This window comes from Kluyvera sp. (assembly GCF_965301105.1).
In genome coordinates, this window is record NZ_CBDKZX010000006.1 from 219 (window position 1) to 57,288 (window position 57,070).

General features: G+C 54.6%; 56 protein-coding genes and 1 other RNA gene. 26 read left to right on the forward strand and 31 right to left on the reverse strand.

The features are described 5' to 3' along the window. Positions 1-450 precede the first annotated feature (450 nt). From tomB to ACW14G_RS03880, 4 genes are all read left to right on the forward strand, one after another. A complete protein-coding gene (tomB, locus tag ACW14G_RS03865; RefSeq protein WP_064547997.1) occupies positions 451-825 on the forward strand; it encodes an Hha toxicity modulator TomB in 375 nt (124 codons plus the stop codon). 25 nt (positions 826-850) lie between these two features. Then, positions 851-1,069, forward strand: coding sequence for an HHA domain-containing protein (locus ACW14G_RS03870; protein WP_064547995.1), 219 nt, complete (start codon positions 851-853; stop codon positions 1,067-1,069). Positions 1,070-1,202: 133 nt separating this feature from the next. Continuing rightward, a complete protein-coding gene (gene maa, locus ACW14G_RS03875; RefSeq protein WP_249022207.1) occupies positions 1,203-1,757 on the forward strand; it encodes a maltose O-acetyltransferase in 555 nt (184 codons plus the stop codon). A 105-nt stretch (positions 1,758-1,862) separates the two neighbouring features. Continuing rightward, positions 1,863-2,333 carry a YlaC family protein gene (locus ACW14G_RS03880; protein WP_163445950.1) on the forward strand — a complete coding sequence of 157 codons (471 nt, stop codon included), beginning with the start codon at positions 1,863-1,865 and terminating at the stop codon, positions 2,331-2,333. On the opposite strand, the gene pdxR is transcribed toward ACW14G_RS03880, so the two are convergent. Continuing rightward, a complete protein-coding gene (gene pdxR, locus ACW14G_RS03885) occupies positions 2,302-3,753 on the reverse strand; it encodes a MocR-like pyridoxine biosynthesis transcription factor PdxR (protein ID WP_419057380.1) in 1,452 nt (483 codons plus the stop codon). The two genes, ACW14G_RS03880 and pdxR, sit on opposite strands and share 32 nt — an antisense overlap. A gap of 103 nt (positions 3,754-3,856) precedes the next feature. Here pdxR and ACW14G_RS03890 point away from each other — a divergent pair, with 103 nt between their 5' ends. Continuing rightward, positions 3,857-4,555, forward strand: coding sequence for a GNAT family N-acetyltransferase (locus tag ACW14G_RS03890; RefSeq protein ID WP_249022209.1), 699 nt, complete (start codon positions 3,857-3,859; stop codon positions 4,553-4,555). Here ACW14G_RS03890 and ykgO read toward each other — a convergent pair. The 3 genes from ykgO to ACW14G_RS03905 all read right to left on the reverse strand — a co-directional run bounded on the left by ykgO (position 4,552) and on the right by ACW14G_RS03905 (position 6,148). Further along, positions 4,552-4,692: a type B 50S ribosomal protein L36 gene (gene ykgO / locus ACW14G_RS03895; RefSeq protein ID WP_003859006.1), complete on the reverse strand. Its 141-nt coding sequence runs from the start codon at positions 4,690-4,692 to the stop codon at positions 4,552-4,554. The genes ACW14G_RS03890 and ykgO overlap by 4 nt on opposite strands. After that, entirely contained in the window at positions 4,692-4,955 is a 264-nt protein-coding gene (locus ACW14G_RS03900) for a type B 50S ribosomal protein L31 (protein ID WP_065356849.1), read from the reverse strand. Before ACW14G_RS03900 ends, ykgO begins: the two co-directional genes overlap by 1 nt. 119 nt (positions 4,956-5,074) lie before the next feature. After that, the gene (locus ACW14G_RS03905) at positions 5,075-6,148 is read right to left on the reverse strand and encodes a LacI family DNA-binding transcriptional regulator (protein WP_065356850.1); all 1,074 of its coding nucleotides are present in this window, start codon (positions 6,146-6,148) and stop codon (positions 5,075-5,077) included. A 269-nt stretch (positions 6,149-6,417) separates the two neighbouring features. Here ACW14G_RS03905 and ACW14G_RS03910 point away from each other — a divergent pair, with 269 nt between their 5' ends. Further along, complete coding sequence (locus tag ACW14G_RS03910) at positions 6,418-7,683, forward strand: maltoporin (protein WP_065356851.1); 1,266 nt, start codon at positions 6,418-6,420, stop codon at positions 7,681-7,683. A 263-nt stretch (positions 7,684-7,946) separates the two neighbouring features. Here the strand turns inward: ACW14G_RS03910 and ACW14G_RS03915 are convergent, their stop codons facing one another. From ACW14G_RS03915 to ACW14G_RS03940, 6 genes are all read right to left on the reverse strand, one after another. Beyond that, positions 7,947-8,261: a glucose PTS transporter subunit EIIB gene (locus ACW14G_RS03915; RefSeq protein ID WP_202218155.1), complete on the reverse strand. Its 315-nt coding sequence runs from the start codon at positions 8,259-8,261 to the stop codon at positions 7,947-7,949. A 72-nt stretch (positions 8,262-8,333) separates the two neighbouring features. After that, the gene (locus ACW14G_RS03920; RefSeq protein ID WP_249022210.1) at positions 8,334-10,391 is read right to left on the reverse strand and encodes a beta-galactosidase; all 2,058 of its coding nucleotides are present in this window, start codon (positions 10,389-10,391) and stop codon (positions 8,334-8,336) included. A gap of 28 nt (positions 10,392-10,419) precedes the next feature. Further along, positions 10,420-11,622, reverse strand: a complete 1,203-nt coding sequence (locus tag ACW14G_RS03925; protein WP_249022211.1) for a glycoside hydrolase family 53 protein — start codon at positions 11,620-11,622, stop codon at positions 10,420-10,422. A 4-nt stretch (positions 11,623-11,626) separates the two neighbouring features. Next, positions 11,627-12,478, reverse strand: a complete 852-nt coding sequence (locus ACW14G_RS03930) for a sugar ABC transporter permease (protein ID WP_035891868.1) — start codon at positions 12,476-12,478, stop codon at positions 11,627-11,629. 9 nt (positions 12,479-12,487) lie between these two features. After that, positions 12,488-13,795 carry a carbohydrate ABC transporter permease gene (locus tag ACW14G_RS03935; protein ID WP_163445944.1) on the reverse strand — a complete coding sequence of 436 codons (1,308 nt, stop codon included), beginning with the start codon at positions 13,793-13,795 and terminating at the stop codon, positions 12,488-12,490. Positions 13,796-13,848: 53 nt separating this feature from the next. Continuing rightward, on the reverse strand, positions 13,849-15,081 hold the full coding sequence (locus tag ACW14G_RS03940; RefSeq protein WP_167576475.1) for an extracellular solute-binding protein: 1,233 nt from the start codon (positions 15,079-15,081) through the stop codon (positions 13,849-13,851). A 346-nt stretch (positions 15,082-15,427) separates the two neighbouring features. On the opposite strand from ACW14G_RS03940, the gene ACW14G_RS03945 reads away from it, so the two are divergent. The 6 genes from ACW14G_RS03945 (at position 15,428) to ACW14G_RS03970 (ending at position 21,747) form a co-directional block, all read left to right on the forward strand. Beyond that, a complete protein-coding gene (locus tag ACW14G_RS03945) occupies positions 15,428-16,537 on the forward strand; it encodes an ABC transporter ATP-binding protein (RefSeq protein WP_064547968.1) in 1,110 nt (369 codons plus the stop codon). Between the two features lie 230 nt (positions 16,538-16,767). Continuing rightward, on the forward strand, positions 16,768-17,799 hold the full coding sequence (locus ACW14G_RS03950) for an isopenicillin N synthase family dioxygenase (RefSeq protein ID WP_163445943.1): 1,032 nt from the start codon (positions 16,768-16,770) through the stop codon (positions 17,797-17,799). A gap of 25 nt (positions 17,800-17,824) precedes the next feature. Then, positions 17,825-18,631 (forward strand): MetQ/NlpA family ABC transporter substrate-binding protein, encoded by an 807-nt coding sequence (locus tag ACW14G_RS03955; protein WP_167576476.1) that lies wholly within the window; start codon positions 17,825-17,827, stop codon positions 18,629-18,631. Further along, positions 18,628-19,419, forward strand: coding sequence for a methionine ABC transporter ATP-binding protein (locus tag ACW14G_RS03960; protein ID WP_074416812.1), 792 nt, complete (start codon positions 18,628-18,630; stop codon positions 19,417-19,419). The genes ACW14G_RS03955 and ACW14G_RS03960 overlap by 4 nt, the downstream gene beginning before the upstream one ends. Next, positions 19,416-20,075: a methionine ABC transporter permease gene (locus ACW14G_RS03965; protein ID WP_167577333.1), complete on the forward strand. Its 660-nt coding sequence runs from the start codon at positions 19,416-19,418 to the stop codon at positions 20,073-20,075. Before ACW14G_RS03960 ends, ACW14G_RS03965 begins: the two co-directional genes overlap by 4 nt. 94 nt (positions 20,076-20,169) lie before the next feature. Further along, complete coding sequence (locus ACW14G_RS03970) at positions 20,170-21,747, forward strand: EAL domain-containing protein (RefSeq protein ID WP_167576477.1); 1,578 nt, start codon at positions 20,170-20,172, stop codon at positions 21,745-21,747. Here the strand turns inward: ACW14G_RS03970 and ACW14G_RS03975 are convergent. Continuing rightward, positions 21,728-22,000 (reverse strand): metal/formaldehyde-sensitive transcriptional repressor, encoded by a 273-nt coding sequence (locus ACW14G_RS03975; protein ID WP_065356860.1) that lies wholly within the window; start codon positions 21,998-22,000, stop codon positions 21,728-21,730. The genes ACW14G_RS03970 and ACW14G_RS03975 overlap by 20 nt on opposite strands. A 135-nt stretch (positions 22,001-22,135) precedes the next feature. Between ACW14G_RS03975 and ACW14G_RS03980 the strand changes: the two genes are divergently transcribed. Beyond that, positions 22,136-22,975, forward strand: a complete 840-nt coding sequence (locus ACW14G_RS03980; protein WP_419057379.1) for a nickel/cobalt efflux protein RcnA — start codon at positions 22,136-22,138, stop codon at positions 22,973-22,975. 11 nt (positions 22,976-22,986) lie between these two features. On the opposite strand, the gene yczE is transcribed toward ACW14G_RS03980, so the two are convergent. Next, positions 22,987-23,601 (reverse strand): membrane protein YczE, encoded by a 615-nt coding sequence (yczE, locus tag ACW14G_RS03985; protein ID WP_163445940.1) that lies wholly within the window; start codon positions 23,599-23,601, stop codon positions 22,987-22,989. Between the two features lie 87 nt (positions 23,602-23,688). On the opposite strand from yczE, the gene yczR reads away from it, so the two are divergent. Beyond that, entirely contained in the window at positions 23,689-25,116 is a 1,428-nt protein-coding gene (gene yczR / locus ACW14G_RS03990; RefSeq protein WP_249023354.1) for a MocR-like transcription factor YczR, read from the forward strand. A gap of 90 nt (positions 25,117-25,206) precedes the next feature. Here yczR and ACW14G_RS03995 read toward each other — a convergent pair whose 3' ends face one another. The 3 genes from ACW14G_RS03995 to ffs all read right to left on the reverse strand — a co-directional run bounded on the left by ACW14G_RS03995 (position 25,207) and on the right by ffs (position 26,071). After that, positions 25,207-25,422: a hypothetical protein gene (locus ACW14G_RS03995; protein WP_065356864.1), complete on the reverse strand. Its 216-nt coding sequence runs from the start codon at positions 25,420-25,422 to the stop codon at positions 25,207-25,209. Continuing rightward, positions 25,419-25,667, reverse strand: a complete 249-nt coding sequence (locus tag ACW14G_RS04000; protein ID WP_249022213.1) for a hypothetical protein — start codon at positions 25,665-25,667, stop codon at positions 25,419-25,421. The genes ACW14G_RS03995 and ACW14G_RS04000 overlap by 4 nt, the downstream gene beginning before the upstream one ends. 307 nt (positions 25,668-25,974) lie before the next feature. After that, positions 25,975-26,071, reverse strand: an RNA gene (gene ffs, locus ACW14G_RS04005) — signal recognition particle sRNA small type. Positions 26,072-26,236: 165 nt separating this feature from the next. Between ffs and ACW14G_RS04010 the strand changes: the two genes are divergently transcribed. Next, positions 26,237-26,548 (forward strand): MGMT family protein, encoded by a 312-nt coding sequence (locus ACW14G_RS04010; protein ID WP_065356865.1) that lies wholly within the window; start codon positions 26,237-26,239, stop codon positions 26,546-26,548. 77 nt (positions 26,549-26,625) lie between these two features. On the opposite strand, the gene ACW14G_RS04015 is transcribed toward ACW14G_RS04010, so the two are convergent. Beyond that, positions 26,626-27,126 (reverse strand): YbaY family lipoprotein, encoded by a 501-nt coding sequence (locus tag ACW14G_RS04015; RefSeq protein WP_163445938.1) that lies wholly within the window; start codon positions 27,124-27,126, stop codon positions 26,626-26,628. A 218-nt stretch (positions 27,127-27,344) separates the two neighbouring features. Between ACW14G_RS04015 and tesB the strand changes: the two genes are divergently transcribed. Continuing rightward, complete coding sequence (gene tesB / locus ACW14G_RS04020) at positions 27,345-28,205, forward strand: acyl-CoA thioesterase II (RefSeq protein WP_065356867.1); 861 nt, start codon at positions 27,345-27,347, stop codon at positions 28,203-28,205. A gap of 139 nt (positions 28,206-28,344) precedes the next feature. Here the strand turns inward: tesB and amtB are convergent, their stop codons facing one another. From amtB to ACW14G_RS04045, 5 genes are all read right to left on the reverse strand, one after another. Continuing rightward, positions 28,345-29,631: an ammonium transporter AmtB gene (gene amtB / locus ACW14G_RS04025; protein WP_064548126.1), complete on the reverse strand. Its 1,287-nt coding sequence runs from the start codon at positions 29,629-29,631 to the stop codon at positions 28,345-28,347. 33 nt (positions 29,632-29,664) lie between these two features. Next, entirely contained in the window at positions 29,665-30,003 is a 339-nt protein-coding gene (gene glnK, locus ACW14G_RS04030) for a P-II family nitrogen regulator (RefSeq protein WP_004858743.1), read from the reverse strand. Positions 30,004-30,211: 208 nt separating this feature from the next. Beyond that, entirely contained in the window at positions 30,212-31,990 is a 1,779-nt protein-coding gene (locus ACW14G_RS04035; RefSeq protein ID WP_249022214.1) for a SmdB family multidrug efflux ABC transporter permease/ATP-binding protein, read from the reverse strand. Beyond that, entirely contained in the window at positions 31,983-33,758 is a 1,776-nt protein-coding gene (locus ACW14G_RS04040) for a SmdA family multidrug ABC transporter permease/ATP-binding protein (RefSeq protein WP_163445936.1), read from the reverse strand. Before ACW14G_RS04040 ends, ACW14G_RS04035 begins: the two co-directional genes overlap by 8 nt. 23 nt (positions 33,759-33,781) lie before the next feature. Next, entirely contained in the window at positions 33,782-34,240 is a 459-nt protein-coding gene (locus ACW14G_RS04045; protein WP_065356870.1) for an Lrp/AsnC family transcriptional regulator, read from the reverse strand. A 113-nt stretch (positions 34,241-34,353) separates the two neighbouring features. On the opposite strand from ACW14G_RS04045, the gene ACW14G_RS04050 reads away from it, so the two are divergent. Next, a complete protein-coding gene (locus ACW14G_RS04050) occupies positions 34,354-35,406 on the forward strand; it encodes a PLP-dependent cysteine synthase family protein (RefSeq protein ID WP_249023355.1) in 1,053 nt (350 codons plus the stop codon). A gap of 45 nt (positions 35,407-35,451) precedes the next feature. On the opposite strand, the gene cof is transcribed toward ACW14G_RS04050, so the two are convergent. After that, positions 35,452-36,270, reverse strand: a complete 819-nt coding sequence (gene cof / locus ACW14G_RS04055) for an HMP-PP phosphatase (RefSeq protein ID WP_167576481.1) — start codon at positions 36,268-36,270, stop codon at positions 35,452-35,454. A gap of 99 nt (positions 36,271-36,369) precedes the next feature. On the opposite strand from cof, the gene ACW14G_RS04060 reads away from it, so the two are divergent. Together ACW14G_RS04060 and queC are read left to right on the forward strand one after the other, a co-directional pair. Then, positions 36,370-38,070: an SgrR family transcriptional regulator gene (locus ACW14G_RS04060; protein ID WP_249022215.1), complete on the forward strand. Its 1,701-nt coding sequence runs from the start codon at positions 36,370-36,372 to the stop codon at positions 38,068-38,070. A 67-nt stretch (positions 38,071-38,137) separates the two neighbouring features. Further along, on the forward strand, positions 38,138-38,833 hold the full coding sequence (gene queC / locus ACW14G_RS04065; RefSeq protein ID WP_249022216.1) for a 7-cyano-7-deazaguanine synthase QueC: 696 nt from the start codon (positions 38,138-38,140) through the stop codon (positions 38,831-38,833). A gap of 133 nt (positions 38,834-38,966) precedes the next feature. Here queC and ACW14G_RS04070 read toward each other — a convergent pair whose 3' ends face one another. From ACW14G_RS04070 to bolA, 9 genes are all read right to left on the reverse strand, one after another. Beyond that, the gene (locus ACW14G_RS04070; protein WP_163445932.1) at positions 38,967-39,365 is read right to left on the reverse strand and encodes a YbgC/FadM family acyl-CoA thioesterase; all 399 of its coding nucleotides are present in this window, start codon (positions 39,363-39,365) and stop codon (positions 38,967-38,969) included. Positions 39,366-39,475: 110 nt separating this feature from the next. Further along, complete coding sequence (locus ACW14G_RS04075; RefSeq protein ID WP_163445931.1) at positions 39,476-39,853, reverse strand: helix-hairpin-helix domain-containing protein; 378 nt, start codon at positions 39,851-39,853, stop codon at positions 39,476-39,478. Between the two features lie 148 nt (positions 39,854-40,001). Continuing rightward, the gene (ppiD, locus tag ACW14G_RS04080) at positions 40,002-41,876 is read right to left on the reverse strand and encodes a peptidylprolyl isomerase (protein WP_163445930.1); all 1,875 of its coding nucleotides are present in this window, start codon (positions 41,874-41,876) and stop codon (positions 40,002-40,004) included. A gap of 213 nt (positions 41,877-42,089) precedes the next feature. Further along, the gene (gene hupB, locus ACW14G_RS04085; RefSeq protein WP_002444653.1) at positions 42,090-42,362 is read right to left on the reverse strand and encodes a nucleoid-associated protein HU-beta; all 273 of its coding nucleotides are present in this window, start codon (positions 42,360-42,362) and stop codon (positions 42,090-42,092) included. A gap of 209 nt (positions 42,363-42,571) precedes the next feature. Continuing rightward, positions 42,572-44,926, reverse strand: a complete 2,355-nt coding sequence (gene lon, locus ACW14G_RS04090) for an endopeptidase La (protein WP_163445929.1) — start codon at positions 44,924-44,926, stop codon at positions 42,572-42,574. Positions 44,927-45,109: 183 nt separating this feature from the next. Beyond that, complete coding sequence (clpX, locus tag ACW14G_RS04095) at positions 45,110-46,384, reverse strand: ATP-dependent protease ATP-binding subunit ClpX (RefSeq protein WP_064547924.1); 1,275 nt, start codon at positions 46,382-46,384, stop codon at positions 45,110-45,112. Positions 46,385-46,518: 134 nt separating this feature from the next. Continuing rightward, positions 46,519-47,142 carry an ATP-dependent Clp endopeptidase proteolytic subunit ClpP gene (gene clpP / locus ACW14G_RS04100; RefSeq protein ID WP_035894303.1) on the reverse strand — a complete coding sequence of 208 codons (624 nt, stop codon included), beginning with the start codon at positions 47,140-47,142 and terminating at the stop codon, positions 46,519-46,521. Between the two features lie 242 nt (positions 47,143-47,384). Beyond that, positions 47,385-48,683: a trigger factor gene (tig, locus tag ACW14G_RS04105; RefSeq protein ID WP_064547922.1), complete on the reverse strand. Its 1,299-nt coding sequence runs from the start codon at positions 48,681-48,683 to the stop codon at positions 47,385-47,387. 334 nt (positions 48,684-49,017) lie between these two features. Next, on the reverse strand, positions 49,018-49,335 hold the full coding sequence (gene bolA / locus ACW14G_RS04110; protein WP_064547920.1) for a transcriptional regulator BolA: 318 nt from the start codon (positions 49,333-49,335) through the stop codon (positions 49,018-49,020). A 297-nt stretch (positions 49,336-49,632) separates the two neighbouring features. Between bolA and ACW14G_RS04115 the strand changes: the two genes are divergently transcribed. The 7 genes from ACW14G_RS04115 (at position 49,633) to cyoE (ending at position 56,994) form a co-directional block, all read left to right on the forward strand. Continuing rightward, positions 49,633-50,211 (forward strand): lipoprotein, encoded by a 579-nt coding sequence (locus ACW14G_RS04115; protein ID WP_167576491.1) that lies wholly within the window; start codon positions 49,633-49,635, stop codon positions 50,209-50,211. Between the two features lie 46 nt (positions 50,212-50,257). Further along, entirely contained in the window at positions 50,258-51,742 is a 1,485-nt protein-coding gene (gene ampG / locus ACW14G_RS04120; protein ID WP_167576492.1) for a muropeptide MFS transporter AmpG, read from the forward strand. 464 nt (positions 51,743-52,206) lie between these two features. Then, the gene (gene cyoA, locus ACW14G_RS04125) at positions 52,207-53,154 is read left to right on the forward strand and encodes a cytochrome o ubiquinol oxidase subunit II (RefSeq protein WP_163445926.1); all 948 of its coding nucleotides are present in this window, start codon (positions 52,207-52,209) and stop codon (positions 53,152-53,154) included. A gap of 19 nt (positions 53,155-53,173) precedes the next feature. Beyond that, on the forward strand, positions 53,174-55,165 hold the full coding sequence (gene cyoB / locus ACW14G_RS04130; protein WP_455648487.1) for a cytochrome o ubiquinol oxidase subunit I: 1,992 nt from the start codon (positions 53,174-53,176) through the stop codon (positions 55,163-55,165). Further along, positions 55,155-55,766, forward strand: a complete 612-nt coding sequence (locus tag ACW14G_RS04135; protein WP_455648488.1) for a cytochrome o ubiquinol oxidase subunit III — start codon at positions 55,155-55,157, stop codon at positions 55,764-55,766. Before cyoB ends, ACW14G_RS04135 begins: the two co-directional genes overlap by 11 nt. Continuing rightward, complete coding sequence (locus tag ACW14G_RS04140) at positions 55,766-56,095, forward strand: cytochrome o ubiquinol oxidase subunit IV (RefSeq protein ID WP_249022217.1); 330 nt, start codon at positions 55,766-55,768, stop codon at positions 56,093-56,095. Before ACW14G_RS04135 ends, ACW14G_RS04140 begins: the two co-directional genes overlap by 1 nt. Positions 56,096-56,106: 11 nt before the next feature. Next, positions 56,107-56,994, forward strand: coding sequence for a heme o synthase (gene cyoE, locus ACW14G_RS04145; RefSeq protein ID WP_064547906.1), 888 nt, complete (start codon positions 56,107-56,109; stop codon positions 56,992-56,994). Positions 56,995-57,070 lie beyond the last annotated feature (76 nt).

Here is a 57,070-nt window from a genome sequence, read left to right on the forward strand (position 1 = left end):
CATTAATAAATGTGAATCGATGAGTCCCTGTAATTATAAATATAACGTGGACTGTTAATTTTAAGAATTTGAGATTTATCTTTAATTTATTTCGAATAATCTGGAAAATGCGTATTCTCTTTAAAAAAATTAGGAATTTTCCTAACATAAATGAACGCACCAACCCTGGCAAACCGCTGTCTAAGCTTATGAATCGACATAGCCTGTAACCTCTTCTGAAGCAAAACAAGACGTTAGCTTTTCTCTGCTCATTCATATGGGTGAGAAGAAGAAAAATTTAACCGTCTGAGATTTAATTGTAATTTTTCGTAATAGCTCGGTGAAATCTTTTGCGGAGTAGATTATAGTTACAGCAGATCAGGAACAGGTGCACGTTTCAGGTTGCCAGCAGTACCATCCCACACCGGTATTTGTTATTCGTTGTTTGCACTACGACAAGGGGGATGCGTTATGGACGAATACTCACCAAAAAGACATGATATCGCACAGCTTAAGTTTCTTTGTGAAACCCTGTATCATGATTGTCTTGCCACACTCGAAGAGAGTAACCATGGCTGGGTGAATGACCCTACCTCGGCGGTTAACCTGCAGCTTAATGAGCTGATAGAACATATTGCGACGTTCGCACTTAATTATAAAATTAAGTACGACGACGATAATAAACTGATTGCACAGATTGACGAATATCTGGATGATACTTTCATGTTATTCAGCAACTACGGCATTAATAGCGTCGACCTGCAAAAATGGCGGAAGTCAGGGAACAAACTCTTCCGTTGTTTTGTCAATGCTAGCCGTGCTAACCCTGTTAGCCTGTCTTGTTAAAATTATTACAATCAATGGGTGAATTATGTCTGATAAACCACTAACTAAAACCGATTATTTGATGCGTCTACGCCGCTGTCAGTCTATTGACACGCTGGAACGCGTTATTGAAAAAAATAAATATGAACTCTCTGATAATGAGCTGGCGGTATTTTACTCAGCAGCCGATCATCGTCTGGCAGAATTGACGATGAATAAACTGTACGACAAGATCCCTTCAACCGTGTGGAAATACATCCGTTAATTTTTCTGTTTCATGCATGACTTCTCCCTGTTATGTGACTGATTGTGTGAATGGCATCACATCGACGAATGGGGAACGTTCCCAAAGCGCTAATCACCTTTTAAGGTGATGGCTCTATAAAAGGGAGACGCCCATGAGCGATGAAAAACGTAAGATGATTGCCGGCGAGCATTATCGCCCGGCCGATGACACGCTAAGAACGGACAGGATCCGCGCAAGGCAGCTGATTCACCGATATAACCATACGGCTCCGGATGAAAAAGCCGAACGCGCAGCGCTACTCAACGAGCTGCTCGGCAAAGGTGACGATGCTTATATCGAGCCAACGTTCCGCTGCGACTATGGCTACAATATCTTTCTTGGCGCCAACTTCTACGCTAACTTCGATTGCGTCATGCTCGACGTCTGTCCGATTCATATCGGCGATAACTGCATGCTGGCACCGGGTGTACATATCTACACCGCCACTCATCCCCTCAATGCCATTGAACGCAATAGCGGTATCGAGTTCGGCAAACCGGTGACAATCGGCCACAATGTGTGGATTGGCGGACGTGCGGTGATTAACCCCGGCGTGACGATTGGCGATAACGCGGTGATTGCTTCCGGCGCTGTTGTCGTGAAAGACGTTCCAGCCAACGCCGTTGTCGGCGGCAACCCGGCCCGCGTCATCAAGATGTTAGCTTGATAACAGCAACAGACTGTTATGCTTTTTTGCAACCAATCTGTTACTTTCTGCATGGATTAACGCAACATACAATAGGCTATTCCGCCTAACGTTGCCGAGCAAAAGATGTCAGAGATCCAGCGATTACTCACGCAAACTATTGATGAACTCAACGCCCGCGAAAAGCGCGACAACCGGCCGCGCTTTAGTATCAGTTTTATTCGCAACCACCCCGGCCTGTTCATTGCCATGTACCTCGCCTTCTTCGCCACCCTGGTGGTGATGATGCGTTCCGACACGCTGGCCGATTCGGTTTGGCTACTGTGGCTGCTGTTTGCGCTACTGAACGGCTTCTTCTTCTTCGACGTCTATCCGCGCTACCGCTACGAAGATATCGATGTGCTGGATTTTCGCGTGTGTTACAACGGTGAGTGGTACAACACTCGCTTCGTACCACCGGAGTTGATTGACAATATCCTGCACTCTAACCGCGTCGACGGTCAGTACAAAACGCAGCTGCAAAAAATGGTCACCACCAAGGGCGACCTGTCGTTCTACGACGTCTTCACCCTTGCCCGCGCCGAAGCGGCGCAATAAGCCGCTGTAACGTCCGTATTGCCGGTGCAAACTGTGAGGCGGACGTATTACCATAGCCCAACACCAACCCCGTACGGGCATGCTGACGGTCGAGATAAAATGTGCTGAGCGCGCTGGGCGTCATCTTATGCGCACGCGCCTGGCGCACCAGCGACACGTCATCAATGCCGTCAATAGCGACCGTCATATGTAACCCGCCCTCACCCGCCATTAATTGGTGCGGAACGCTTAATTCCTCTTCCAGCGCCGCGCGTAGCTGCGCCTGACGCTTGCGGTACAGACGGCGCATCGCCGCCAGATGTCGGGCATAGTGCCCTTCCTCAATAAAGCTCGCCAGCGCCCGTTGCTCCGCCCGATGTCCACCGCGTAGCAGCGCACGAATAGCAGGTTGTGCCGCCTCCACCAACATCGGCGGCAGGACCATAAATCCAATGCGCAGCGATGGGAATAACGTCTTGCTGAAAGTACCGAGGTACACCACCGGCGCGTTGTCGTCCATGCCGCGCATCGCCGGAATCGGCTCACCGCTGAAGCGAAATTCACTGTCGTAGTCATCTTCGATAATCCAGCAGCCATGCTGGCGCGCATATTCCAGCAGCGCCAGCCGTCGCGCCACGCTGAGCACCCTGCCGGTCGGATACTGATGCGAAGGCGAAGTAAAGATCAGCGTCGGCGGCGGCAAATCATCGGCAATTCGCATTCCTTCGTTATCGACTGCAACGCCCTCCAGCACAAGCCCCGACGCCAGAAACGCGCTTTTCGCGCCGAAGTATCCCGGCTCCTCTACCCATGCTCTCTGCCCCGGTTCACTCAGCAGATGGGTGCAGAGAGTCACGCCTTCCAGCGCGCCTTCCGTGATCACAATTTGCCGCGCATCGCAGTCGATACCCCGCGATAGCGCCAGATGCCTGGCAATCGCCGCCCGTAGCGGCCACTCTCCCGCCGCATCGCCGTAGCCAAGCAGGCTGCTACCCTGTTCGCGCAAAACGCAATCCAGCAATCGACGCCACAGCGGCAGAGGAAAGTAGTTGATAGCCGGCGTGCCGGGGGTGAACAGGAGCGGCGGCGTATCGCGAGGCTGTACCTGCGGCAAATCCAGCAGGCGTTCCGGCAGTGAGACCGGGATACAGTCTGTGGCCCCCGCCGTCTGCGGTAGAGACGCCACCCGGGAGCCACGACGATCGCGACGTAGATAACCTTCCATCGCCAGCTGATCCAGGGCGGCGTTGACCGTATTACGTGAAATGCTCAGCCGCTCGGCCAACGTCCGAGAACCAGGAAGCCAGCTCTGCGCCTGGAGCTGTCCGCACAGGATGGCGTCTCTGAGCGCCGCGTACAGGCTGCGTTGCAGCGTCTCCGCACCGCGCGCCGCAAGCGCATCATTCAAGAGAGTAAAAAAGGGATCGTCGGGAATATTCATGGCTGCTCCTCATGGCACCATCAAAAGATACTTTGGTGGCACTTTTTATGGAACCAGCAAAGCCCTACGCTCGACGTATTGTTTATTTCCCTAAGGAGAGGTTATGAGTCAGCTCAATCAATTTGGTCAGCTAATTGGCGATGCCCTGCCGGACTGGCAGCCGCGCCCGTATCCGCAGCGCGTGGTGCTGGAAGGTCAGTATTGCCGTCTGGAACCGCTAAGTCTGCAACATGCTGATGCGCTCTTTGCCGCCCATCAGCAAGCGGCGGATACCCGTAACTGGACGTGGCTACTGCGTGAGCCAGAGGGATCGGTGGAAGAGTATCGTCAGTGGATCGCCGGCGTGGCATCCCTTCAGGATCCGCTGCACTTTGCGGTAATAGATATCCGCACCCAGCAGCCAGTGGGCTCGCTGGCACTGATGCGTATCGACCCAAATCATGGGGTGATGGAAGTGGGGCATGTTCACTTTTCGCCACTGCTTAGCCGCACGCCCGCCTCGACGGAAGCGCAGTGGCTGTTGATGCGCTACGCCTTCGAGACGCTCGGCTACCGTCGCTATGAATGGAAATGCAACAGTTTCAATGAACCCTCACGCCGTGCGGCACTACGTTTAGGTTTTCAGTTTGAAGGACGTTTTCGCCAGGCGCTGGTGATTAAAGGCCACAACCGCGATACCGACTGGTTTTCCATTATCGACGGCGAATGGCCCGCGCTGGACCGCGCCTTCCAGGCCTGGCTTGCCGCCGATAACTTTACCGCCGACGGCAAGCAGCGCCAGTCCCTGGAGGCTTTCCGTTAACGACGTTTTTTGCGCCCCTGTACGGCTTTAAAGCGGGGGTTGGATTTACAGATCACGTAAAGACGACCTTTGCGCTTCACTATCTGACAATCCGGGTGGCGCTGTTTCGCACTGCGCAGCGAGTTAAGTACCTGCATCAGGACCCCCTTTTCACATCAACAAAGCGGCCAAAACGCTGGGTAAAGCGCGCGACGCTACCTTCGGCGGAAACGCTGCGCTGCTTCCCGGTGTAGTACGGGTGCGATTTGGAGGAAACATCAATCGTGACATAAGGATATGTCACGCCTTCCAGCTCAATTTCCCGGTCCGTTTTGATGGTGGAGCCGACTTTAAAGTACTCGTTAGCGCTGGTGTCGTGAAAGACCACGGTACGGTAATGGGGGTGGATGTTCGCTTTCATCTGAGCCTCAATTAATATGTTATAACATAACAATCACGATACGCCGTCAAAAAGCGCTTTGCAACCCTACAGTTTTAAGGGAAATAGCCGAAGTGCAGACTGCACTCCGGCAAGGGAAGTTAGCGGCTAAGCTGATGCGCAATCGCGCGCAGCTGCTCGGCAATCGCCTGCATATCTTTGCCCTGCTCCACCTTCGCACCAGAAGAGTGGCGCACGACAAGGCGAGCAGGGAGAATGGATGAAGTCCGTGACGAAGCGTTGTCGTCACTTTCAAGAATGCGGCGTACCGCCTCTTTGCCCTGCAAGTCCAGGTCTAGCGATACCGTGGTCAGCGCTGGGTAGAAAAATGAGCTTTCATAGGTATCATCGTAACCAATCACCGACTTTTCGCCGGGAATGGCGACCTGATGCTGATGAAATGCGCTCAGCACCCCTAACGCCATCTGATCGTTCCCCACCAGCACCGCCGAAAAATCCGGGGTCTCGCGCAGCATTTGCAGCGCACAGGCATAGCCGCTTTGTGCATCCCAGTTGCCGTGCAGCACGGTCACCGGCTTCAGTCCGTAGCTATTGAGCGTATCCAGCCAGCTTCTCAAACGTAGGTTGGCGGAGACAGAACTCACCGGGCCGGCCAGAATCGCCATCTCACGATGACCCGACTCATACAGATATTTGACGCTGGCACGGGTGCCATCTGCCGGATTAAACGAAACGTTATACACCGAACTATAGGGATCAACATCGAGGAAAAGACAGACGATATCATCGTTGTCATCTGCAATTTTCTGTGCTGTTTCAGTCTCTAATGGTACGTTGATAATCACTTTGCTGACCAGCTGTGATTTCAGTTCGTTGATCGAATCCTGAACACTATGATTGACGTTCTCATCAATCATCGAAATCAGTACCTGATACCCCTCTACATTTGCGTAGCGTTTCACCGCTGCCGCAACCTGAGAAGGCGCGTGCAACGCCAGTGAAGTGGTCACCAGTCCAAGGGTATGAGTGGTCTTGCCAACCAGCTGCTGGGCAAGTCGGTTTGGGACATAGCGGAGTGCCTCGATGGATTTCTCCACCTTGTGGCGTGTGGCTTCGGATACATTGGCAGATTTATTGAGTACCCTGGACACAGTCTGGTAGGAGACGCCCGCATGGCGAGCAACGTCTTCCAAAGTTGCGCTTTTAGACTTCATCGTCCGGTTCCTTATGTTGTTATCGCTAGATTGTAACAGGGGTCATCCCAAAAAACGTCTACCGACCTGATTTATGACATACGATAACATAAAAAAGATACACGCCCACATTTCCATGCAACAAGAAACCCCTTACAAAATGAACAGAAAATGGTTAATTTATTTGCAGTTAGTCACATATCAACAATCAAATGTTTGCCAGATTTTACATTTAGGCATTTTATTACACTCGTTATGTGAACGTAATACAAAACAAAACGAGGATAATAATGAAAACAACCCTACGCACGCTTTCAATTGCGTTAGCTACTGCGCTGACTTCATCTTCTCTGCTGGCGGCAACGTCAGTTCCTATTGATTTCCATGGCTACCTCCGCTCCGGCGTAGGCGTTTCTGGCGATGGCGGAATGCAGGAATGGCAAAAAAACAAACTCGGCCGTTTGGGAAACGAAGCCGACACCTACGGTGAACTTGAATTGGGTTCTGAGGTGTATAAGAAAAACGATGTCAGTTTCTACCTGGACTCAATGGTCAGCATGGTTTCCGACGGTTCAAACGATAACGAAACCACCTTCGGCGACGATGCGCAGTTTGGTCTGCGTCAATTAAACCTACAGATTAAAGGGCTTATCCCGGGCGATCCGAATGCGGTTATCTGGGGTGGGAAACGCTATTACCAACGCCACGATCTGCACATCATTGATACCAAATACTGGAATATTTCCGGCTCCGGCGCCGGGATCGAAAATTATACCGTCGGCCCTGGCGCAGTTTCATTGGCCTGGATCCGCGGCGACGCCAACGATGTCGACTATCGCGTTGACGGTGATAACGACGTAAACATTAACTACATTGACCTTCGCTATGCTGGCTGGAAACCATGGAGCGGTGCCTGGACCGAATTTGGTATCGACTACGCCATGCCGAACGCAACTGACAAACAGAAGGATTACGGCGGCCTGTATGATGCTGATAACGGTGTGATGCTGACCGGTGAAATCAGCCAGGATATGTTTGGCGGCTATAACAAGCTGGTGCTGCAATATGCCAACAAAGGCCTGGCGCAGAACATGGTCTCCCAGGGTGGAGGTTGGTACGACATGTGGAACTACGTCAATGATGCCACCGGCTACCGTGTTATCAACACCGGTCTGATCCCAATTACCGACAAGTTCTCTCTTAACCACGTGCTGACCTACGGTTCGGCGGATAACACCACCGAATACACCGATAAATCACGTCTGGTCTCGTTGGTTGGCCGCGCGCAATATCAGTTCACTGAATATGTACGTTTAATTGGTGAAGTGGGTGGTTTCTATCAGAAAGACTCCTACACTGACGGTAGCCACTATAAGCAGAGCGGCGAGAAATACACCATCGCGTTAGGCCTGGCAGATGGCCCTGACTTTATGTCTCGTCCGGAGCTGCGCGTCTTTGCCTCTTACCTGAATGATTCCGAACAGGGCAATGCCTTTAACGACGGCACCGCCAGCGATACCTGGAACTTCGGCGTGCAGGTGGAAGCCTGGTGGTAATACGTTAACCTGACTGAATCATTGTTTTGCCCTAATTCTATCTTTTGTTATTTTCGCCAATTTTATATTTGCCACTCCATTATTGTTTCTATCATCTGGCCTTGGGGATAATGCTATTATTAGGTTGTCCTCTTTTTTTATCGCGCCAATAATAAAAAACCCCGATATCAAATCAGGGTTTTCATATAAAGCTATTATTTCCCAAATAAACGAAGCGCCATCCGGCAGAGCCGTGAAAAATTTCCAGATGGCAACATACTAATTTATTTATTACCCGCAAAGTGTTCATCTAACAACTGACGCAGCGCATCAGATTGCTTGCCAAAAATAGCGTGAACCTGCTGCCCAAGAATAATAACCCCCAGCGCACCTTCATTCTGCAACGCCTGAGAATCCACGACAGACAGGTCCTTAACCGTGACGCGCAATCGCGTAATACAGGCATCAACATTTTCAATATTATTCTGACCACCAAATGCGCTAATCAGACGCTGAATCTGCTGTTGCTCATTGGCGCTTAATGGCACCGACGGTTTAGGCTGGGAGAAGTAGTGCAGGAAGGATTTAAGACTGACCATCATCGACGCTCCTTGATTATCTACAGAGGTAAAAAAGCCTGCTCGGATGAGCAGGCTTGGGATTGCAGCGGATTATGCTTTACGGCGAACGATACGGCAGTCCCAGGGTTGCAGCACCAGCTGACCGCTGGCATCAGCGCCTGTCGCGGCATGTTCATAGCCATCCGGCAAAGTAACTGTCTGCGTCTGCGCGGTAAAGTTCTGCACAAAGACAAAGGCGCTTTCGCCATCGGTACGCGCGGTAGCCACCACCCCAGGTGGAAAGATGCTGGCAACCGCTCGCGGCAGCGCCAGCTCATCCATTAACGATGTGAAGAAATCTCGCTGGAACGCCAGATCGTTGCGCGAAGCAATATGCCACGCCTTGCCCTTACCGACGCTATTGACGGTCACGGCCGGGCGCCCCGCATAGAAATCATCACGATACGCCGCCAGCGTCTGCGCGGTTTCAGGGTGAATCAGTTCACACAGATGGCGCACCTGGTAAGGCCCCTGCAGTCCAACCATGTTCCCCGCCAGCCCCTGAACCTGGTTACGCTCGCCGTCGTCCAGGCAATCTATCTCTTCCGCCCAGATACCTAACAGCTTGCGCAGCGGGCCAGGGAAACCGCCCAGGTGGCAGAGATCGCTTTCATTGACGATCCCCGTCCAGTAGGTGGTGACCAGGTGGCCGCCGTTAGCGACAAAGGCTTCGGCGCGCTCGGCAAAACCATCGCGCACCATATACAGCATTGGCGCAATCACCAGCTGATAGGCGCTGAGATCGCCATCGGCGTCAATCACGTCTACGGCGACCCCTTGCTCCCAGAACGGACGATAGTGTTCGTTCACCGTCAGCTCATACTCCATACCTTTGTTACGTGGCCCTTGCGCATCGTCCATGGCCCAACGGCTCTGCTGGTCAAAGATGATGGCGACCTTCGCATCAGTGCGACAGCCGACAACGTCCGGTAGCTGTCTTAAGATATGACCAAGCTGAGTGACCTCGCGGCCAACGCGGGTATCGAGATGCCCGACATGATCGATAATCGCACCGTGGAATTTCTCCACCGAACCACGGCTCTTACGCCACTGGAAGTACTGCACGGAATCCGCGCCGTGGGCTACCGCCTGTAGCGAAGAGAGGATGTGCATACCCGGTTTCTTCAGCTTGCTGGTCGGCTGCCAGTTGGTCACACTCGGCGTGGATTCCATCAGCACGAACGGTTTGCCGCCCTTCAGTGTACGCATCATATCGTGGTACATCGCGGTATAGCAGGCGAGCGTGGTCTCGTCTTTATCGCGATGCCACATTGGATAGCTATCCCAGGAGATGAAGTCCAGCGGCTCGGCGAGCTGCGAATAATCGTAATCGTAGAAATACTCCATAAAGTTGGTGGTCACCGGCAGGTCCGGGTTCACCGCCTTTAATGGCGCAATTTCATGACGACAAAATTCAGTCACCTGCGCGGTGTTAAAACGTCGCCAGTCGAGGTTCAGGCCATGGATAGACACTTCCCCCTGCGGCGACGGTGATTCAATCTGCTCCCAGTCGGTATAGGTGTGGCTCCAGAAGGTGCTCCACCAGGCGTGGTTCAGATTATCGAGCGTCTTATAACGCGCCTTCAGCCAGTCGCGAAACTTAGCCTGACAACGCGGGCAGTGGCACTCGCCGCCGTATTCATTGGAAATATGCCAGCCCAGCACCGCCGGGTGCTGTGAATAACGTTCCGCCAGCAGCGTATTGATTTTTAGCGTCTTCTCGCGGTAAACCGGCGAGGTCATACAGTGATTATGGCGACCGCCGTGCAGCGCCGGCACGCGGTCACGCCCCACGCGCAACACTTCCGGATAGGCTTTTGACATCCACGCCGGACGCGCGCCGCTTGGGGTGGCTAAAAAAACATGTATCCCGGCGGCATACAGTTTATCAATAACATTATCCAGCCAGGCGAAATCAAATACGCCTTCTTGCGGCTCAAGTTTGGCCCAGCTAAATATCCCCACCGACATGACATTACAGTTTGCCTGCTGCATCATCGTAATATCCTGGTCGATAATACCGGGATAATTCTCCCATTGCTCCGGGTTATAATCTGCACCATGCAATAGAGCATTAACCTTCGGGCTCAAAGGCGGAAATTTTTTCATAATAAAATCCTGAAAAAGAGTGTTCAAATTAATTAAATACTTTTACCGACGGCAAGACTTTCCCTTTACAGTCAAATAGCGCCTGATTTTCGCGCGCATTACCTTCTTTCCATTCATCATGGATATATTTCATGCCCGCTTTTGTAGCCCAGGTATTTCCCGGAACGGCAATCCAGGTTGGCTCCCAATAAAAAATGCCTTTGCCTCGATTATCGGGAACATCAATAATGGCCTGCATCAAGTCATGAATATAGTTATATTGCCCCTGAACCGTGCCCGGATAACCACCGTCTTTCTCTTCTTTCGCCTGGAAGCTGTTTTCCGCGTTATCGCAGTTCTCCAGGGTATAGCCGTAGGCGGCTTCGACCACGATGACATCTTTGTTGTAGCGTTTGCTGATGTCATCCATGTTGGCCTTCAATGCGCTGATAGGGCCATTCCAGTAGGTATACATCGACAGGCCAATCACGTCATACGGCACGTTGCGTTTGCTGATTTCATCAAACCACCAGCGGAATGTGTCGTTTTTAGTGCCTTCAGCCAGGTGGAGCATAATTTTAACCTGCTCGCCGTCCTTCAGATTCTCTTTCAGCCCGGAAATCGCCGCATTCAGCAGGCCAGCTAAACGGTCAAATTCGCCGCCGCCCTGCCCCCAGCTTTTGCCTTCCGGCCAGAGAATACCGCCGTTAATTTCGTTGCCAATCTGCACCATATCCGGCAGCACGCCCTCTTTTTTGAAGCGGGCAATAGTGTCGCGGGTATAGTTGTGAATCTCGGTTTTCAGCTGCGGGTAGTCCATCTTTTCCCAGGCTTTTGGTTTGTACTGCTTGCCTGGATCGGTCCAGAAATCACTGTAGTGGAAGTCCAGCAGCAGCTTCATACCCTGCGCTTTTGCTCGCTTCGCCAGCGCCAGCGTACTGGCGAGATCGTTATCACCACCACCATACGCGTTGCCGTCGGCATCTTTCGGATCAACCCACAGGCGCAGACGAACGTAGTTCACGCCGTTGGCTTTGAGAATAGCCAGCGCGTCCTGTGGCTGGTTTTGTTCATTATAGAAACGAGCACCATGCTTCTCGGCATCCAGCAGCGTCGAAATATCCGCACCTTTAATAAAGTCCGCTGGCATCGCGTTAAACGGCTTCGTTTGCAGCGCCTCGGCCGCAAACGACGATGCGGAAAAACTACAGGAGAGACAAACAGCAAGCAAAGCGGGTGCAAATCTTTTCATGTGGTTATCCTTTGGTGCTGCCGGAGGTCAGGCCGGACACGAAGTATTTCTGTAATGCCAGATAGAGAATCGCCACCGGTACGGCAATTAATACGGCTCCTGCCGCGTAGGTGGTGTAACTGGCGCCCATTTTTTGCGCCACCAGGTTGTATAACCCGATAGGCAGCGTGTATTTATCCGGCGTACGCAGGATGGTGCTGGAGAGAATGAAATCCCCCAGCGGGCCGGTGAAGGAAAACAGCGCCACCACCGCCACAATCGGCTTCGACAGCGGCATGATTATCTCGATAAAGATGCGGAAGTTACTCGCCCCGTCCATGCGCGCGGACTCATCAAGATCTTTGGGGATCGCGTCGAGATAGCCTTTCATCAGATAGGTATTCATCGGGATCATCCCCGCCACGTAGATCAGCACCAGCGCGAAGTGGCTGTTAATCAGCCCCAGCAGCTGAGAGAGCACGAAAATGGCGATCAGCGCGGAAAACTGCGGGATCATCTGCAGCAGTAAAAACAGCATCAGCCCGTTCTGCCGCCCTTTAAAGCGAAAGCGCGAGAACGCGTAGGCGGTGAAGCTGACACTGATCAGCGTCAGTACCATGGTCAGGAAGCTGATTTTCATCGAGTTCCAGTACCAGGTCATATAGTTCACCTGGCCGTTAAACAGATCCGCGTAATGCTGGAACGACAGATTCTCCGGAATAATGGAGGTACTCAACAGGCTGTTACCGGCGTTGAGCGACGCGCCAATAGTCCAGATCAACGGGTAAATAATGATGGTGGAAACCAGCACGATAACCAGCCAGGAGAGCGAGAGACGCACCCATTTTTCACGTTTGATACTTTGTGATTTAGCCATGTGATTCCCTTACGCCATATCGTCATTTTTGAAGGATTTCGTGGCGCGGAACTGCCACAACGCCAGCCCGACGACAAAAATCGACAGCAGGATGGTAATGGTTGCCGCAATGGCGTACTGGGAAGAGGACATAGTCAGCTTATAGATCCACGACACCAGAATATCCGTACCGCCCGCGTTCGACCCAGCCACCGCCGGCCCACCGTTGTTAAACAAGTAGATGATGTTGAAGTTGTTAAAGTTGAAGGTGTATTGCGTGATGATGATGGGCGCAATCGAGTACAGCACCAGCGGCAGCGTAATCGTGCGCAGTTTGGTGGTGGTGCTGGCACCGTCCATCGTCGCCGCTTCGTAGAGATCGTCAGGAATCGCCTGCAATACCCCCGTGGTCATGGCAAACACAAACGGGAAGCCAAGCCAGGTCTGCATCATAATCAGCGCGGTCTTGGTCCAGAACGGATCGGTCATCCACGCTTTCGGGCTGATACCGAAGAACGCCAGAATTGCGTTGTTAATGACCCCGAAAGAGTCGTTAAACATCCCGGCAAACACCAGAATGGTGACAAAGCCCGGCACCGCCCACGGCAGAATAAAGATAGTCCGGATAAGCGGCTTAAAGCGCAGATCCTTCTGGTTCACCAGAATCGCCAGCAGCACGCCCACGGTACATTGCAGCGTGGTAGCCAGCAGCGTCCAGACCACCGTCCACTGCAGCACATCAAAGAAGGTCGAACGCCAGATGGACAGCGTGAAAATATTGACAAAGTTCTTAAGCCCTACCCAGTCCACCAACTTTGCCGGCGGCGTGTGGTAAAGGTTGTAGTTGGTAAAGGCGATGGCAAAACCAAACAGGATCGGGAAAATCACCACGAATACCAGCAGGATGAACCCAGGGGTGATCATGAGATAGGGAAAGCCATCGCTCAGCAGCATCTGATACTGCTTGCGCACGCTGTTCAGCTGCTGGCCTTCATCGCGCTTCTTGCCGTTGACCCACGCATCACGCAAGGAGAGGTAATAGACGGTAACGCCAAAGGCGACAATCAGGACGCTGATAATCCCTTCCGCTAACAGGAAAATAGAGTTATCGCGCGGTACCTCTTCTCCCAACGTGTATAGCCCCCACAGCCCTTCACGCAAGAAATCATAAAACACCCCCATAAAGCTGCTGAGCAGCACCAGGAAGATAAGTCCCTTTAGCCACTGGCGGTGATAGAACTGGCCAAAGCCAGGCACAATGGCCAACAACAGGCCGCACCACGCATGGCGACCAGCCCCCTGCGCTCTGTTTACATTTTCGCTTGGATTGATAATCACACACGGCTCCTTCTTAAAACGGGAGGTCCCCCTCCCGTCCGTGACGTCAGCGCTTACTGGTTACTCGCCTGCATGGCTTCGATCTGCATCTTGACCTGTTTTTCGGCGTTATCGAGCGCCGCTTTCGGCTCTTGCTTACCGGTGAGGCTCAGCTCGAGCGCCGCGTTGGCCGGCCCCCACACTTCGCCCATTTCCGGAATACCCGGCATTGCCGTCGCGCGCGCCGCCTGCACCGCAACGGCGCTGGCTTTCTCATCGTTCTTGATAATCGGATCGTCAATCATCGCCTTCTGCGGTGGGATCTCACGCGTCGCGATATAGCGCGTTTTCACATACTGCGGCTGGTTAATAAACGCGATGAACTTCTGCGCCATCTCCTTATCTTTACTCCATGTCGACACCACGTAGCCCTTCACGCCAAGGAAGGAGCTCATCGGTTTACCGTCCGGCAGATTTGGTAGCGGTGCCACACCGTAGTTGATGCCGGCGGCTTCATACGGCTGGAAAGCCCACGGTCCATTGATAACCGCCGCCGCTTTCTTCTCAGTGAACAGCGAATCAATGGCGTTCAGACCGTTGTCGCCAATAATTCCCGCAGGGAAGACGCCGTCGGCATAGAATTTTTTCAGGTAAGTTACCGCTTCCACGGCGCCAGGCTTGTTCAGACCAACATCCTGCGCGTTGTAGCCGCCTTTGCCGTTATCGCCAAAGATATAGCCGCCCATCGGGCCAATCGCGCCCCAGCTGTAGTAAATCTGGTCGAACTTGGCGAGCAGCCCGTATTTGTTCTGCGCACGCTGGGTTTTCGAATAGTCATACCATTCTGGAAGGCTGGCCAGCGGCTTATCGATTAAATCTTTGTTGTAAATCAGCACCAGCGTTTCGACCGCTTTCGGCACACCATACAGAGCGTTGTCCATACGAAAAGCGTTAATCGATGCAGGGGTAAACTCATCAATTTGCTTCTGGTCAAGCTTCAGCGGCGACAGCAGCCCCTGAACCACCGCGCCACCGAGCTGATCGTTTGGAATAACCAGAACATCAGGGCCAATCCCTGCCGGGCCATCAAGGCGCAGTTTTTCCAGCTGCTGCGCGTAGGGCATCTCCTGCACGTTGACCTTAACGTCATACTGTTTTTCGAAATCAGCGATAGCATCCTTAATTCCGGCGGATTTCTTTATGTCTTCCCAGACGTTAAGCTGCGTAGCCGCGTGAGCCTGCAGGCTAATCAACTGCCCCGCGGCCAGAGTGGTAAGGACAAGTGCGGCAATAGTGTTCTTTTTCATTATCAACCTCATGTGAAGGTGTAACAATTTATCGTTTTTGACTACAGGGTACAGAACGCTGTGATACGTATAATGCTTGTTTAGCACCGAGTTACTCGGCCGCCTTTACTTTGTTATACGCTACGCTTTGAGTAATGATAAAACCACTAACAACTGCGAGTTGTGTGATCGTGATTGCAGAAATGAAACATCGATATAGGGCACGTAATTAGCGGAAGTTATAGTCTTTCCAAGATTTTTACGCTGTTGAGCATCGCCTGACTGAATTGTAATACGTAATACACAAATGACATTCAGCGGCCCTCCTCCAACGGCAGGCAAAGGTTAACAACTTCGGGGAACGTCGATGTCTAATATCCGACTGAGGAACGTCACAAAACGCTTTGGCAGCACCGTCACGCTGCATAATGTCAATCTCGATATTGAAGACGGCGAATTTGCCGTGTTTGTCGGCCCATCCGGCTGCGGCAAGTCAACGCTGCTGCGGATGATTGCCGGGCTGGAAGAGGTCAGCGACGGCGAAGTACTGATCGGCGACGAAGTCATGAACGATGTCGCGCCGTCGCACCGCGGTGTGGCGATGGTATTCCAGTCTTACGCCCTCTACCCACACATGACCGTCGCCGAGAACATGGGTTACGGCCTGAAAGTGAACAAAGTGCCGAAAGACGATATTCGTCGTCAGGTCGAAATGGTCGCCAAAACGCTACAGCTTTCTCACCTGCTGGATCGTAAACCAAAGCAACTTTCCGGCGGCCAGCGCCAGCGTGTGGCCATTGGGCGTGCCATCGTGCGTAACCCTCGCGTTTTTATGTTCGATGAGCCGCTGTCAAACCTCGACGCCGAACTGCGCGTGGATATGCGTCTGCACATTGCGCGCCTGCACCAGGAGCTGAAAACCACCATGGTGTATGTCACCCACGATCAGGTCGAAGCAATGACGCTGGCCGATAAAATCGTGGTGATGAACTACGGTAAGGTTGAGCAGATGGGTTCACCGATGGATCTTTACTACAATCCGATCAATAAGTTCGTCGCCGGGTTCATCGGCTCACCGAAGATGAACTTCCTGCCCGCTACCGTTGCCGACTGGCAGCCAGGCTCGCTGACCGTGAAACTCGCCCAGCAGCACACGCTGACGCTGGCTATAGAGACCACCCCACTCACGCCGGGCGCCACCGTCACGCTGGGCATTCGCCCGGAGCATCTCTCAACCAACACCACAAGCGGGACGGTACTGGCCTTTAACTGTGAAGTGGTCGAGCGTCTTGGCAACAATACCTATCTGTTCGGTCAGTGCTACGGCCACGATAACGTGAAAATTTTGCTGCCGGGGGACGTTCATTTCCGCCCATGGCAGCAAATTGACCTCGCCTTCGATAACCAGCACTGCATGATCTTTGACGAAGATGGCCTGCGCATCAGCGCAGATATTGCCGCGCCGAATCAGCATTAATCCCCTTCTCGCGCGCACGGCCTTGTGCCGTGCGCTTTAGCAAAATTTCGCAAAAGCTCAGACCCTCCCGCAGTTCTAAATTAGAAAATAACGTTATTGGTCGCCTCCTCCGCCATCAGGCAGTCTGTCTCCATTAACCCAAAGGAGATATCCCATGCAGCGCTGTTGTTGTCATCCCGCATTCGCACCACCTGAATACCACGGCATTCATCTGCAAAATGGAGAGCACCATGAGTCTGACCACCCTGCCAATCCTCAGCCTGGCCCGCTATCATCAGCCATCTGAGCGCGCTGAATTTCTGCAAGAGCTTCGCCACGCAGCCCGCGACGTTGGCTTTTTTTATCTGACCGATCACGGCATCAACGACGCCCTACAGCAGTCGTTACAGTCTGAATCCCGCCGTTTTTTCGCCCTGTCCGACGAACAAAAACAGCAGGTGGCGATGATTCACTCCCCGCATTTTCGTGGCTACAACCGCAGCGCCGCCGAGCTCACCCGCGGGCAACCAGACTGGCGAGAACAGTTTGATATCGGCGCGGAACGCCAGGCGATTACCCTACGGGAACACGATCCACGCTGGCTGCAATTACAGGGGCCAAATCTGTGGCCCGAAGCGCTGCCGACGTTGCGCCCGGTTCTACTGCAATGGCAACGCGCGATGACCGAGATGGCCATGACGCTACTGCGCGCCTTCGCCGAGTCGCTCCAGCTGCCGCCGGAAGCCTTCGATACCCTGTACGGCGAAAAGCCGAACGAACATATCAAGCTGATTCGCTATCCGGGCCAGCAGGAGACGCAGAACAGCACCCAGGGTGTTGGCGCGCACAAAGATTCCGGCTTCCTGAGCTTCCTGCTGCAAGATGACCAGAAAGGTCTACAGGTGGAGGTCAGCGACGGTCAGTGGATCGATGCGGTCCCGCTGCCCGGCAGCTTTGTGGTGAACATTGGCGAACTGCTGGAGCTGGCGACCAATGGCTATCTGCGCGCTACCGTCCATCGCGTGGTGACGCCACCAGCCAATCAGCAGCGCCTGTCTATCGCCTTTTTCCTCGGCGCTCAGCTGGACGCCGTGGTGCCGGTTTACTCGCTGCCTGAAACGCTGGCGCGGGAAGCCAACGGGCCACAAAGCGATCCGCAGAATCCACTGCTACGCGATGTGGGCTGGAACTATCTGAAAGGCCGCCTGCGATCCCACCCGGACGTGGCAGAACGCTATTACCGTGATGTGCTGCGCGCCCGCAGCGAACAACTGATTGCCTGACACCAAAACAATAAGGAAACACACCATGAAACATGCCGCATTCAAACTGGCAGGGGTTGCACTGTCTCTTTCTCTGGCCTGGAGCGCATCTGCCGAGCCGCTGCGTATCGCTGCTGACCCGGTTCCACATGCAGAAATCCTTAACTTTATTAAGAAACAGGATCCGAAGCTGGATCTGAAAATCGTCGAACTGACCAGCGGCGTTAACGCCAACGAACTGTTGGCCAACGGCGACGTCGACGCCAACTACTTCCAGCACGTGCCGTATCTGAAAGATCAGGAAAAAGCGTTGGGTAAAACCTTCGCCGTCGCCGCGACGGTGCACATTGAGCCGTTGGGCATCTATTCGCACAAGCACAAAGATCTGCAGTCGCTGCCGGAAGGCGCCACCGTGGCGGTACCGAACAACACCACCAACCTGAGCCGCGCGCTGTTCCTGCTGCAAAGCAAAGGGCTGATTAAGCTCGCGGCCAAATTTACCGACCCGGCCACCACGCTGGCAACGCCAAAAGATATCGTTGAGAACCCGCATAAGCTGAAGATTCTGGAAGTGGAATCGCCGCAGATCCCGCGCTCGCTGGATGACGTCGATCTGGCGGTGATTAACGGTAACTACGCGCTGGAAGCTGGGCTGACGCCGGCGAAAGACGCGCTGGGGCTGGAGAGCGCCGAACATAACCCGTATGCCAATATTCTGGTCACCAACCCGCAACTGGCTAACGATCCGCGCATCAAAGAGCTGGCTAAAGATCTGACCTCGCCGCAGGTGGCGGAATTTATTCGCCAGCACTATAACGGCTCAGTGATCCCGGTTAGCGCGCCACAGTCATGATCGTTATTGAAGGGCTGAGCAAGCAGTATGCCGGAGGCGGCCAACCGGCACTCAACAACGTGTCGTTTAGCGTTCCGAAAGGGGCGATTTACGGGATACTCGGGCGCAGCGGCGCAGGTAAAAGTACCCTGATTCGTTGCCTGAATTTACTGGAGCGGCCCAGCGCGGGCCGCGTTCTGTTCAACGGAGAAGATATTGCGCAGTACGATAAGGCGCAGCTGCGCGCCCATCGTCTGCGCACCGGCATGATTTTTCAGCACTTCAACCTATTACACGCCCGCAGCGTCGCCGACAACGTCGCGGTGCCGCTGGAAATTGCCGGTATCGCCAAAGCGCAGCGGCAACAACGCGTCGCCGAACTGCTGGCGCTGGTGGGGCTAAGCGACAAAGCTGACGCCTTCCCCTCCCAGCTTTCCGGAGGCCAAAAACAGCGCGTAGGCATTGCCCGCGCGCTGGCGGCGGAACCCGACGTGCTGCTGTGCGATGAAGCGACCAGCGCGCTTGACGCCGAAACCACTGCCAGCGTGCTGGCGCTACTGGAAACCATTAACCGCCAGCTTGGGCTGACGATTGTTCTGATTACCCACCAGTTGGAAGTGGTGAAAAATCTCTGCGATCACGTGGCGCTACTGGAAGGCGGCGAACTCCAGGAGAGCGGTAAAATCGCCGATCTGCTGGCCTCTCCCTGGTCGCGCCTGCGCGATATTTTGCTGGGGGACGGCGACGAAGAACGCCGCTTCCTGGCGCGTCATGGCCTCGACAGGAGACAATTATGCATAGTCGCATGAGCTGGGAAGATTTATGGCCGCTGCTGGTCAACGGCACGCTGGAGACGCTGTACATGGTGGGTCTGGCAGCGCTGTTTACCGTGCTGATTGGCCTGCCGCTGGGGGTATTACTGTTCATCTCGCGCCGTCAGGGATTAGTGCCGATGCCGCGCCTTAACGCAGTGCTGGGCGCAGTCATCAATACCGGTCGCTCGCTGCCGTTTATTGTGCTGCTGATTGCGCTGATACCCTTTACCCGTCTGCTGGTGGGCACCACGCTTGGCAGCACCGCGGCGATTGTGCCCATTACCATCGGCGCATTCCCCTTTTTCGCGCGCCTGACGGAAAACGCGCTGGATGAAGTGGACTACGGGCGAATTGAAGCGGTGTTGTCGATGGGCGGGAGCGTCTGGCACGTCATCGCCAAAGCGCTACTCCCCGAAGCGCTGCCCGCGTTGCTGGCCGCCACCACCCTAACCATTGTGATGCTGATTGGCTTTTCCTCAATGGCCGGCGTTATCGGCGGCGGTGGGCTCGGTGACTTAGCCATTCGCTACGGTTATCAGCGGTTTAACGATCAAATTATGGTCGGCACCGTGTTAATTCTGGTACTGATGGTGCAGGCGGTGCAGATGGGCGGCGACAGGCTGGTACGTTCGCTGGCGCACCGCCGCTAGCCTGCTGTCATTTGAACAAACGAGCGATTTCGCGTAATAACCGTCTGGATTGTCAGGTATACTTGTCGTACTTAGCCCAGGATAAGGACTGGTAGTGACAACTCGACATCTGGTCGGTCTGATAACCGGCGTGCTTATTTTGGCCATTTTTTTGCCGATACTGCTGAGTGTCTGGCTCGCCCAACGTGAAGCGCACAATCAGTTTATCGATGAGCAGGAGACCTACGCCTCCCGGGTCTTTATTCGCACCGAACAGGTTATGGAGCAGGCAAAAGGCGCGCTGCGGGAGATGGATTCACTCCAGGTGTCCGGGTGTGACCCGGAACACCTGCAGGCCATGCGCCGTCTCTCCTACTCCTGGCGCTATATCCAGGAAGTGCTGTATCTCGATGGAAATACCGTCCAATGTTCGTCGCTGGAAAGTGACGGCAACGGCTTTACCTTCCCACCGCCGGACCGCATTATCCCCGCGGGCTATCGCGCCTGGTACACCGAGAGAAACGATCTGGGTATTCAGCGTTATATGGCGGCTTTCGCCTCCGAACACCATATGGTGATTATCGACCCTATCTCGTTTATTGACGTCATTCCGTTTACCAACTCAACCACCCAGGTCGCGCTGATCAGCACCCATAACAACCGCGTCCTCGCCAGCAGCGCGCCGCTCGACCAACAGGCATGGCAACGTATCAAGCAGGAGCATCTGTCATCGCTGACCAGCAACAACGTGGTCTACACCGTGCGTCAGTTCCCTGATATACAGGTCACGATCATGACCTGGTCGTCCACCCTCCCGCTGTCGACGCGTTTACGGCATCAGCTGATGATTTGGGTACCGGCGGGCATGGTCATCAGCCTGCTTGCCTGCTGGCTGATTCTGCGGGTGCTAAAACGTCTGCAATCACCAAAACAACGAATGCAGGATGCGTTAAACAACGCTGATATTTCCGTTTACTATCAGCCGATTGTGTCGCTAAGCGACGGTAAAGTGGTGGGCTGTGAAGCGCTCGCACGCTGGAAACAACCGGACGGCACTTATCTCTCGCCGGAGATCTTTATTCCACTTGCAGAACAATGCGGGCTCATTACCGCGCTGACCGAAAGCGTCGTCAAAACGGTCTTCCACGATCTGGGTAAATGGCTAAGTCTGCATCCTGAACTGCACGTGTCGATTAATCTCTCAGTCGCTGATTTTCAATCGGTGGTGCTGCAAACTCTGCTACACCAGCAACTGCGAATCTGGCAGGTGCAGCCGCAGCAGGTAGCGCTGGAGTTGACCGAACGCGGCTTTGCCGACCCGAAAACCACGCTGCCGGCGCTTAACGCCTACCGCGAGGCGGGACACGCAATCTATATCGATGACTTTGGTACCGGTTATTCCAGCCTGCGCTATCTCCAGGATCTGGAAGTCGATACCTTAAAGCTGGACAAATCCTTCGTTGACGCGCTGGAGTACGCACAGGTGACGCCCTACATCATCGAGATGGCGAAAACGCTACAGCTGAATATCGTGGCGGAAGGCATTGAAACCACCTGCCAGGAGGCATGGCTGCACGAGCATGGCGTCCAGTTCGGACAAGGCTGGCTCTATAGCAAAGCCTTACCGAAAGAGGCCTTTATTCTCTGGGCGGAGAACAACCTCAGGACGCACGCTACTTCAGATAAGACTTAATCACCTGCATCACCACATCGAGATCGGCCTCACGCTGCGTCTCTTCGGGCTCTTTCACCACGTGATCGGTGAGATGGCCCTGAATCACCTGCATCATCATGCCGTTTACCGCCCCACGAATCGCCGCCAGTTGCTGTAGCACTTCGGCACATTCGTGGTCTCGGTTGAGCATTTTTTCCAGCGCGGCACTCTGCCCCTGAATTTTCTTCAGGCGCGTCAATAACATCTTCTTGTGGCGAACGGTATGTGACATAGCGGGATCCTTTCTTAACTCCTGCGCAAGCATACCACGGGCGCTCTTCACTGGGCATTTTTATACTTGGGGGTAGTATATAACTACTGGGTGGGAGTATAGTGCATGCACTTTTTTGCAAGGAGCCTGCCGACAATGACCGACTTCACCACACTCTTACAACAAGGCAATGCCTGGTTCTTTATCCCCGGCGCAATTCTGCTTGGCGCGCTGCATGGACTGGAGCCGGGGCATTCAAAAACGATGATGGCGGCCTTTATCGTTGCCATTCGAGGGACGCTGAAACAGGCGGTTCTATTAGGGCTGGCGGCGACGCTGTCGCACACGGTGGTCGTGTGGATCATCGCAATGGCAGGCATGTGGTTTGGCCGCGGCTGGGACGCGCAAACCGCCGAGCCCTGGTTTCAGCTGCTTTCCGGGATAATCATTATTGCCATCGCGTTGTGGATGCTGTGGCGCACCTGGCGTGAGTCACACGGCGCGCACGATCATCACCATCATGACCATGAACATCACCATCATGACCACGCTCACCACCACCACGATCATGATCATCATGCCCCTCATCACCCTCACGCAAATCTGGTCGATGCCGACTGGCAGGATGCGCATCAGCGCGCGCATGCCGAAGAGATCAATCGTCGCTTTAAAGGACAGGACGTCACCACCGGGCAAATCGTGATGTTTGGCCTTACCGGCGGGCTAATCCCCTGCCCGGCGTCAATCACCATTCTGCTGATCTGTCTGCAACTCAAGCACGTTGCGCTGGGCGCCACGCTGGTATTGAGCTTCAGCGTCGGGCTGGCGCTGACGCTGGTGGCTTCCGGCGCGATTGCCGCCATCGGCCTCAAGCACGTCAGCAAACGCTGGAGCGGGTTTGGCGAACTGTCGCGTAAAGCGCCGTGGTTTTCCGGCGCACTGATTATTGTGGTGGGGATCTACATGATGGGGCACGGCATCAGCGCGCTGGCGTGATGCCGTTTTGTTCAGGAGAGCGGCTCGGCCTTCATCGGCGCGGGCGGCGCTGCGCGGGGTAGCTGGAACCACGGCAGGCAAATCTGGATCAACGGGCCAATCGCCAACGCGTACAGTACGGTCCCGATGCCAAACGCGCCGCCCAGCACGATGCCAATCAACAGCACCGAGATTTCGATAGTGGTACGAATCCGCCGGATCGGCCAGCCGGTCCGGGCGTGAATACCGGTCATCAGCCCATCGCGCGGACCTGCGCCAAACCCTGCGCCGATGTACATCCCGGTGGCCAGCGCATTCAGCAGGACCGCCAGCAGCAACAGCACGGCACGTAACCAGAGTGATTCCAGCGGCGGCATCAGCGACAGCGTCGCGTCTGCCGCCAGCCCGAGCACAATCACGTTACTGATGGTGCCAAGCCCCGGACGCTGACGCAGCGGGATCCACAGCAACAGTACCGCCGCACCGGTGAGAATCATCACCATGCCAATATCCATCGATGCCAGTCCGGCAACGCCGAGATGAAAAACGTTCCATGGGTCGGCTCCCAGGTTGGCGCGCACGTAAACGGCAGTCGAGACGCCGTAAAGTATTAATCCGATATAAAGCTGAATCAGTCGGCGTAACATAAATACCTCTGCCTGTCGTATTGATGCTTTCATCATCGACAAAAATGGCATTATGATTAATGACCAGTTTTTAAAAAGTGGACTGCTCTGATGCGCCGACGTTCCGCCACCCAATCATTAGTTCGCCTGCTCGGTCAGTGGCAGGAAAGCCCCTCTTCCACGCCGCTCTGGCACCAGCTGACCGATGCGCTGCGGTTGCTGATTCTTGATGGCCGACTGCCGCTGGATACCCGTCTGCCTGGCGAGCGCGAATTTGCCAGCGCACTTGGCGTTAGCCGTACGACCATTGCCAGCGCGCTGGCGCAGTTGCGTGATGAGGGTTACGTACAGAGCCGTCAGGGCAGTGGCTCGACGGTGAGACTAGCTGGTGAAAACCGCCCGTCCACGCCACGCTTAAATACCGCCCAAACGCTGAATCTCTCTACCGCCGCGCTGGCGGCAGGGGCAGAAATTCACCAGGCCTATAGCCACGCGCTATCGATGCTGCCGGAGTACCTTGCTACGACAGGCTACGATCAGCATGGCCTGCCCGTGTTACGCGAGGCGATTGCCCAACGCTACACCGCTCGCGGTCTGGCTACTCATGCCGATGAAATTATGCTGGTGAACGGGGCGGTCAGCGGGCTGGCGCTGATTCTGCGCTATCTGACCGGGCCGGGCGATCGGGTGGTGGTGGAAACACCCACCTATCCGCTGGCGATTTCCGCCATTGAGGGAGCTTCCTGCCGTCCGGTGGCTCTGCCGCTGCCGGACCGGGGATGGGATACCGATGGGCTGGCGGCGATCATTGCCCAGACGGCCCCGCGCCTGGCGTATCTGATGCCCGATTTTCAAAACCCCACCGGGCAATGCATGGATCGCGCCACGCGGCAGACCGTCGCCGATCTGGCGGCCCGCACCTGCACGACGCTGGTCGTGGACGAAACCATGGTCGATTTATGGTACAACGCGCCGCCGCCGCCTCCACTGGCGGCCTTTAACCGCGAGGCGCCGATTATTAGCGTGGGTTCAACCGGCAAAAGCTTTTGGGGCGGATTACGACTGGGCTGGATCCGCGCATCGTCACAAACCATTGCCGCGTTGGTTCAAACCCGGGATACCCTGGATTTAGGTTCGCCGCTGCTGGAACAGCTGGCCACCTGCTGGTTACTGGAAAACGAAAGTACTCTGCTGCCCGCAAGACGTCATCAGCTGAAAGCCCGTCGCGACATGTGTGCCTCGCTGATGCAGGAGTATTTCCCACAGTGGAAATTCAGGATGCCGGAGGGCGGACTGTCGTTTTGGGTTGAACTACCGGAAATGATGGCGACACGTTTTGCCGCGCGCGCGGAAGGCAGCGGAATTCATATTGGCGTGGGGACGCGTTTTGGTCTGGCCGGAAGCGGCGAGCGAAATTTACGTCTTCCCTTCACCCTGGATGATGAAACGCTGCGTCGCGCGTTCACTACGTTGCAGCCAATATGGGCAACGTTAGCAGGCCAGTCCGGGGGAAATAAGATGCGAAAAATAATCTAACCGTGCGCATACCTATCTCGCCACCCAATAACGAAACCGGCCTGGCGCTGATATATTCTTTAAAAAGATAACGCCAAATAAAAGAATATATTAGTGCTGCGGAGGAATCGGAAAGCCTTTCAGTGAAATAACGAAAGATTCGCCCTCTTTCTTAATTTTTGCCCCGGTATCACACCAGTCAGAGGCGATACGAAAGAATTCATCGCTGCCGACGTTCCAGTTAAGAAGAACATGCTTGACGTAGCCCGAGCGTAACAGAGCGCAGGCTTCACTATAGTTACACGCTATTGTCGGTTGCTGTTTCATTTTCTCTTCTTCAGTAATTTACGTAATGCTTTGATTTCTTTAGGTGTAAAGGGGGCGACATCCTCTTCCGTATGCTGGCTATCGATGTCGTCTTCACATACACCCGCCTCTTCTTCCGCCGTAAAGCCCGACAACAGTAGCTTCTCCGCCGCGGCCCCTAAAGTCAGGCCATTGGCCTCAGCATAGTGACGAAGTTTCTCTTTAACGGTCTCATCAATTTTTACGTTCAGCACTGCAATTGTCATGTTTACCTTCCCGTAGCAACGCGTCATCCCGAACGCGTGTGTTAACCACTGAAAAATGGTTTTGTGTATTATTTCTGTAATAACTAATACATGAACTCAACAACACATTCCACAAATATATTTTTAACACAACAGGCAATATAAATACCCAATATTAATTTAAATACAATTTATGACACGTACATGACAGTATTATTACAAATAAATGAAGCTTAATTGACGCGCAGGCGAGAATAACCTTAATAAATAAAGGGATTAATAACGTTACGGAGAATGAAAAAGAAGAGGAAATACAAATGGGTGGGGGCCCTGCCAGCTACATCCCGGCACACGCGTCATCTGCCTTGGCTGCTTCCTTCCGGACCTGACCTGGTAAACAGAGTAGCGTTGCGGGAGAACCAACAGAGCCCCCATTGAGAGCGTTGTTACCCAACGCGCTGGCGCATTATCCCTGCTGAAGCAGGCAATTGCAAGCTATCCGCTTCTACCTGCTGGATTCTTGCGCAATCCTCCCTTCACACGGGACATCAGGCTGATTATGCTAAAGGTTCTGCCTTCAGGAACTGACTATGGATGCTTTAGATTCTTTCCCCCAACGCGTTTGGCAAATCGTCGCCTCCATTCCGGAAGGGTATGTGACGACCTACGGCGATGTCGCCCGGCTGGCTGGTTCCCCGCGCGCCGCGCGGCAGGTAGGCGGCGTGCTCAAACGCCTGCCGGAAGGCTCAACGCTGCCGTGGTACCGGGTGGTAAACCGTCACGGCGCAATATCGCTTACCGGGCCGGATCTTCAACGCCAGCGTCAGGCGCTGCTGGCTGAAGGGGTGCAGGTATCGGGGAGCGGACAAATTGATATGCAGAAGTATCGTTGGCGATATTGAGATTCTGGCGTCACAGCACCGAAGTCGTCAGTCTGCGGCGAACAAAAAAATGCCCTCTCGCTGGAGGGCATTTTCATTTACGGCACCTGAACCGGCGCGGTGTCCTGCACCGGTACCGCGGTTTGCTGTACCGGAACCAGGGTCACATCGGCCTTGGTACCGCCGTGGTTGATGACTTCCTGGATAGTATCGGTAATAAACAGCAGCTTACCGTCGAGGGTCACCGCCGCGCTTAACAGGATGCGGGCGTTAGGCTGAATATCTGCCGGGTTATACGGCAGCACAAAGCTAAACGGCGCCTGCTTACCTTCAGTACGGGTCACTTTCTGCGACAGCACTTTTGCCGGCGCATCGGCCAGGGAAGCATCCGACAGCGTGACCGTCAGCACCGCTTCCGGCGGCAGCGCCACTTTCTGGCGAATCCACACGTTACCAGAGACGGTCGGGCCGGTAATGGCCTCAGCTTGAGTTGCTGCTTGCGGCGCAGGCGTCTGATTCTGACTTTGCTGGTGAGTCTGGGCACAGCCCGCGAGGGTCAGCGCAATCGCCAGACCGCTTAAGATCGGCACGAGTTTCATTAGCATTCTCCTTTTCGCTCACTCAAATTAAGGCTGTTTTCTCAATTGAGTGACATCGCCTTAACAACTTTTACCGCTCAAGTGTGGCACATATTTCACATTAATGCCTGCAAATGCCCCATTATTCAGATAATTGAACCCATCGGACCACTGGCGAAACTGCGTTATAATGGAAACATTCACCTGACGCTGTGACAGTAAAAATATAGAGGGTATCAATGAGCCAGGCGCTATCGAATCTGCTGACATTATTAAATCTGGAAAAAATTGAAGAAGGTCTGTTCCGCGGCCAGAGTGAAGATCTTGGCCTCCGTCAGGTCTTTGGCGGGCAGGTTGTTGGCCAGGCGCTGTATGCCGCGAAAGAAACGGTCCCGACCGATCGACTGGTACACTCGTTCCACAGCTACTTCCTGCGCCCGGGCGACAGCCAAAAACCGATCGTTTACGACGTCGAAGTGTTGCGCGACGGCAACAGTTTTAGCGCCCGCCGCGTCGCGGCCATTCAGCACGGTAAACCGATCTTTTATATGACTGCCTCTTTCCAGGCGCCGGAACCGGGCTACGAGCATCAGAAAAGCATGCCAGCCGCGCCATCGCCGGACGGTCTACCTTCTGAAACCGACATCGCCCGCTCGCTGGCGCATCTGCTGCCGCCGCAGGCCAAAGAGAAGTTTCTCTGCGATAAGCCGCTGGAAATTCGCCCGGTTGAGTTCCACAACCCGCTGAAGGGGCACGTCGCTGAACCGCGCCGCCAGGTATGGATGCGCGCTAACGGCGCGGTGCCGGATGATTTGCACATCCACCAGTATCTGCTCGGCTATGCCTCGGACTTTAACTTCCTGCCGGTGGCACTGCAGCCGCACGGCGTTGGCTTCCTTGAGCCAGGCATGCAGGTGGCGACCATCGACCATTCGATGTGGTTCCACCGTCCGTTCAACATGAACGAATGGCTGCTCTACAGCGTGGAAAGCACCTCGGCCTCCAGCGCGCGCGGTTTTGTGCGCGGCGAATTCTATACTCAGGATGGCGTGCTGGTCGCCTCGACGGTGCAGGAAGGCGTCATGCGTAACCGCAACTAATGCGCTTCACGCACAAAAAAGCCTCCCAAAGGGAGGCTTTTTTGGCTTTGGAGATAACTCATGATCCGTCGAATGAGGCGCAAACGTCAGTGTCGGCGGATTCCCGGCTTCGCAATGCTCGGCCGGGTGACAGGCGTTATCAGGCGTTGTAGGCGTTTTCGCCGTGGCTGTTGACGTCCAGACCTTCACGCTCCTGTTCTTCCGGCACGCGCAGACCCACCGTCAGATCCGCCACTTTATAACCGATGAAGGCCACAACGCCGGACCAAACGATAGTGATGGCGATACTTTCTAACTGCACCAGCACCTGATGGCTCATGGTGACGCCTTCAGCGTACCCCACACCGCCCAGCGCAGTTGAAGCAAAGATACCGGTCAGAATACAGCCGATGATGCCGCACACCCCGTGGACACCGAACACGTCGCAGGGGTCATCCACACGCAGCCAGCGTTTCAGGGAAGTCACGCCCCACAGACCGGCCAGACCCACCACAATACCCAGAATCAGCGCACCGCCGACACCAATATAACCGCATGCCGGAGTGATACCCACCAGCCCTGCAATTGCACCGGAACAGGCCCCCAACAGCGAAGGTTTGCCGCGCAGCGCCCACTCGCCGAAGACCCAGCCGAGGATAGCGGCGGCAGTCGCGACGACGGTGTTCACAAAGGCCAGACCGGCAATTTCATTCGCCGCGCTGGCGGAACCGGCGTTGAAGCCGAACCAGCCAAAATAGAGGATCGCCGTGCCAATAAACACCATCGGCAGGTTGTGCGGTTTGAAGGCTTCTTTACCAAAGCCTACGCGTTTACCAATCAGGTACGCGCCCACCAGACCGGCTACCGCCGCGTTAATGTGCACCACCGTGCCGCCCGCAAAGTCCAGCGCGCCGTGGCTCGCCAGCAGACCACCGCCCCACACCATATGGGCGATCGGGATGTAGGAAAGCGTCAGCCAAATCACCACGAAAATCAGCACCGCAGAGAAACGAATACGTTCCGCCAGCGCGCCGACAATCAGCCCCACGGTGATGCAGGCGAAGGAGCCCTGGAACGCCACGTGGATGTACTGATAGAAGGAGCCCATCAGATCGGTGATTTTAATATTTTTCAACATGATCCAGTCGAAGCTACCGAAGAAGCTGCCGCCAGTGCCGAAGGCCAGCGAGTAGCCGTAAACCACCCACAGTACGCACACCAGCGCGAAGGTGACCGCGACCTGCGTCAGCATCGAGAGCACGTTCTTACCGCGAATCAGACCGCCGTAGAACAATGCAATGCCCGGAATGGTCATAAACAGCACCAGCGCGGTACAAATCATCATAAAGGCGTTATCCGCTTTATCCACCGCCGCCGGTGCCGCCATCGCCAGACCCGGCAACAGCGCCAGCGCGCTCAACCCCGTTTTTACCATTGTTTTTTTCATCATCTCAATCCCTATCACTGTGCTGTCTGGGAATTACAGCGCCGCTTCGTCGGCTTCGCCGGTACGAATACGGATTACGCGCTGCAGTTCGGCGACAAAAATCTTACCGTCGCCAATTTTTCCGGTATAAGCGGCTTTACTGATGACGTCGACGACTTCATCGAGCTGATCGTCGGCGATAGCCACATCAATCTTTACCTTCGGCAGGAAGTTGACGCTGTATTCCGCACCGCGGTAAAGCTCTGCATGACCTTTCTGGCGACCAAAGCCTTTCACTTCCGTCACCGTTAAGCCCTGAATGCCAATAGAAGACAGCGCTTCGCGAACGTCTTCGAGTTTGAATGGTTTGATTACCACGGTAACCAGCTTCATAGATCCCCTCCAGTCAGAATTCGGTAGTGGCTGCGAACACACAACAGATAAAGCAAGGGGCGTGCCAGAAATGAAAAAACGGCATTCATGCGGGATAATCAGGGATGGTGTGCGGGAAATCGTGGGACAAAAAAGAAAAACGCACCATGCGAGTGCATGATGCGCGTCACAAATGCATTCTGTTAGAAAAATGCCTGTCTCTGGTGCATCAGGCGGTCAAAGCATCGTCCTGAGCGCTGGCGGCCAGTTCTTCTCCGGCCAACTGCAGTTGATACATCTGCCAGTAACGCCCTTTTGCTTCAAGCAGTTGCTGATGCGTCCCCTGCTCTACCGCCTGCCCACGATGAAGCACCATGATGGTGTCCGCTTCGACGATAGTCGATAAACGGTGAGCAATCACCACCAGCGTGGTGTGTTGACGCACGGCGGCCAGCGCCTGCTGGATAGCGCGCTCGGTACCGGAGTCGATATTGGCGGTCGCTTCGTCGAGAATCAGCACCTGCGGGGTATCAACCAACACGCGAGCCAGCGCGAGCAGCTGTTTCTGCCCAACCGAGAGGTTATTGCCCTGCTCGCCAAGATGGGTATAGATACCGTCGCTCATGCTGCGCGCCAGCTCCGCCAGTTGCACCGTTTCCAGCACCTGCCAGACCTGCGCCTCACTGATATCACGCCCCAGCGTGACGTTGGCAAAGAACGAATCCGCCAGCACCACCGGATCCTGCTGCACCACGGCGATCCCCTGGCGCAGCACCTGATGACTCAGGCTCGACAATGGACGACCGCCGAGGCGAATCTCCCCTGCGTTCGGCGGATAATAGCCCATCAGCAGGCTGGCCAGCGTACTCTTGCCGCTGCCAGTATGCCCGACCAGCGCCACAAAGCTCCGCGCCGGAATCGACAGCGAGATATTTTGCAGCACCATTTTGTCGCCACGGTAGGCAAACGACACGTTATCAATATCAATGTCACCGTTGGCTAACGGCGCAATATCCTCGCCGTACTGCTGGCGCGGACGATCCATTAGCTCAAAGACGCGCTCCCCGGCGACCACCGCCTGTTGCAGCATTGACTGCTGGGTGGTGAGCTCAATCAACGGTTCGTTCAGACGCCCCAGGTAGCTAATAAAGGCGTACAGCACCCCCACCTCAATCGTTCCCTGCGCGCTAAAGCCGAACAACATCAGTAGCCCACAGAGGATCAGCGAGGAAAACAGGCTCAGCAGCGGGCGCAGCAGGAAGCCGTCCAGCCGCAGGGTTTGCATACGCGCCATATAGTGTGAACGGCTGACCTCGCCAATACGCTCGCCAAAGCGCACCTGCTGGCGAAACTGCTGGATCACACTCATGCCGTTGATCACTTCGTTAAAACCATCGTTGATGTCGGCAAGATACGCACGCACGCGGCGTACAATCGGCGTGCTGTAACGCTGATAAATCACCATCACCGTCATGACCGCCGGGAAAATGACAATCGCTACCAGCGCCATGCGCCAGTCGAGGCTGAACATGGCGACCAGCATGGCGCCAATCAGCGCCGCGCTGCGCAGTACCGTAGCCACCACGGTCACGTAAAGGTCACGAATCACTTCGGTATCGTTGGTTACCCGCGAAATAAGCTGACCAACCGGCTGGGTATCAAATTCGCTTAGCGGCTGGCGCAGCGCGGCATCCATCACGTCGGTTCGCAGCTGTTGCACCACGCCGACCGCCGCGCGGTTAAACAGCAGCGACTGGCTATAGTGCAGCGTCGCGGCCAGCAGTTGCAGGCCAATATAGGCCGCCGCAAGACCAGCCACTTTCCCCCACGGCAAAATGTCTTTCGCCACCATATTATCGATAAAATAGCTGATCAGCAGCGGCCCGCTCACTTCAGCGGCAGCCGCCACCCACAACATCGCCACGGCAATCGACAGCGGCTTACGCCACGGCGAGCCGTAGGCCAGCAGCCGTTTTAAGGTTGGCCACAGTTGCCCGAAACTACGCATTCACTTCCTCCGGTTTCTCTTCTTCCGGCGCGTCGTTCAGCGCGGCTTCCAGCTGTTGATAACGGTACATATCACGATACCAGCCCGCCTGCGCCGCCAGCTGTTCATGCTGCCCGTGCTGGGCAATATGCCCATGCTGCATCACGATGATCTCGCTGGCGTCAGTCAGCGCCGATAAGCGATGGGCGCTGATAATGACTGTCCGCCCTTCGCCCCACTGACGCAGGTTATGCAATATTTGATGCTCAGTACGGCCATCAACCGCCGACAGCGCGTCGTCGAGAATCAGGATTTCAGCGTCCAGCAGCAGCGCGCGAGCAATCGAAATGCGCTGTTTTTGCCCGCCGGAGAGCATCACGCCACGCTCGCCCACTTCGGTGTCGTAACCCTGTGGCAGACGCAGAATATCTTCATGCACGCAGGCCAGCTTCGCCGCGCGTTCAATTTCTTCCTGCGTGGCGCTCGGACAGCCCAATGCGATATTGCTGGCCACCGTATCGGAAAACAGGAACGGCGTCTGGCTGACGACCGCCAGACGGCTGCGCCAGGCATCGAGCTGAAGCTGGCGTAGAGGAATATCGTGGAAACGGATCTCACCGTCATCTACGTCGAAGTGGCGCTGAATCAGCGCCAGAATAGTCGATTTTCCAGAGCCGGTCGGCCCGCAGATGCCCAGCATTTGCCCCGGTTTCAGCGTGACGTTAACCTCCTCAAGGGTCGGCTTGTCGGTTTGCGGGTAGCTAAAGCGGTGTATCGCCAGCGCGAGCGTACCGCGCCCTTCCGGCACCGGCTGGACGCCATCGTTCACCACCGGCGCTTCCGCCAGCAAAGTGCGAATGCGGCTATAGGCTGCGCTGCCGCGCTCGACGATATTGAACATCCACGCCAGCGCCAGCATCGGCCAAATCATCAACCCAAGGTACATCATAAAACTGGTCAACTGGCCGAGCGTCAAATCGCCCTGCATCACCATCCAGCTACCGCCGGCAATCGCCAGCAGGTTCGCCATGCCGATAGCAATATAAATCGTCGGGTCAAAGCGCGCGTCGATACGCGCGACGCGCATGTTTTTCACCCCGGTGTCCGCCGCGTCGGCGGCAAACTGCGCAGACTGCCGGTCTTCAAGGCCGAAGGCTTTGATCATGCGAATGCTGGTCAGGCTTTCCTGGGTGCGATCGTTAAGGCTGGAGAACGCCGCCTGCGCCACTTTGAAGCGCTCGTGCAGCAGATCGCCGTAGCGATGGATAACCAGCGCCATAATCGGCATTGGCACCAGCGCTAATAATGTCAGCTGCCAGCTGAGCTGGGTGGACATCACGATCAGCACCGCGCAGCCCATCACCAGCGAGTCCACCAGCGTCAGCACGCCTTCCCCGGCGGCGAAGACCACGCGGTCAACATCGTTGGTGGCCCGCGCCATCAGGTCGCCGGTACGGTGGCGCAGATAGAATTCCGGATGCTGGCGGCTGAGCTGACGATAGAAATCTTCACGCAGTTCGACGGCCAACTGGTAGGATGCGCCAAACAGCAGCACGCGCCAGACGTAGCGCAGCAGATAGACCACCACGGCAATCAGAACCATAGTGCCAATCCACATCATCAGCTTACCGGCGGTGAAGTGGTGTTGCGTCACGCCATCAACCACGATCCCCACGACTTTTGGCGGAATCAGTTGGAGAATGGCAATGATAATTAGCAGGGCCACGGCGCCGAGATAGCGACGCCATTCCCGACGAAAGTACCAGCTAAGTTGAGCAAATAATCGCACGCAGTAAAATTCCAGAGATAGAGTTATTCGATGGGAAGTGCTGTGGTGTATTTAATCTGTTCCATCGCAAAGCTCGAGGTGACGTCCGACAGTCCGGGAACGCGATTCACCAGGCTTTTGTAAAAATCATCGTAGCGTTTCATGTCCGCAACCTGCACGCGCATCAGGTAATCATACTCCCCGGCCATACGCCAGAAGCCGAGCACCTCAGGCATTTGCGTCACTTCGCTGACAAACAGGCTGTACCAGTCGCTGCTGTGATGCTGGGTTTTAATCAGGACGAACGCCGTCAACCCTAAACCGAGTTTTTCCGGATCCAGCAGCGCCACACGCCCGAGCAGCACGCCGTCATCTTCCAGCCGTTTAAGCCGTTTCCAGCATGGCGTGGTGGTCAGATTAACGGCATCCGCTAACGCCTGCAAAGAGAGCGTGCAGTCATTCTGCAGCAAGGAGAGCAGCTTACGGTCAATTTTATCTAACATTACCTTCACCGAGAGAAAAATTTTCTCTCTTAATTGTATTTTAAAGGTCAGATGGCAACAATTTTTTCTGCCGTTTTCGCTAAGCTGGGCACAAAATGACAAACGGAAAAATGATGATGAATAGCACCTGGGTCAAAAATGCCATTAGCGAAATTAACGCCGATTATCAACGCAGCGCCGATACGCATCTGATTCGTTTGTCGCTGCCCGCTTTCCCCGGTATTCAGCTGTATCTGAAAGATGAAAGCACCCATCCCACCGGCAGCCTGAAGCACCGCCTGGCGCGTTCGCTGTTCCTCTATGGGCTGTGCAACGGCTGGATTCAGGAAGGCACGACGATTATTGAATCCTCTTCCGGTTCCACTGCGGTGTCCGAAGCCTATTTTGCCCGCCTGCTGGGGCTGCCGTTTATTGCGGTCATGCCTGCCTGTACGGCGAAACGCAAAATCGAGCAAATTGAATTCTACGGCGGCCGCTGCCATTTCGTGGAGAGCGCCTGTGAAATCTACGCCGCATCGGAAAAGCTGGCCCGCGAGCTGAACGGCCATTATATGGATCAATTCACCTACGCAGAACGCGCCACCGACTGGCGCGGCAACAATAATATTGCCGACAGCATTTTCCGCCAGATGTCTCACGAACCGAATCCGGTGCCGTCATGGGTGGTGATGAGCGCGGGCACCGGTGGCACCTCCGCCACCATTGGTCGCTACATTCGCTGCCAGGGTTACGACACGAGACTGCTGGTCGTCGATCCAGAAAATTCAGTCTTCCTCGACTACTGGCAGCACCGCGACGCCAGCCTACGCGGCAGCATCGGCAGTAAAATCGAGGGTATTGGCCGCCCGCGCGTCGAACCGTCGTTTATCCCGGACGTCGTCGATGACATGCTGCGCGTGCCGGACGCCGCCAGCGTCGCCACCGCGCAGTGGCTGGAAACCCAGTTGGGCCGCAAAGTGGGCGCTTCCACTGGCACCAATATGTGGGGCGCGCTGCAGCTGGCTGCGCAAATGCGCGCCGAAGGGAAAAGCGGTTCGATCGTCACACTGTTGTGCGACAGCGGCGAGCGCTATCTCGATACCTATTACAATGCCGAATGGGTGGCGACTAACATCGGCGATATCACGCCGTGGCGTCGTGAAATCGAACGGCTGATCGCCCAATAAAAAAAACCCGACATCATCAGATGCCGGGCTTGCTGGTAAGTCTCTCTATTCGGGGGAATAAGGTAGATTTGGTGTATCCAGCCAATGCGTTAAATAGTGGGAAACCGCCTGGTTGTTGCAGTTTCCGATAACCGGCAGATGAGGCAGCGCCGCTTTAAGCTGCCCCATTGCGTTGCCCATGATCACGCCCCGGCCCACCAGCCCCAGCATTTCACGGTCGTTCATGGCATCGCCAAAGGCCATGCACTCTTCCATGCCGACGCCAAGATGGTCGCTCAGCACCTTCAGCGCCGCGCCTTTATTGCTGCCACGCGGCAGCACTTCCAGACAGTCTATCGCTGAAAAACAGATATCGGCGCGATCATCCAGTGCTTCTGTGAGTTGAATACGCAGGCGGCAGAGATCGTCGTGATCGCCACAGAAACAAATTTTGGTCACCTGATGCGCCGGGATCCGCCGCAGATCGCGCAGCTGGTAGGAGAAACCGCTATACACATGCGCCTTGAGTAATTCCGGGATCTCGCGCCCGGTAAACCAGCCGTTATCGTTAAAAACGTGCATGCTGGCTTTGGTATCCCAGTAGGAATGCAGCACCTGCTCGGCGACGTCTGCAGCAAGGTCGCTGCGGTACAGCACTTCGCCCTGTTGGGTATGAATGCGCGTCCCGTTACCGGTAATTAAATATGCGTTCAGCGAAAGCGTGTCGACCAGCGGACGCATCTCCAGCACATGACGTCCGGTAGCAAAAGTCAGCGTAATTTGCCGTTCGCGCAGCCGTTTCAGTACCGCAACGGTTCTCTCGCCTAAACGATGGTCTGGCATCAACAGTGTGCCATCCATATCAAACGCCGCCAGTCTTGCCATGATTTATCCCACCTGTGATCGCTCTCTCTTGTCAGTCAGTATCTGCTGGGATATACGGAAGTAATACTGAATACTTCATTTTTATTGTTCCGGGTTTATATGCGACTGTTAAATCGTTTAAATCAGTTCCAGCGTCTGTGGCTGCCGTCGCAGGGTGACGATCAGCAGGTGACCATTGCCGAGCTGGCCGCCCGCTGTTTTTGCAGCGAGCGCCATGTGCGCACGCTGCTGCGTCAGGCGCAGGAGGCCGGGTGGCTCAGCTGGCAGGCGCAGTCCGGGCGCGGTAAGCGTGGTCAGCTACGTTTTCACACCACACCGGAGGCGCTGCGCAATGAGATGATGGAGACCGCACTCAACCGTGGGGAACAGCACAATGCGCTGGAACTCGCGCAAATTGCCCCGGTTGAGCTGCGGGCGCTACTGCATCCGTTTCTCGGCGGTCAGTGGCAAAACAACACGCCGACGCTGCGTATTCCCTACTATCGTCCGCTGGAACCACTGCATCCCGGCTTCCTCGCCGGGCGTGCAGAGCAACATCTGGCCGGACAGATCTATTCAGGCTTGACCCGCTTCAATCACGAAGCCTCTCAGCCGCAGGGGGATTTGGCTCACCATTGGTCGGTTTCTCCGGATGGGCTGCACTGGCAGTTTTACATTCGCTCGACGCTGCACTGGCACAACGGTGACGCCGTCGAGACGGAACAGCTACGCCGCCGTCTGCTGATGCTCTTCGAACTACCGGAGCTGGCAAAGCTATTCGCCAGCGTGAAAGACATTACCCAAACCCACCCCCAGTGTTTGAGCTTTATCCTGCATCGCCCGGATTATTGGCTACCGCACCGGCTGGCCAGCTACTGCAGCGTGCTGGCGCATCCGGACGACCCGGAGCAAGGGACCGGCCCCTTTATGCTGAAGATCTTCGAGCCTGAGCTGGTGCGTATTGAGAGTCACCATCGCTATCATCAAAGCCATCCGCTGCTCCAGGCGATCGAGTACTGGATCACGCCACAGTTGTTCGAGCAAGGGCTCGGCACCAGCTGCCAGCATCCAGTGCAGATAGCCATCGGCAAGCCGGAAGAGTTGGCTGAGCTACGGCTAGTCAGCCACAGTATTAGCCTCGGTTTTTGCTATCTGGCGTTGCGTCAGAGCCCACGACTGAGCATGGCGCAGGCGCAGCGGGTCATCGCGCTGATTCACCGCTCCGGCCTGCTGCAAAGCCTGCCGCTAGGCGAAAACCTGATAACACCAAGCGAAGAGATGCTGCCTGGCTGGGATATCCCGTTGGTGCCGGAAGACGATGAAGTCGCCCTGCCTTCCCGTCTCACTCTGCTTTATCACCTGCCGGTCGAACTGCATACGATGGCAGAGGAGTTGAAAATCGCACTCGCACGGCAAGGCTGCGAATTAACGGTGCTGTTCTATGATGCCAAAAGCTGGACCGGTTGCCCCCACCTCCCCCAGGCCGACCTGTTTATGGGCGACAGGCTCATCGGCGAGATGCCGGAATATGCGCTGGAACAATGGCTACGCTGCGACGCGCTGTGGCCGGCACTGTTTACCGATTCACAGGCTGCCCGCGTGCAGTCGGCGCTGGATGAAGCGCAGGCGTTGCCGGATGACGGCCTGCGAATTGCCGCGCTGAAGCGTATTTTTACGCGCTTAATGAGTGACGCCATCCTGACGCCGCTGTTTAACTATCAGTACCAGGTTAGCGCGCCGCCGGGGGTTAACGGCATTCGCCTTAACGCCCGCGGCTGGTTCGATTTTAGCGCGGCCTGGCTGCCGCCCACCGTGCGGTGAAGAAGCTGGTCGCCGCGCCGCACAGGCGTTACCATAGCGGCTTTCAGATTCACAGACAGGAAAAACCATGAAACGTGCCGTTGTCGTCTTTAGCGGTGGACAAGACTCCACTACATGCCTGGTGCAGGCGCTGCATCAATATGATGAAGTGCACTGCGTCACGTTTGATTATGGTCAGCGCCACCGCGCCGAAATTGACGTCGCCCGCGAACTGGCCTTAAAGCTAGGCGCCCGCGCGCACAAGGTGCTGGACGTCACTCTGTTGAACGAACTGGCGGTCAGCAGCCTGACCCGCGACAGCATTCCGGTACCGGACTATGAGCCCAGTGCCGATGGCATTCCCAACACCTTCGTGCCGGGGCGCAATATTCTGTTCCTGACGCTAACGGCGATTTACGCTTATCAGGTGCATGCAGAAGCGGTCATTACCGGCGTGTGCGAGACCGACTTCTCCGGCTATCCGGATTGCCGCGACGAATTCGTGAAGGCCCTGAACCATGCGGTGAGCTTAGGGATGGCGAAAGATATTCGTTTTGAAACGCCGCTGATGTGGCTGGACAAAGCGCAGACCTGGGCGCTGGCGGACTACTGGGGCAAGCTAGATCTGGTGCGCAGCGAGACGCTGACCTGCTACAACGGCATTAAGGGCGATGGCTGCGGCCACTGCGCGGCCTGTCATCTTCGCGCCAACGGGTTAAATCATTATCTGGAGGATAAGCCGGGCGTGATGGCCGCGATGAAACAAAAAACCGGACTGAAATAAGTCTTGAGACATTATCGATAAAACAGGATGCCAGGCCGGATAGGCAACGCCGCCATCCGGCAACTGCGCTGCGCAGCCTGATGGCGCTTAGCTCATCAGGCCTACGAATTACGCTACCTTCAGTCTCAACACATTACTCAACCATTGCTTCCAGATGCTGCCGCAACTCGCCTTCCAACGGCAGCGCCTTCTGGGTTTTCAGATCGATACACACAAAGGTGATCAGCGCATCGGCCACCACCTGGCCTTCCGGATTTAGCGTCACCACCTGGCTGAGTACGCCGCTTTTGCCGTTTAGCTGCTCCACTTTGCTGGTCACCGTCAGCACGTCGCCCAGCACCGCCGGGCGGCGGTAGTTGATGTTGATATTCACCACCACAAAGGCAATGTGGTGCGCGCTCATCCACTGGAACCCCGCGCTATTTTCCAGCCCGTCCCAGCGGGCCTCTTCCAGAAACTCCAGATAGCGGGCGTTGTTAACGTGCTGGTACACGTCCAGGTGATAACCGCGAACTTTGATTTGTGTCTGCATAGCGCCATAGCCTTGTTATTTTAAATTATGAATAGAGTCAGAGGTCACACCACTGGTATGACCTCTTTAGTCTGGCAAATTTTCAGCCGAGTGCAAACCGTCAAAGCAAATTAAAGCGTGAGGTGCGCCAGATTCCTCTCAACCAGCGAGCTGCCCATTCCCGGTACTTGTTTAAGATCGTCCAGCGTTTTGAAGGGGCCATACTCCTCGCGATAGCTGACGATGGCCTGCGCCTTCTTCAAGCCGACGCCATTCATCGCCTGGGCCAGCGCTTCGGCTGACGCCGTATTGATGCTCACCCTGGTACCTTCATCCGCTGCGTTCTTGTTCCCCGACACGGCCTTCGCCTGTGTATCCGGCGCGGCGCTCACGCTGCTCTGCGCTGCTGGCGTTTTTGCCGCCGCGGGCTGGGCGGCCTGCGTGCTGAAACTGACTCCGGCACAGGCCATAACGGCGGCGATAACACACAGTTTGATTCCACGTTTCATATTGATGTCTCCTTATTGGTTAATGACCAGAGCACCATAACGAGCGGCGGAAGACCGTGCAAAAGGCGGATTTTAAATGTGGAAAAGGCCGCGAAAGCGGCCTTTGGTATGTTCATCGCATTACAAATTTATGCGAGGCGAGTTCCGATTATTGCTGCTGGTCGATGATATCGCCGAGCTTAATCTTCGCGGATTTACGCAGGTTGTTCATCATCGCTTCGAAAGCGATCTGGGCATTGTTCTGGGTAATTCCCTGCACCATCGCTTTTTTCTGCGCTTCCGGCATTTCGCCTGCTTTCACTTCGTCCAGCGCCAGCAGAACCACGTTACCCTGCATATCGTTGCCGATACCGAAGCTTGGTTTATCTTTCTGCGGCAGCGGCAGTGAGAAGGCCGCCTGGCTCAGCGGATCCTGACCCGCGCGGCTCAGCGTTTTACTGGCGCTAAAGCTCAGACCCGCCGCTTTCATCGCCTCGTCACCTTTACCGTCTTTCAGCGCCACCAGCAGCTTCTCAGCGTCCAGTTTCGCCTGCTGTTCAGCTTTGTTATGCTTAACGATATCGGTCACCTGCGCTTTCACGTCGGCCAGCGGTTTCACCGCTTCGGCTTTGTGCTCGCTCACGCGCAGTACGAAGGCGCGATCGCCATCGACGGTAATAATATCGGAGTTGCTGCCCGGCATGCCGTTCTCGCCAACCAGACCGCCGTTAAAGATAGCGTCAGATACCGGTTTGAAGTTCAGCTCAGCGGGCAGGTTATTACGGTCAAACCAGCCGGTTTCGACAGCTTTAACACCTGCCGCCTGCTCTGCACCTGCCAGGGAGTCGTTATCATTGCTCGCCGCGTCGCTCACTTTCTGCTGCAGGGCATAGAATGCGTCGAGCGCTTTTTCCTGCTTCACTTTGTCGGCAATGTCCTTACGTACGTCCGCCAGCGGTTTTACCACCGCAGGCTGAACGTCATCCAGACGTGCGACCAGGAAGCCAACAGAAGATTTAATCACCCCAGACAGCTGGCCTTTCTCTTTCAGCCCGGCATTTTTCAGTTCGTCAGGGGTCGTCGAGGCTTCCAGCCAGCCCATATCACCGCCGTTACGTGCAGAGATAATATCGGCAGACTTGGTTTTCGCCAGTTCAGCGAAGTCAGCGCCTTTGTTCAGCTCGTCCAGCACGGCTTTCGCTTCCGCTTCAGTTTTAGTCTGAATCACGCTGTAGCGGTCACGCTGCGGCTGAGTGAACTGATCCTGATGCTGGTCGTAGTAAGACTGGATATCGTCGTCAGAGACGTCCTGACTCATTGCCGCTGCATCCAGCTTGATGTAGCTAACGCGGAACTGTTCCGGCGCCACGAACTGACCTTTGTTTTGTTCGTAGTAGCTGGAAATTTCCTGATCGCTCACCTGCTGTTTTGCCGCCAGTGCGTTGACGTCGATGGTCGCTTCGCGCACCAGACGCTGCTGGGATACCAGCGCCGCCAGCTGGTCGGTTTCGCCCGGCAGCATGAAGTCGGTGCCTGCAACGGCGTTAATCAGCTGCTGAGTGGTTAACTGGTTACGCAGCGCCTGAGCATACTGGTCAGGCGTCATGCCCATCTGATTCACCAGCGAGGTATAGCGGGTGTTATCAAATTTGCCGTCGTTCTGGAACGCCGGGGTAGCAAAAATCGCTTTACGCACCTGCTCATCGCTGATGCCAAGACCTAAGTCTTTCGCATACTGGTCCAGCAGCGCTTCGTCAATCAGGCGGTTCAGAACCTGCTGACGCATTGTTTTGATGTAGTTTTCGTTGGCCGCCAGCTCGGAGAACTGATCGCCCAGCTGTTGCTGCATACGGTTACGTTCGCTGGCAACGGCATTTTCAAACTGGCCGCGGCCGATTTCCTGGCCATTCACTTTCGCGGCAAAATTATTGTTACCGCCAATCAGGTAACCACTCACGCCGGTCAAAATGAACGACACGATAATGAGACCGAAAATGACTTTGATCACGACACTGTTAGCTGCCGTGCGTAAATTGTCCATCATGGTGTAACAACACTCCGCTGTAGGTGACTTTTATACCTCGTGCAGCATACCACGTGTGGCCGCTGCGCGTGAGAGCGTATTTTGACAAGAAACCGGGGCGGTTGTCAGCACAGACCGCATATAAACGCTTAAAAGTACGCAATAAGCCATAAAAAAAGGCACATCAGATGATGCGCCCTTGTACTTTGCCACATTCCCTTAGCGGGAAAGCGATCAGTTTACCGCGTCTTTCAGTGCTTTACCTGCACGGAAGCCTGGTACTTTCGCGGCAGCGATAGTGATCTCTTTACCGGTCTGAGGGTTGCGGCCAGTACGGGCAGCACGCTCTTTAACAGCAAAGGTACCAAAACCTACCAGCGCAACGTCATCCCCAGCTTGCAGAGATTCAGTAACAGAAGCAATTAAAGCATCTAACGCACGTCCAGCTGCAGCTTTGGAGATATCCGCGCCAGCAGCAATTTTGTCAATCAGTTGAGATTTGTTCACTGTTCTCTTCCTCTCTTTATTATTTATATCGCACCTGAATCCTTCAGGGTGCGATCGCGGAGCAGTTATATCAGGACTCCCATGCCCTTACAACACCCGTTGTCGACGACACACCTGCCAGCCGTCTAAATTAGCGAGACAAAAAAAGGCTGGCAAGTCAGTTTACGCTTGCCAGCCCGCTTTTTATTAACGCTCTTTGCGCGAGGTCACTATTTTGCGGTTACAACCTGCATGCCGGTCGGCTCATTTTGCAGCGCAAGGGACAGAACTTCCTCAATTCGTTTCACCGGGTGAATGTCCAGATCCGCCAGAACGTTGTCCGGAATCTCTTCCAGATCGCGTTTGTTCTCATCAGGAATCAGAACAGTCTTAATGCCGCCACGGTGTGCTGCGAGCAGTTTTTCCTTCAGACCACCGATCGGCAGCACCTGGCCACGCAGGGTGATTTCACCCGTCATCGCCACGTCTGCACGCACCGGGTTACCGGTCAGGCAGGAAACCAGCGCGGTACACATCGCGATACCGGCACTCGGGCCGTCTTTCGGCGTTGCCCCTTCCGGCACGTGAACGTGAATGTCGCGTTTTTCGTAGAAATCCGGGTTGATACCCAGTTTTTCCGCGCGCGCGCGCACCACGGTCAGCGCTGCCTGAATGGACTCCTGCATCACTTCACCCAACGAACCGGTGTAGGTCAGCTTGCCTTTACCCGGTACGCAGGCGGTTTCGATGGTCAGCAGGTCGCCGCCCACTTCCGTCCACGCCAGGCCGGTCACCTGACCCACGCGGTTTTCGTCGTCGGCGCGACCGTAGTCAAAGCGCTGAACGCCGAGGTAATCGTGCAGATTGTCGCCGTTAATCTCGATGTGCTTCAGCTCTTTGTCGAGCAGCAGCTGTTTAACTGCTTTGCGGCACAGTTTCGAAATTTCACGTTCCAGGCTACGGACACCCGCTTCACGCGTGTAGTAACGGATGATGCCGACGATTGCGCTGTCGTCCACCGTCAATTCGCCTTTTTTCAGGGCGTTACGCTCAATCTGCTTCGGCAGCAGGTGGCGTTTGGCAATGTTCAGCTTTTCATCTTCGGTATAGCCGGACAGACGAATCACTTCCATACGATCCAGCAGCGGCGCCGGAATATTCATGGAGTTCGAGGTTGCCACGAACATCACGTCGCTGAGATCGTAGTCCACTTCCAGGTAGTGATCGCTGAACGCCACGTTCTGCTCGGGATCCAGCACCTCAAGCAGTGCGGAAGCCGGATCGCCACGCATGTCGGAAGACATTTTGTCGATCTCATCAAGCAGGAACAGCGGGTTTTTAACGCCCACTTTGGCCATTTTCTGGATCAGTTTGCCCGGCATCGAGCCAATATAGGTACGACGGTGGCCGCGGATTTCCGCTTCATCACGCACGCCGCCCAGCGCCATACGGATATATTTGCGACCGGTTGCCTTGGCGATAGACTGACCCAGAGAGGTTTTACCTACCCCTGGCGGCCCTACCAGGCACAGAATCGGCCCCTTGATTTTGTTCACACGGCTTTGAACCGCGAGATACTCAAGGATGCGGTCTTTCACGCGCTCCAGGCCGTAGTGGTCGGTATCGAGGATTTCCTGCGCCTGGCGAAGGTCTTTTTTGACCTTGCTGCGCGCGTTCCACGGCACCTGCACCATCCAGTCGATATAGCCGCGTACCACGGTCGCTTCCGCTGACATCGGTGACATCATTTTCAGCTTCTGCAGTTCGGCTTCGGTTTTTTCTTTCGCCTCTTTCGGCATTTTCGCCGCGTCGATCTTACGCTTCAGCGCTTCGTTTTCGTCCGGCGCGTCGTCCATCTCGCCGAGCTCTTTCTGAATGGCTTTCATTTGCTCGTTCAGATAGTACTCGCGCTGCGATTTTTCCATCTGCTTTTTCACGCGGTTGCGAATACGCTTCTCAACCTGCAGCAGATCGATTTCCGACTCCATCATCGCCATCAGGTATTCCAGGCGTTCGTTGATGTCGGACATCTCGAGAACGGACTGCTTATCTGACAGCTTCAGCGGCATATGCGCTGCAATGGTGTCCGCCAGACGCGCAGGGTCGTCGATGCTGTTCAGCGACGTCAGCACTTCCGGTGGAATTTTCTTGTTCAGCTTGATATAGCCTTCAAACTGACCGATTGCCGTACGCACCAGCACTTCCTGCTCGCGCTCTTCAATTTCCGGCGATTCCAGATACTCCGCCTTCGCCGAGAAGTGCTCGCCGTTATCAGACAGCGTGGTGATACGCGCGCGCTGAAGGCCTTCAACCAGTACTTTGACCGTACCGTCAGGCAGTTTCAGCATTTGCAAAATAGAGGCCACGGTCCCGACGGTGAAAAGATCGTTTACACCCGGCTCATCCGTTGAAGCGTCTTTCTGGGCAACCAGCATGATTTTTTTATCATGATCCATGGCCGCTTCCAGACAACGGATAGATTTTTCCCGCCCTACAAATAAGGGTATGACCATGTGCGGATAAACCACCACATCGCGCAACGGCAATACGGGGATTTCAATGCGTTCAGAACGCTCAGGATTCATAGAGCTCTCTCTTAGTTTAGTGTCCGCCAGGTAAACTGGTCATGCGACTGTGCTTCACACAACCATTAACATGTAACCAGTATATGGGGATGTATTCCACACATTCAACGCTATGAATACGGAAAAATAAAAGGGGAGATAAAATCCCCCCTTTTTGATTAACTGATTGTATGAACTGGTGAATTATTCGCCAGATGCCTGCTGCGCTTCCGGCTTGCCGTAAATCAGCAGCGGCTCGCCTTGACCGGCAATGACCGACTCGTCGATGACCACTTTCTCAACGTCTTCCATGGAAGGCAGATCGTACATGGTTTCGAGCAGCGCGGCTTCCACGATGGAACGCAGGCCACGGGCGCCGGTTTTACGCGCCATGGCTTTCTTGGCGATAGCGTCCAGCGCTTCATCACGGAATTCCAGATCCACACCTTCGAGATTGAACAGCGCCTGGTACTGCTTAGTCAGGGCGTTTTTCGGCTCTTTGAGGATCTGAATCAGCGCTTCTTCGCTTAACTCAGTCAGCGTTGCTACCACCGGCAGACGACCGATGAACTCAGGGATCAGACCAAATTTGATCAGATCTTCCGGCTCGACCTGGCTCAGCAGTTCGCCTTCGCTGGCTTTATCCGTTTTCGATTTCACCGTCGCGCCAAAGCCAATACCCGAACCGGTTTCAACGCGGTTACCGATCACTTTATCCAGACCGGCAAACGCGCCGCCGCAGATGAAGAGGATCTTCGAGGTATCAACCTGCAGGAATTCCTGCTGCGGATGCTTACGTCCACCCTGCGGCGGAACGGCCGCTACGGTGCCTTCAATGAGCTTCAGCAGCGCCTGCTGTACGCCTTCGCCGGACACGTCGCGGGTAATCGACGGGTTGTCAGATTTACGGGAAATCTTGTCAATTTCATCGATGTAAACAATACCGCGCTGCGCTTTCTGTACGTCGTAGTCGCACTTCTGCAGCAGTTTCTGAATAATGTTTTCAACGTCTTCACCCACGTAACCCGCTTCGGTCAGGGTGGTGGCGTCCGCCATGGTGAACGGAACGTCCAGCAGGCGAGCCAGCGTTTCTGCCAGCAGGGTTTTACCGGAACCGGTTGGGCCGATCAGCAGAATGTTACTTTTGCCGAGCTCAACGCCGTTGTTAGTATCACCGTTACGCAGACGTTTGTAGTGGTTGTAGACCGCAACGGCCAGCACCTTTTTCGCCTGTTCCTGACCGATAACATAGTCATCTAAGTGGTGGCGAATTTCGTGTGGCGTCGGCAGAGCACTGCGTTCACGATGCGGCGCCACTTCTTTAATCTCTTCGCGAATGATGTCGTTACATAAGTCGACGCATTCGTCGCAGATATACACGGATGGGCCGGCGATGAGCTTACGCACTTCGTGCTGGCTTTTGCCGCAAAAAGAGCAGTACAACAGTTTGCCCGAGCCATCTTTGCGTTTATCTGTCATGAGTCAAAACCTCTTTTTAAGTTCTTTGTGCCGCATATGACGACGCAAATGCCATTCTTAAGCGCAAGCTGCTACGCAAGCGTTGTGCCGCCCTTAGTATTATATACCGTGCAGCGGCACGTGCCGTCATGACATTAGTTACGTTGACTCAAAATTGAGTCAACCAGGCCATACTCGACGGCTTCAGAAGCGGACAGGAAGCGGTCACGTTCAGTGTCGCTTTCGATCTGCTCCAGAGACTTGCCGGTATGGTGCGCCATAAGCTCATTCATACGTCCTTTCACCTTCAGGATCTCACGGGCGTGGATTTCGATATCCGTCGCCTGGCCCTGATAACCGCCCAGCGGTTGGTGAATCATCACGCGGGAGTTCGGCAAGCAGAAGCGCTTACCTTTTGCGCCTGCGGTCAGCAGGAACGCGCCCATCGACGCCGCTTGCCCCATACAGATGGTGCTGACGTCCGGCTTGATGAACTGCATGGTGTCATAAATAGACATCCCAGCCGTAATTACGCCACCTGGGGAGTTGATGTACAGGTAAATGTCTTTTTCCGGGTTTTCCGCTTCCAGAAACAGCATTTGCGCCACAATCAGGTTCGCCATGTGGTCTTCCACCTGGCCGGTCAGAAAGATGACACGCTCTTTAAGCAGACGGGAGTAGATATCAAAAGAACGTTCGCCACGGGAGGTCTGTTCAATGACCATCGGCACCAGGGCCATGTGGGGTGCAAAGTTATCTCGTTCGCCACTGTATGACATTTCCGTCTCCTGGATAATAAATAAAATAGCCACAGCTTTCTGATTATAGAGATGCGGCGAGTGATTCGTTCCCCCAGTAATGGGTACGATCTTACCCTATTTCAAGCATAACAATATTTTGTTGTTACGCTAACACCCAAACGGCGTTTTATCATGTCAGCTTTACTTATCGCTGCAATAAAAAAAAACCCGTCACCAAAAGGCAACGGGTTTTTCTCAAAACCGTAAACCGGGAAGCGAAATTACGCCTGCTGGTTCATCAGTTCGTTGAAGGAAGTTGCTTTTTCAGTCACTTTCGCTTTTTCCAGAACCGCTTCAACAGCCTGTTCTTCCAGAGCGACGCTGCGCATGTTTTCCATCAGCTCTTTGTTTTTGCTGTAGAATTCAATAACTTCTTTCGGATCTTCGTAGGCGGAAGCCATTTCTTCGATCAGGGTAGCAACGCGTGCTTCGTCAGCTTTCAGCTCGTGGGTACGAATCACTTCGCCCAGCAGCAGGCCAACAACAACGCGGCGTTTCGCCTGCTCTTCGAACAGTTCGCGCGGCAGTTCCATCGCTTGCTGCTGGTTGCCACCGAAACGCTGAGCAGCCTGACGACGCAGAACGTCGATTTCGCTGTCGATCAGGGCAGCCGGAACGTCGATTTCGTTCGCTTTCACCAGGCCTTCGATCGCCTGAGATTTCACACGGTTACGTACCGCGCCTTTCAGCTCGCGTTCCATGTTTTTACGCACTTCAGCGCGCAGACCTTCAACGGTGCCATCTTCAACGCCGAAACGTTTGATGAATTCAGCAGTCAGTTCCGGCAGCTCACGCTCTTCAACTTTCTTCAGGGTAATCGCGAACTTAGCCGCTTTACCTTTCAGGTTTTCAGCGTGGTATTCTTCCGGGAAGGTCACGTCGATGGTGAACTCTTCGCCTGCTTTGTGGCCTTTGATACCGTCTTCAAAGCCCGGGATCATACGACCCTGGCCCATCGCCAGTACGAAGTCAGTCGCTTTGCCGCCTTCGAACTCTTCGCCGTCTACGGAACCGATGAAGTCAACGGTTACGCGGTCTTCAGCGTCAACAGCGCCGTCTTTGTCTTTCCAGTTAGCCTGCTGCTTACGCAGGGTGTCCAGCATGCCGTCAACGTCGGCTTCGGTCACTTCAACAACCGGTTTTTCAACTTCGATAGCGTCCAGACCTTTCAGCTCAACTTCCGGGTACACTTCGAATTCTACTGCGTAGGTGAAGTCTTCACCCTGCTTGTATTCGCCCGGAACGTAGTTCGGTGCGCCAGCCGGATTGATCTTCTCTTTGATGATCGCATCAACAAAGTTGCGGCTCATCAGGTCACCCAGCACGTCCTGACGCACGGAAGCGCCATAACGCTGAGCAACAACATTCATCGGTACTTTACCTTTACGGAAACCGTCAATGCGTACTTTTTTCGCTACGTTGACCAGCTCGCTTTTAACAGCGGTCTCGATGCTGTCAGCAGCGATAGTAATCGTTACACGGCGGCCAAGGCCCTGAGTGGTTTCAACTGAAACTTGCATCTTGTTACCTCAAAAAAATCACAGTGCTCGGTCAACTCTGAATCATGCCTTGCAGTACTGGGACGTTCTCTTTTAATCAGAAACCATTCCCTGTAGCCAGAATCATCCCGAAGACATTCCGAAAAATAAGACGCAGCATTATAGCGGCATCACTTTTATGAGTCGAGAACGGTTATCACGCGTTGCTGCGGCATTTTTCACAATTCCCGGCTAATTTTTGTCTGAATACTGTTTTTAGCGCTCAAAATTCAGACAAAACAAAACGGCCCGCAGGCCGTTTTCTCATAATCTGTACGCAACATACTGGAAAAGTTCCGCGTTGCAAATGCCTTTTCTACGCGATAGTCCCCGCGCCGCGACACGGCGGCGAGGCAAAAACGGTATCCTGTAAACCTTCCCACTCTTTACGCGTGTAGGTATGCAGTGCCAGAGCATGTACGGTGGAGGCAAACTCCTCTGTTAGGGTGCCATAGATCATTCGGTGGCGATTCAGGAAGCGTTCCCCGGTAAAGCGATCGCTCACCAGCACAACTTTAAAGTGGCTCTCTGAGCCTGCCGGTACGTTGTGGCGGTAGCTTTCATCGACAACTTCCAGGAACACAGGATCAAACGCTGCCCTTAATTTTTCTTCGATTTGTTCACGCATCATCATGATATTACTCCTCCGACAACGTTAAGATGCCGCCTATCCCTTTAAATGTTAGCCGCTTTTACTGATTCCATTACACAAAGGCAACAAAAAATTAGCGTTCGCCTCATTTTATTTGTCAAGTAGATGAAGTTAACGCCTTTTACAATCCGTTCTCATCTGAAATCCTGCCGCAAACCGCTTCTTGTTGCAGAAAAGCACCAACACGATGAAATTACATGCATTGCCTACTTCCCCTGACCGTTGGCGATGTTATGATGGCGGGAATTTTCAGTAAACAATGCGTTTGAGAACCCTAACATGTTAAAAAAAATCCTCTTCCCACTGGTAGCACTGTTTATGTTGGCAGGATGCGCAACACCGCCGACCACCGTTGACGTGTCGCCGAAAATCACACTGCCTCAGCAGGATCCGAGCCTGATGGGCGTGACCGTTAGCATTACCGGCGCCGACCAGCGTCAGGATCAGGCGCTGGCGAAAGTCACTCGCAACAACCAGCTGGTGACCCTGACCGCTTCCCGCGACCTGCGCTTCCTGATGCAAGAAGTGCTGGAAAAACAGATGACCGCGCGTGGCTACATGATTGGCCCGAACGGTGCGGTAAACCTGCAGATCATCGTTAATCAGCTGTACGCCGACGTTTCCCAGGGTAACGTGCGTTACAACATCAATACCAAAGCGGATATCGCTATCATCGCGACCGCCGCCAACGGTAACAAGATGACCAAAAACTACCGTTCTAACTATTCCGTTGAGGGCGCGTTCCAGGCCTCCAACCAGAATATCGCCAATACCGTTGATAGCGTCCTGAGCGACACCATCGCCGATATGGCCCAGGACACCGCGATCCACGATTTCATCAAACAGAACGCCCGTTAATCCTGTCTCAGACCCGGCACCTCGCCGGGTCTGAACGTATACGCCTATGTCTGCTCACTATCTGCGAATTTTTCAGCAACCGAAATCAGCCATTCTGCTGATTCTTGGCTTTGCGTCCGGTTTACCGCTTGCCCTGACCTCAGGGACGCTCCAGGCGTGGATGACGGTCGAGAATATCGACCTGAAAACCATCGGTTTCTTCTCGCTTGTCGGACAGGCATATGTGTTTAAGTTTCTCTGGTCTCCGGTCATGGACCGCTATACGCCGCCATTCCTTGGGCGTCGTCGCGGCTGGCTGTTAACCACCCAATGTTTGCTGCTTGCCGCCATTGCGGCGATGGGTTTCCTTGAACCCGCCACACAGCTGCGCTGGATGGCGGCGTTGGCGGTTGTTATCGCCTTCTGTTCCGCTTCGCAGGATATCGTCTTCGACGCCTGGAAAACCGACGTGCTGCCCGCCGAAGAGCGCGGGGCCGGTGCGGCAATTAGCGTGCTGGGCTACCGCCTGGGGATGCTGGTTTCCGGCGGTTTAGCGCTGTGGCTGGCTGATAAATGGCTGGGCTGGCAGGGCATGTACTGGCTGATGGCCGCGCTGCTGGTGCCCTGTATTATCGCCACCCTTCTGGCACCGGAACCAAGCGACGTTATTCCGGTACCTAAAAGCCTTGAGCAAGCGGTGGTTGCGCCGTTAAAAGATTTCTTTGGCCGCAACAACGCGTGGCTGATCCTGCTGCTGATTGTGATGTACAAGCTCGGCGATGCCTTCGCCATGAGCCTGACCACCACCTTCCTGATTCGCGGCGTTGGCTTTGACGCAGGCCAGGTCGGGATGGTCAACAAAACCCTTGGCTTATTCGCGACCATCGTCGGCGCACTGTACGGCGGCGTGCTGATGCAGCGTCTGACGTTGTTCCGCGCGCTGCTCATTTTCGGTATTTTGCAGGGTGTCTCCAACGCCGGTTACTGGATGCTGTCGGTCACCGATAAACACCTCTACTCGATGGCGGCGGCGGTGTTCTTTGAAAACCTGTGTGGCGGTATGGGCACCGCGGCGTTTGTCGCCCTGCTGATGACGTTATGCAATAAGTCGTTTTCCGCCACCCAGTTTGCGCTACTGTCGGCACTCTCTGCCGTAGGTCGTGTGTACGTCGGGCCAATTGCCGGCTGGTTTGTTGAAGCCCACGGCTGGCCAACGTTCTATCTTTTCTCAGTGGTCGCCGCCGTGCCGGGAATCTTCTTACTGCTCGTTTGCCGACAAACGCTGGAGTATACCCAGCAAACCGAGCAGTTTATGCCGCGTACGGACTACAGCGGCGGCTATCGTCTGGCGCTGCGTCTGCTGTTAGTGGGTGTTGCGCTGCTGGGCATCTGGCTGCTGATGTTAATCAGCGATGCGCTGGATTTCTCAGCGCTATCGTGGTCAGCGAGGGTGCTTGAAGCGGGGGTAGCGATTGCCTTTGTTGGCATCGTTGTCGGCTGCCTGCTTGACTATCTGGCTCTGCGTAAAACATCGGTTCCGCTAAATAAGTAAAAAATGCGGCCTATCCGATGTAATCACTACGCGTAATAATAACTCACGCATCGTATATAAAATTTTTTATTTGCGCTTTTGTGCGCTTTAGAATTCTGGAAATTACTGGAACGTTTAAAACAGGCTTTATTTCTTTAACCGATTCAGCAGCAGACCAATTAAATTTTCGTTTTTTAATTGTCTTTTATTTGATGATTAATTGTTAATTAATTGTATATTTTTGACAATGGTTATACCAATTGCCATCCTAACCCTTCCCTTATGCCCCCTTTCGTTATAACGCCCGTCAGATGGGCATTCCGCCTGAAAAATAGACACATTCGGCAACATCTGTGACAAGCACGGCAGAACCCGGTAACACATAACTGACAGAGCCCCAATGATGTTTACAGTAATGTAACCTTCCCGTAAAATGACCCCACACTTTAAACGCCACCAACACCCCGTGGAATTGAGGTCGTTACATGAGACTCAGGAAATACAATAAAAACTTGGGATGGTTGTCATTAATCGCCAGCACTGTATTACTCAGTGGCTGTGATTCTGCACTACTTGACCCCAAAGGACAGATTGGACTGGAGCAGCGTTCGCTGATTCTGACGGCCTTCGGCCTGATGATGATCGTCGTGATACCGGCCGTCTTAATGGCTGTTGGTTTCGCCTGGAAGTATCGTGCGAGCAATAAAGATGCGAAGTATAGCCCGAACTGGTCACACTCCAATAAAGTGGAAGCTGTGGTCTGGACCGTGCCAATTCTTATCATCATCTTCCTCGCCGTTCTGACCTGGAAAACCACTCACTCCTTAGAACCGAGCAAACCGCTGGTTCATGACGAGAAACCTATCACCATTGAAGTGGTTTCCATGGACTGGAAATGGTTCTTCATCTACCCGGAGCAGGGCATTGCTACCGTTAACGAAATCGCTTTCCCGGCGAACGTACCGGTGCAGTTCAAAGTGACCTCCAACTCCGTGATGAACTCCTTCTTTATCCCGCGTCTGGGCAGCCAGATTTACGCCATGGCCGGCATGCAGACCAACCTGCATCTTATCGCTAACGAAGCGGGTACCTACGACGGTATCTCAGCAAGCTATAGCGGCCCGGGCTTCTCTGGTATGAAGTTCAAAGCCATTGCTACGCCGGATCGTGCCACATTCGATCAGTGGGTCGCTAAAGCGAAACAATCTCCGAACACCATGAACGACATGGCGGCATTCGAGAAAGTGGCTGCACCGAGCGAATACAACAAGGTGGAGTACTTCTCCAGCGTGAAACCAGATTTGTTTAAAGCAGTGACCAGCAAATTCATGGATCACGGCAAGAGCATGAACATGTCCAAACCGGAAGGCGAACACGCAGCGCACGAAGGAATGGAAGGCATGGACATGAGCCACGCGGAATCCGCTCACTAAGGGGCCGAGGAAGAATACGATGTTCGGAAAATTGACACTGGATGCAGTGCCCTACCACGAACCCATTATCGTGGTTACGGTGGCTGCCATTATCGTCGGGGGACTTGCTCTCCTGGCGGCCATCACTTACTTCGGTAAGTGGTCCTATCTATGGAACGAGTGGCTGACCTCCGTCGACCACAAAAAACTCGGCATCATGTATGTCATCGTCGCTATCGTCATGCTGCTGCGTGGCTTTGCCGATGCCATTATGATGCGTAGCCAGCAGGTGCTGGCCTCCGCCGGGGAAGCAGGCTTCCTGCCGCCTCATCACTACGACCAGATCTTTACCGCCCACGGCGTTATCATGATCTTCTTCGTGGCGATGCCGTTCGTTATCGGTCTGATGAACCTGGTGGTTCCGCTGCAGATCGGCGCGCGCGACGTGGCGTTCCCGTTCCTGAACAACCTGAGCTTCTGGTTCACCGTTGTCGGTGTGGTTCTGGTTAACCTGTCGCTGGGTGTGGGTGAATTTGCTCAGACCGGCTGGCTGGCCTATCCGCCGCTCTCGGGAATTGAGTACAGTCCGGGCGTAGGGGTCGATTACTGGATTTGGGCGCTGCAGCTCTCCGGTATTGGTACCACCCTGACCGGTATTAACTTCTTCGTGACCATCATCAAGATGCGTGCGCCAGGAATGACGATGTTCAAGATGCCGGTATTTACCTGGGCATCTCTGTGCGCCAACATCCTGATTATCGCCTCCTTCCCAATTCTGACGGTTACCATCGCGCTGCTGACCCTGGATCGCTATCTGGGCACCCATTTCTTTACCAACGATATGGGCGGCAACATGATGATGTACATCAACCTGATTTGGGCCTGGGGCCATCCGGAAGTGTACATCCTGGTTCTGCCGGTCTTCGGTGTGTTCTCCGAAATCGCGGCAACCTTCTCGCGTAAACGTCTGTTTGGTTACACCTCGCTGGTGTGGGCAACCGTGTGTATCACCGTTCTGTCGTTCATTGTTTGGCTGCACCACTTCTTCACCATGGGTGCAGGCGCTAACGTAAACGCCTTCTTCGGTATTACCACCATGATTATCGCCATCCCGACCGGGGTGAAGATCTTCAACTGGCTGTTCACCATGTATCAGGGCCGCATCGTCTTCAACTCGGCGATGCTGTGGACCATCGGCTTTATCGTGACCTTCTCGGTCGGCGGTATGACCGGCGTTCTGCTGGCGGTGCCGGGCGCGGACTTCGTGCTGCACAACAGCCTGTTCCTGATTGCGCACTTCCATAACGTAATCATCGGCGGTGTGGTATTTGGTTGCTTCGCCGGTCTGACCTACTGGTGGCCGAAAGCCTTTGGCTTCACCCTGAACGAGACCTGGGGCAAACGCGCCTTCTGGTTCTGGATCATCGGCTTCTTCGTTGCGTTTATGCCGCTGTACGTGCTGGGCTTCATGGGTATGACCCGTCGCCTGAGCCAGCAGATTGACCCGCAGTTCCACCCGATGCTGGTGATTGCCGCATGCGGTGCTGCGCTGATTGCCTGCGGTATCCTGTGCCAGCTGATTCAGTTCTACGTGTCTATTCGCGACCGCGAGCAGAACCGTGACCTGACCGGTGACCCATGGGGCGGCCGTACGCTGGAGTGGGCAACCTCTTCCCCGCCTCCGTTCTATAACTTTGCCATTGTGCCGCAGATTCACGAACGCGATGCATTCTGGGAAATGAAAGAAAAAGGCGAAGCGTACAAGCAGCCGACACAGTATGAAGAAATTCATATGCCGAAAAACAGCGGTGCGGGCATCGTGATTGCCGCCTTCGCTACGGTGTTTGGTTTCGCCATGATCTGGCATATCTGGTGGATGGCGATTGTCGGCTTCGCTGGCATCCTGATCACCTGGATTATCAAAAGCTTTGACGAGGACGTGGATTACTACGTGCCGGTTGCAGAAGTCGAAAAACTGGAAAATCAGCATTTCGATGAGATTTCTAAGGCAGGGCTGAAAAATGGCAACTGATACTCTCGCGCATAACGCCCACGCGCATGAACACGGGCATCACGATACAGGGCCGATGAAAGTCTTCGGTTTCTGGATCTACCTGATGAGCGACTGCATTCTGTTCTGCTGGCTGTTCGCAACCTATGCCGTTCTGGTGAACGGCACAGCGGGCGGCCCGACCGGTAAGGATATCTTTGAACTGCCGTTCGTTCTGGTTGAAACCGCACTGCTGCTGTTCAGCTCCATCACCTACGGCATGGCGGCTATCGCCATGTACAAAAACAACAAAAGCCAGGTTATCTCCTGGCTGGCGTTGACCTGGTTGTTTGGCGCCGGATTTATCGGGATGGAAATCTATGAATTCCATCACCTGATCATGGAAGGCTTTGGTCCGGATCGTAGTGGCTTCCTGTCAGCGTTCTTCGCGCTGGTCGGCACCCACGGTCTGCACGTGACCTCGGGTCTGATCTGGATGGCAGTACTGATGTTCCAGATCTCCCGCCGCGGCCTGACCAGCACTAACCGTACGCGTATCCTGTGCCTGAGCCTGTTCTGGCACTTCCTGGACGTCGTATGGATCTGCGTGTTCTCAGTTGTTTACCTGATGGGGGCGATGTAATGAGTCATTCTAACGATCACAGCGGCGCATCCCACGGCAGCGTGAAGTCGTACATGACAGGTTTTATCCTGTCTATCATCCTGACGGTGATCCCGTTCTGGATGGTAATGACCGGTAGCGCGTCGCATGCGGCAATTCTCGGCACCATTCTGGTGACCGCTATTGTGCAGATCGTCGTACACCTGGTGTACTTCCTGCACATGAACAGCAAGTCTGACGAAGGCTGGAACATGACCGCGTTTGTCTTTACCGTGATAATCATTGCCATCGTGGTGGTAGGCTCCATCTGGATTATGTGGAACCTGAACTACAACATGATGGTTCACTAAGAGCGGCGAGTATGTTTAAGCGATACCTGCAAGTAACGAAGCCTGGCATCATTTTTGGCAACCTGATCTCGGTGATCGGCGGTTTCCTGCTGGCCTCCAAGGGCCACATCGATTATCCGCTGTTCGCCTGGACGCTGATCGGCGTGTCTCTGGTGGTCGCCTCGGGTTGTGTTTTCAACAACTACATCGATCGTGACATCGACCGTAAGATGGAACGTACGAAGAACCGAGTGCTGGTTAAGGGACTGATTGCGCCAAAAACGTCGCTGGTCTACGCCACCTTGCTGGGTCTCGCTGGCTTCATGCTGCTGTGGTTCGGCGCCAATCCCCTCGCCTGCTGGCTGGGGGTGATGGGGTTTGTGGTTTATGTCGGCGTCTACAGCCTGTACATGAAGCGCCACTCCGTTTACGGCACACTGATTGGTTCTCTCTCCGGCGCTGCGCCGCCGGTGATTGGCTACTGCGCGGTCACGGGTGATTTCGACAGCGGCGCGTTGATTCTGCTGGCCATTTTCAGCCTGTGGCAGATGCCTCACTCCTACGCTATCGCGATTTTCCGCTTCAAGGATTATCAGGCAGCGAACATTCCGGTTCTGCCGGTGGTGAAAGGCATTGCCGTGGCGAAGAACCACATCACGGTGTATATCGTAGCGTTTGCTTTAGCTACGCTGATGCTCTCTCTTGGCGGCTACGCCGGGTATAAATACCTGGTTGTTGCAGCGGCAGTGAGCGTCTGGTGGCTCGGTATGGCGCTGCGCGGGTACAAAGTGGAAGATGATAAGGTCTGGGCGCGTAAGCTGTTCGGTTTCTCCATCATCGCCATTACCGCGCTGTCTGTGATGATGTCCGTGGACTTTATGGTGCCTAACTCACAGAGCCTGCTGACTTACGTCTGGTAAGACACACGGTCTGACAAAAAACCTCGCTTCGGCGGGGTTTTTTATTACCTGAAGAAAAATGCCTGATATTGATGTT

Coding starts and splice junctions, on each gene's coding strand:
- amtB (WP_064548126.1), bottom strand. CDS start 29,631: ATGAAAAAAACAATGGTAAAAACGGGGTTGAGCGCGCTGGCGCTGTTG.
- ACW14G_RS03980 (WP_419057379.1), top strand. CDS start 22,136: ATGACCGACTTCACCACACTCTTACAACAAGGCAATGCCTGGTTCTTT.
- cyoB (WP_455648487.1), top strand. CDS start 53,174: ATGTTCGGAAAATTGACACTGGATGCAGTGCCCTACCACGAACCCATT.
- ACW14G_RS04070 (WP_163445932.1), bottom strand. CDS start 39,365: ATGCAGACACAAATCAAAGTTCGCGGTTATCACCTGGACGTGTACCAG.
- ACW14G_RS04075 (WP_163445931.1), bottom strand. CDS start 39,853: ATGAAACGTGGAATCAAACTGTGTGTTATCGCCGCCGTTATGGCCTGT.
- maa (WP_249022207.1), top strand. CDS start 1,203: ATGAGCGATGAAAAACGTAAGATGATTGCCGGCGAGCATTATCGCCCG.
- ACW14G_RS03910 (WP_065356851.1), top strand. CDS start 6,418: ATGAAAACAACCCTACGCACGCTTTCAATTGCGTTAGCTACTGCGCTG.
- queC (WP_249022216.1), top strand. CDS start 38,138: ATGAAACGTGCCGTTGTCGTCTTTAGCGGTGGACAAGACTCCACTACA.
- ACW14G_RS03880 (WP_163445950.1), top strand. CDS start 1,863: ATGTCAGAGATCCAGCGATTACTCACGCAAACTATTGATGAACTCAAC.
- ykgO (WP_003859006.1), bottom strand. CDS start 4,692: ATGCAGGTACTTAACTCGCTGCGCAGTGCGAAACAGCGCCACCCGGAT.
- ACW14G_RS04060 (WP_249022215.1), top strand. CDS start 36,370: ATGCGACTGTTAAATCGTTTAAATCAGTTCCAGCGTCTGTGGCTGCCG.
- ACW14G_RS03945 (WP_064547968.1), top strand. CDS start 15,428: ATGTCTAATATCCGACTGAGGAACGTCACAAAACGCTTTGGCAGCACC.
- ACW14G_RS04045 (WP_065356870.1), bottom strand. CDS start 34,240: ATGTTAGATAAAATTGACCGTAAGCTGCTCTCCTTGCTGCAGAATGAC.
- ACW14G_RS04000 (WP_249022213.1), bottom strand. CDS start 25,667: ATGACAATTGCAGTGCTGAACGTAAAAATTGATGAGACCGTTAAAGAG.
- ACW14G_RS03975 (WP_065356860.1), bottom strand. CDS start 22,000: ATGTCACATACCGTTCGCCACAAGAAGATGTTATTGACGCGCCTGAAG.
- tig (WP_064547922.1), bottom strand. CDS start 48,683: ATGCAAGTTTCAGTTGAAACCACTCAGGGCCTTGGCCGCCGTGTAACG.
- ACW14G_RS03965 (WP_167577333.1), top strand. CDS start 19,416: ATGAGCTGGGAAGATTTATGGCCGCTGCTGGTCAACGGCACGCTGGAG.
- bolA (WP_064547920.1), bottom strand. CDS start 49,335: ATGATGATGCGTGAACAAATCGAAGAAAAATTAAGGGCAGCGTTTGAT.
- lon (WP_163445929.1), bottom strand. CDS start 44,926: ATGAATCCTGAGCGTTCTGAACGCATTGAAATCCCCGTATTGCCGTTG.
- tesB (WP_065356867.1), top strand. CDS start 27,345: ATGAGCCAGGCGCTATCGAATCTGCTGACATTATTAAATCTGGAAAAA.
- ACW14G_RS03920 (WP_249022210.1), bottom strand. CDS start 10,391: ATGAAAAAATTTCCGCCTTTGAGCCCGAAGGTTAATGCTCTATTGCAT.
- ACW14G_RS04135 (WP_455648488.1), top strand. CDS start 55,155: ATGGCAACTGATACTCTCGCGCATAACGCCCACGCGCATGAACACGGG.
- cyoE (WP_064547906.1), top strand. CDS start 56,107: ATGTTTAAGCGATACCTGCAAGTAACGAAGCCTGGCATCATTTTTGGC.
- ACW14G_RS03940 (WP_167576475.1), bottom strand. CDS start 15,081: ATGAAAAAGAACACTATTGCCGCACTTGTCCTTACCACTCTGGCCGCG.
- cof (WP_167576481.1), bottom strand. CDS start 36,270: ATGGCAAGACTGGCGGCGTTTGATATGGATGGCACACTGTTGATGCCA.
- ACW14G_RS04015 (WP_163445938.1), bottom strand. CDS start 27,126: ATGAAACTCGTGCCGATCTTAAGCGGTCTGGCGATTGCGCTGACCCTC.
- ACW14G_RS03955 (WP_167576476.1), top strand. CDS start 17,825: ATGAAACATGCCGCATTCAAACTGGCAGGGGTTGCACTGTCTCTTTCT.
- tomB (WP_064547997.1), top strand. CDS start 451: ATGGACGAATACTCACCAAAAAGACATGATATCGCACAGCTTAAGTTT.
- pdxR (WP_419057380.1), bottom strand. CDS start 3,753: ATGAATATTCCCGACGATCCCTTTTTTACTCTCTTGAATGATGCGCTT.
- ACW14G_RS03890 (WP_249022209.1), top strand. CDS start 3,857: ATGAGTCAGCTCAATCAATTTGGTCAGCTAATTGGCGATGCCCTGCCG.
- ACW14G_RS03930 (WP_035891868.1), bottom strand. CDS start 12,478: ATGGCTAAATCACAAAGTATCAAACGTGAAAAATGGGTGCGTCTCTCG.
- ACW14G_RS03950 (WP_163445943.1), top strand. CDS start 16,768: ATGAGTCTGACCACCCTGCCAATCCTCAGCCTGGCCCGCTATCATCAG.
- clpP (WP_035894303.1), bottom strand. CDS start 47,142: ATGTCATACAGTGGCGAACGAGATAACTTTGCACCCCACATGGCCCTG.
- ACW14G_RS04115 (WP_167576491.1), top strand. CDS start 49,633: ATGTTAAAAAAAATCCTCTTCCCACTGGTAGCACTGTTTATGTTGGCA.
- ACW14G_RS04035 (WP_249022214.1), bottom strand. CDS start 31,990: ATGCGTAGTTTCGGGCAACTGTGGCCAACCTTAAAACGGCTGCTGGCC.
- ppiD (WP_163445930.1), bottom strand. CDS start 41,876: ATGATGGACAATTTACGCACGGCAGCTAACAGTGTCGTGATCAAAGTC.
- clpX (WP_064547924.1), bottom strand. CDS start 46,384: ATGACAGATAAACGCAAAGATGGCTCGGGCAAACTGTTGTACTGCTCT.
- ACW14G_RS03995 (WP_065356864.1), bottom strand. CDS start 25,422: ATGAAACAGCAACCGACAATAGCGTGTAACTATAGTGAAGCCTGCGCT.
- ACW14G_RS03925 (WP_249022211.1), bottom strand. CDS start 11,622: ATGAAAAGATTTGCACCCGCTTTGCTTGCTGTTTGTCTCTCCTGTAGT.
- yczE (WP_163445940.1), bottom strand. CDS start 23,601: ATGTTACGCCGACTGATTCAGCTTTATATCGGATTAATACTTTACGGC.
- ACW14G_RS03960 (WP_074416812.1), top strand. CDS start 18,628: ATGATCGTTATTGAAGGGCTGAGCAAGCAGTATGCCGGAGGCGGCCAA.
- glnK (WP_004858743.1), bottom strand. CDS start 30,003: ATGAAGCTGGTTACCGTGGTAATCAAACCATTCAAACTCGAAGACGTT.
- cyoA (WP_163445926.1), top strand. CDS start 52,207: ATGAGACTCAGGAAATACAATAAAAACTTGGGATGGTTGTCATTAATC.
- ACW14G_RS04050 (WP_249023355.1), top strand. CDS start 34,354: ATGATGAATAGCACCTGGGTCAAAAATGCCATTAGCGAAATTAACGCC.
- ACW14G_RS03900 (WP_065356849.1), bottom strand. CDS start 4,955: ATGAAAGCGAACATCCACCCCCATTACCGTACCGTGGTCTTTCACGAC.
- ACW14G_RS04010 (WP_065356865.1), top strand. CDS start 26,237: ATGGATGCTTTAGATTCTTTCCCCCAACGCGTTTGGCAAATCGTCGCC.
- ACW14G_RS03905 (WP_065356850.1), bottom strand. CDS start 6,148: ATGAAGTCTAAAAGCGCAACTTTGGAAGACGTTGCTCGCCATGCGGGC.
- ACW14G_RS03870 (WP_064547995.1), top strand. CDS start 851: ATGTCTGATAAACCACTAACTAAAACCGATTATTTGATGCGTCTACGC.
- ampG (WP_167576492.1), top strand. CDS start 50,258: ATGTCTGCTCACTATCTGCGAATTTTTCAGCAACCGAAATCAGCCATT.
- ACW14G_RS03915 (WP_202218155.1), bottom strand. CDS start 8,261: ATGGTCAGTCTTAAATCCTTCCTGCACTACTTCTCCCAGCCTAAACCG.
- ACW14G_RS04140 (WP_249022217.1), top strand. CDS start 55,766: ATGAGTCATTCTAACGATCACAGCGGCGCATCCCACGGCAGCGTGAAG.